This is a genomic window from Arthrobacter globiformis (assembly GCF_003261175.1).
In the GTDB taxonomy this organism is placed as follows: Bacteria; Actinomycetota; Actinomycetes; order Actinomycetales; family Micrococcaceae; genus Arthrobacter; species Arthrobacter globiformis_A.
This window is the reverse complement of the sequence record NZ_QLNP01000067.1, coordinates 1-57671: the sequence shown is the minus strand read 5'-3', so window position 1 is coordinate 57671 and position 57671 is coordinate 1. Positions and strand designations below refer to the sequence as shown.

At 67.3% G+C, this 57671-nt stretch carries 44 protein-coding genes (1 of these 44 running past the window's edge); 20 read left to right on the top strand and 24 right to left on the bottom strand.

What is annotated here, in order from left to right:
• The 4 genes from dxs to DBZ45_RS08450 all read right to left on the bottom strand — a co-directional run.
• Positions 1 to 1319, bottom strand: the 5' portion of a protein-coding gene (dxs, locus tag DBZ45_RS08465) for a 1-deoxy-D-xylulose-5-phosphate synthase (protein WP_111903492.1). 655 nt of this gene lie to the left of the window's left edge; 1319 of the gene's 1974 nt are visible here — the first part of the coding sequence; it begins with the start codon at positions 1317 to 1319; its stop codon lies off the left edge, out of view.
• A gap of 139 nt (positions 1320 to 1458) precedes the next feature.
• A complete protein-coding gene (locus tag DBZ45_RS08460) occupies positions 1459 to 4296 on the bottom strand; it encodes an aconitate hydratase (RefSeq protein WP_111903491.1) in 2838 nt (945 codons plus the stop codon).
• Positions 4297 to 4450: 154 nt separating this feature from the next.
• Positions 4451 to 5806, bottom strand: a complete 1356-nt coding sequence (locus DBZ45_RS08455; RefSeq protein WP_111903490.1) for a class I SAM-dependent RNA methyltransferase — start codon at positions 5804 to 5806, stop codon at positions 4451 to 4453.
• Positions 5803 to 7779, bottom strand: coding sequence for an APC family permease (locus DBZ45_RS08450; protein ID WP_223256987.1), 1977 nt, complete (start codon positions 7777 to 7779; stop codon positions 5803 to 5805). Before DBZ45_RS08450 ends, DBZ45_RS08455 begins: the two co-directional genes overlap by 4 nt.
• 94 nt (positions 7780 to 7873) lie before the next feature.
• On the opposite strand from DBZ45_RS08450, the gene DBZ45_RS08445 reads away from it, so the two are divergent.
• Positions 7874 to 8545: a potassium channel family protein gene (locus DBZ45_RS08445; protein WP_111903489.1), complete on the top strand. Its 672-nt coding sequence runs from the start codon at positions 7874 to 7876 to the stop codon at positions 8543 to 8545.
• Positions 8546 to 9340 carry a potassium channel family protein gene (locus DBZ45_RS08440; protein ID WP_111903488.1) on the top strand — a complete coding sequence of 265 codons (795 nt, stop codon included), beginning with the start codon at positions 8546 to 8548 and terminating at the stop codon, positions 9338 to 9340.
• Here DBZ45_RS08440 and DBZ45_RS08435 read toward each other — a convergent pair.
• The 4 genes from DBZ45_RS08435 to dut form a co-directional block, all read right to left on the bottom strand.
• A complete protein-coding gene (locus DBZ45_RS08435; protein ID WP_111903487.1) occupies positions 9310 to 10065 on the bottom strand; it encodes a DUF3159 domain-containing protein in 756 nt (251 codons plus the stop codon). The genes DBZ45_RS08440 and DBZ45_RS08435 overlap by 31 nt on opposite strands.
• Positions 10062 to 10391: a hypothetical protein gene (locus DBZ45_RS08430; RefSeq protein WP_111903486.1), complete on the bottom strand. Its 330-nt coding sequence runs from the start codon at positions 10389 to 10391 to the stop codon at positions 10062 to 10064. The genes DBZ45_RS08435 and DBZ45_RS08430 overlap by 4 nt, the downstream gene beginning before the upstream one ends.
• Complete coding sequence (locus tag DBZ45_RS08425) at positions 10384 to 11097, bottom strand: DUF3710 domain-containing protein (RefSeq protein WP_111903485.1); 714 nt, start codon at positions 11095 to 11097, stop codon at positions 10384 to 10386. Before DBZ45_RS08425 ends, DBZ45_RS08430 begins: the two co-directional genes overlap by 8 nt.
• A gap of 73 nt (positions 11098 to 11170) precedes the next feature.
• Positions 11171 to 11758, bottom strand: a complete 588-nt coding sequence (gene dut / locus DBZ45_RS08420; RefSeq protein WP_440130509.1) for a dUTP diphosphatase — start codon at positions 11756 to 11758, stop codon at positions 11171 to 11173.
• Positions 11759 to 11836: 78 nt separating this feature from the next.
• On the opposite strand from dut, the gene DBZ45_RS08415 reads away from it, so the two are divergent.
• Positions 11837 to 12325: a DUF3093 domain-containing protein gene (locus DBZ45_RS08415; RefSeq protein ID WP_111903483.1), complete on the top strand. Its 489-nt coding sequence runs from the start codon at positions 11837 to 11839 to the stop codon at positions 12323 to 12325.
• An 82-nt stretch (positions 12326 to 12407) separates the two neighbouring features.
• Here DBZ45_RS08415 and DBZ45_RS08410 read toward each other — a convergent pair whose 3' ends face one another.
• On the bottom strand, positions 12408 to 12707 hold the full coding sequence (locus DBZ45_RS08410; RefSeq protein ID WP_111903482.1) for a DUF4193 domain-containing protein: 300 nt from the start codon (positions 12705 to 12707) through the stop codon (positions 12408 to 12410).
• Between the two features lie 177 nt (positions 12708 to 12884).
• Between DBZ45_RS08410 and sepH the strand changes: the two genes are divergently transcribed.
• Positions 12885 to 14369, top strand: a complete 1485-nt coding sequence (sepH, locus tag DBZ45_RS08405; protein WP_111903481.1) for a septation protein SepH — start codon at positions 12885 to 12887, stop codon at positions 14367 to 14369.
• Between the two features lie 10 nt (positions 14370 to 14379).
• On the opposite strand, the gene DBZ45_RS08400 is transcribed toward sepH, so the two are convergent.
• Genes DBZ45_RS08400 through DBZ45_RS08385 form a run of 4 tightly spaced genes read right to left on the bottom strand, consistent with a single transcriptional unit; the run spans position 14380 to position 19852 of the window.
• Positions 14380 to 15099, bottom strand: a complete 720-nt coding sequence (locus tag DBZ45_RS08400; protein ID WP_111903480.1) for a thymidine kinase — start codon at positions 15097 to 15099, stop codon at positions 14380 to 14382.
• On the bottom strand, positions 15092 to 16375 hold the full coding sequence (locus DBZ45_RS08395; protein ID WP_111903479.1) for an alkaline phosphatase family protein: 1284 nt from the start codon (positions 16373 to 16375) through the stop codon (positions 15092 to 15094). Before DBZ45_RS08395 ends, DBZ45_RS08400 begins: the two co-directional genes overlap by 8 nt.
• Position 16376: 1 nt before the next feature.
• On the bottom strand, positions 16377 to 17117 hold the full coding sequence (locus DBZ45_RS08390) for a DUF5998 family protein (protein WP_111903478.1): 741 nt from the start codon (positions 17115 to 17117) through the stop codon (positions 16377 to 16379).
• A gap of 44 nt (positions 17118 to 17161) precedes the next feature.
• The gene (locus DBZ45_RS08385; RefSeq protein ID WP_111903477.1) at positions 17162 to 19852 is read right to left on the bottom strand and encodes a bifunctional acetate--CoA ligase family protein/GNAT family N-acetyltransferase; all 2691 of its coding nucleotides are present in this window, start codon (positions 19850 to 19852) and stop codon (positions 17162 to 17164) included.
• A 56-nt stretch (positions 19853 to 19908) separates the two neighbouring features.
• On the opposite strand from DBZ45_RS08385, the gene DBZ45_RS08380 reads away from it, so the two are divergent.
• Positions 19909 to 22425: a DNA gyrase/topoisomerase IV subunit A gene (locus tag DBZ45_RS08380; protein WP_111903476.1), complete on the top strand. Its 2517-nt coding sequence runs from the start codon at positions 19909 to 19911 to the stop codon at positions 22423 to 22425.
• A 9-nt stretch (positions 22426 to 22434) separates the two neighbouring features.
• The gene (locus DBZ45_RS08375) at positions 22435 to 22953 is read left to right on the top strand and encodes a DinB family protein (protein WP_111903475.1); all 519 of its coding nucleotides are present in this window, start codon (positions 22435 to 22437) and stop codon (positions 22951 to 22953) included.
• A gap of 16 nt (positions 22954 to 22969) precedes the next feature.
• Here DBZ45_RS08375 and DBZ45_RS08370 read toward each other — a convergent pair whose 3' ends face one another.
• On the bottom strand, positions 22970 to 24067 hold the full coding sequence (locus DBZ45_RS08370; RefSeq protein WP_111903474.1) for a GNAT family N-acetyltransferase: 1098 nt from the start codon (positions 24065 to 24067) through the stop codon (positions 22970 to 22972).
• A gap of 144 nt (positions 24068 to 24211) precedes the next feature.
• On the opposite strand from DBZ45_RS08370, the gene DBZ45_RS08365 reads away from it, so the two are divergent.
• Positions 24212 to 24442: a zinc-ribbon domain-containing protein gene (locus DBZ45_RS08365; protein WP_111903473.1), complete on the top strand. Its 231-nt coding sequence runs from the start codon at positions 24212 to 24214 to the stop codon at positions 24440 to 24442.
• A 13-nt stretch (positions 24443 to 24455) separates the two neighbouring features.
• Complete coding sequence (locus DBZ45_RS08360) at positions 24456 to 25199, top strand: MBL fold metallo-hydrolase (RefSeq protein WP_111903472.1); 744 nt, start codon at positions 24456 to 24458, stop codon at positions 25197 to 25199.
• On the opposite strand, the gene cydD is transcribed toward DBZ45_RS08360, so the two are convergent.
• From cydD to DBZ45_RS08345, 3 genes are read right to left on the bottom strand one after another with little or no spacing between them, the layout of a single operon-like run.
• Positions 25182 to 28700 carry a thiol reductant ABC exporter subunit CydD gene (gene cydD, locus DBZ45_RS08355; RefSeq protein ID WP_111903471.1) on the bottom strand — a complete coding sequence of 1173 codons (3519 nt, stop codon included), beginning with the start codon at positions 28698 to 28700 and terminating at the stop codon, positions 25182 to 25184. The two genes, DBZ45_RS08360 and cydD, sit on opposite strands and share 18 nt — an antisense overlap.
• A 5-nt stretch (positions 28701 to 28705) precedes the next feature.
• On the bottom strand, positions 28706 to 29755 hold the full coding sequence (gene cydB / locus DBZ45_RS08350; protein ID WP_111903470.1) for a cytochrome d ubiquinol oxidase subunit II: 1050 nt from the start codon (positions 29753 to 29755) through the stop codon (positions 28706 to 28708).
• Positions 29756 to 29789: 34 nt separating this feature from the next.
• Complete coding sequence (locus DBZ45_RS08345) at positions 29790 to 31391, bottom strand: cytochrome ubiquinol oxidase subunit I (protein ID WP_111903469.1); 1602 nt, start codon at positions 31389 to 31391, stop codon at positions 29790 to 29792.
• A 272-nt stretch (positions 31392 to 31663) separates the two neighbouring features.
• Between DBZ45_RS08345 and DBZ45_RS08340 the strand changes: the two genes are divergently transcribed.
• Positions 31664 to 32050, top strand: a complete 387-nt coding sequence (locus DBZ45_RS08340; protein ID WP_111903468.1) for a BlaI/MecI/CopY family transcriptional regulator — start codon at positions 31664 to 31666, stop codon at positions 32048 to 32050.
• 6 nt (positions 32051 to 32056) lie between these two features.
• Positions 32057 to 33043 (top strand): M56 family metallopeptidase, encoded by a 987-nt coding sequence (locus DBZ45_RS08335; RefSeq protein WP_111903467.1) that lies wholly within the window; start codon positions 32057 to 32059, stop codon positions 33041 to 33043.
• 51 nt (positions 33044 to 33094) lie between these two features.
• On the opposite strand, the gene DBZ45_RS08330 is transcribed toward DBZ45_RS08335, so the two are convergent.
• Positions 33095 to 35200: a DNA gyrase/topoisomerase IV subunit B gene (locus DBZ45_RS08330; protein WP_111903466.1), complete on the bottom strand. Its 2106-nt coding sequence runs from the start codon at positions 35198 to 35200 to the stop codon at positions 33095 to 33097.
• A gap of 225 nt (positions 35201 to 35425) precedes the next feature.
• Between DBZ45_RS08330 and DBZ45_RS08325 the strand changes: the two genes are divergently transcribed.
• On the top strand, positions 35426 to 35647 hold the full coding sequence (locus tag DBZ45_RS08325) for a DUF7455 domain-containing protein (RefSeq protein ID WP_111903465.1): 222 nt from the start codon (positions 35426 to 35428) through the stop codon (positions 35645 to 35647).
• A gap of 121 nt (positions 35648 to 35768) precedes the next feature.
• The gene (locus tag DBZ45_RS08320; protein WP_111903464.1) at positions 35769 to 37367 is read left to right on the top strand and encodes an HNH endonuclease; all 1599 of its coding nucleotides are present in this window, start codon (positions 35769 to 35771) and stop codon (positions 37365 to 37367) included.
• 218 nt (positions 37368 to 37585) lie between these two features.
• Here DBZ45_RS08320 and DBZ45_RS08315 read toward each other — a convergent pair whose 3' ends face one another.
• The 4 genes from DBZ45_RS08315 to DBZ45_RS08300 all read right to left on the bottom strand — a co-directional run bounded on the left by DBZ45_RS08315 (position 37586) and on the right by DBZ45_RS08300 (position 43000).
• Positions 37586 to 38854, bottom strand: a complete 1269-nt coding sequence (locus DBZ45_RS08315) for an RNA polymerase sigma factor (RefSeq protein ID WP_111903463.1) — start codon at positions 38852 to 38854, stop codon at positions 37586 to 37588.
• 309 nt (positions 38855 to 39163) lie between these two features.
• On the bottom strand, positions 39164 to 40546 hold the full coding sequence (locus tag DBZ45_RS08310) for a DUF4192 family protein (RefSeq protein ID WP_111903462.1): 1383 nt from the start codon (positions 40544 to 40546) through the stop codon (positions 39164 to 39166).
• 81 nt (positions 40547 to 40627) lie between these two features.
• Complete coding sequence (locus DBZ45_RS08305) at positions 40628 to 41968, bottom strand: MFS transporter (RefSeq protein WP_111903461.1); 1341 nt, start codon at positions 41966 to 41968, stop codon at positions 40628 to 40630.
• Between the two features lie 93 nt (positions 41969 to 42061).
• A complete protein-coding gene (locus DBZ45_RS08300) occupies positions 42062 to 43000 on the bottom strand; it encodes a proteasome assembly chaperone family protein (RefSeq protein ID WP_111903460.1) in 939 nt (312 codons plus the stop codon).
• Positions 43001 to 43206: 206 nt separating this feature from the next.
• Here DBZ45_RS08300 and DBZ45_RS08295 point away from each other — a divergent pair, with 206 nt between their 5' ends.
• From DBZ45_RS08295 to DBZ45_RS08275, 5 genes are all read left to right on the top strand, one after another.
• Positions 43207 to 44724, top strand: coding sequence for a leucyl aminopeptidase (locus DBZ45_RS08295; protein ID WP_111903459.1), 1518 nt, complete (start codon positions 43207 to 43209; stop codon positions 44722 to 44724).
• 256 nt (positions 44725 to 44980) lie between these two features.
• Entirely contained in the window at positions 44981 to 46363 is a 1383-nt protein-coding gene (gene lpdA / locus DBZ45_RS08290) for a dihydrolipoyl dehydrogenase (RefSeq protein ID WP_111903458.1), read from the top strand.
• A 117-nt stretch (positions 46364 to 46480) separates the two neighbouring features.
• Positions 46481 to 48229 (top strand): 2-oxoglutarate dehydrogenase, E2 component, dihydrolipoamide succinyltransferase, encoded by a 1749-nt coding sequence (gene sucB / locus DBZ45_RS08285; protein ID WP_111903457.1) that lies wholly within the window; start codon positions 46481 to 46483, stop codon positions 48227 to 48229.
• Positions 48230 to 48362: 133 nt separating this feature from the next.
• On the top strand, positions 48363 to 48713 hold the full coding sequence (locus DBZ45_RS08280; RefSeq protein ID WP_111903456.1) for a hypothetical protein: 351 nt from the start codon (positions 48363 to 48365) through the stop codon (positions 48711 to 48713).
• A gap of 195 nt (positions 48714 to 48908) precedes the next feature.
• On the top strand, positions 48909 to 49337 hold the full coding sequence (locus tag DBZ45_RS08275; protein ID WP_111903455.1) for an OsmC family protein: 429 nt from the start codon (positions 48909 to 48911) through the stop codon (positions 49335 to 49337).
• Positions 49338 to 49424: 87 nt separating this feature from the next.
• On the opposite strand, the gene DBZ45_RS08270 is transcribed toward DBZ45_RS08275, so the two are convergent.
• Positions 49425 to 52997 (bottom strand): S41 family peptidase, encoded by a 3573-nt coding sequence (locus tag DBZ45_RS08270; protein WP_111903454.1) that lies wholly within the window; start codon positions 52995 to 52997, stop codon positions 49425 to 49427.
• A 73-nt stretch (positions 52998 to 53070) separates the two neighbouring features.
• Between DBZ45_RS08270 and DBZ45_RS08265 the strand changes: the two genes are divergently transcribed.
• Complete coding sequence (locus DBZ45_RS08265) at positions 53071 to 53964, top strand: TIGR01777 family oxidoreductase (RefSeq protein WP_111903453.1); 894 nt, start codon at positions 53071 to 53073, stop codon at positions 53962 to 53964.
• A 36-nt stretch (positions 53965 to 54000) separates the two neighbouring features.
• Here the strand turns inward: DBZ45_RS08265 and DBZ45_RS08260 are convergent, their stop codons facing one another.
• Positions 54001 to 55845 (bottom strand): serine/threonine protein kinase, encoded by a 1845-nt coding sequence (locus DBZ45_RS08260; protein ID WP_223256986.1) that lies wholly within the window; start codon positions 55843 to 55845, stop codon positions 54001 to 54003.
• Between the two features lie 165 nt (positions 55846 to 56010).
• Here DBZ45_RS08260 and lipB point away from each other — a divergent pair, with 165 nt between their 5' ends.
• Complete coding sequence (gene lipB, locus DBZ45_RS08255; protein WP_111903452.1) at positions 56011 to 56679, top strand: lipoyl(octanoyl) transferase LipB; 669 nt, start codon at positions 56011 to 56013, stop codon at positions 56677 to 56679.
• A partial coding sequence (gene lipA / locus DBZ45_RS08250) for a lipoyl synthase (RefSeq protein WP_111903451.1) occupies positions 56676 to 57671 on the top strand: 996 nt, incomplete at its 3' end. The genes lipB and lipA, both read left to right, overlap by 4 nt.

The following is a 57671-nucleotide window of genomic DNA, read 5'->3' as shown; positions in this document are numbered from 1 at the left end:
CACATTCCGTGGTGGCTTGCGCCGTCGGGACCGGTGACGCCGGCGCGGTCCAGGACAACTGTCACGCCGGCCTTGTGCAGGGCGACGTCCATCAGCAGCTGGTCGAAGGCGCGGTTGAGGAAGGTGGCGTAGACGGCCACCACCGGGTGCAGCCCGCCGAAAGCCATGCCCGCTGCGGAGGTGAGCGCGTGCTGCTCGGCGATGCCGACGTCGAACACGCGTTCCGGATGCCGTGCCGCGAATTTGTGCAGCCCCACCGGGATGAGCATTGCGCCGGTGATGCCGACAATGTCCTTGCGTTCGTCGGCGATGTCCGCAATTTCGTCGGCGAACACCGACGTCCAGGACTTGGCGCCCCCGGCCTCGGCGGGCTCGCCCGTCTCGGGATCGATGATCCCGACGGCGTGGAACTGGTCCGCTTCGTGCGCGCGGGCCGGCGCGTACCCGTGGCCCTTTTCGGTCATGGCGTGCACGATGACCGGGCCGGCATAGTTCTTGGCGGTGGACAGGGCGTGTTCCATGGCCTGCAGGTTATGGCCGTCCACCGGGCCGATGTACTTCATGCCGAGGTCCTCGAACATGCCCTGCGGCGCCCACCAGTCCTTGATGCCCTTTTTCATGGCATGCAGGCTCTTGTAGGTGAACTGGCCGACGGGGCCGCCGTTCTGGAGCTTTTTCTTCCACCAGTCCAGGGCAACCTCGTAGGCGGGGGCGGCGCGAAGGGAGTCAATGGTAGGACGCAGGGACGCCAGGTAGTCGGCAAAGCCGCCGACGGTGGGGGCGTAGGAGCGGCCGTTGTCGTTCACGACAATCACGACGCGGCGCTTCTTGTCCGCCGCGATGTTGTTGATGGCTTCCCAGGCCATGCCGCCGGTGAGCGCGCCGTCTCCGACGATGGCGACGACGTACCGGTCGCCGTCACCGGTCAGCTGGCGGGCGCGGGAAATGCCGTCGGCCCAGGACAGCGAGGATGAGGCGTGGGAGCTTTCGACGATGTCGTGCTCCGACTCGCCGCGATCCGGGTAGCCTGACATGCCGCCTTGCTGGCGGAGGGTGCTGAAGTCGTGCCGTCCGGTGAGGAGCTTATGCACGTATGACTGGTGGCCGGTGTCGAAGACGATGCTGTCGCGGGGCGAATCGAAGATCCGGTGCACCGCCATGGTCAGTTCGACGACGCCGAGGTTGGGACCCAGGTGCCCTCCCGTCTGGGAGACGTTGCCGATCAGGAATTCCCTGACCTCTGCGGCGAGCTGGTCCAGCTGCGCCGCGGACAACTTGCTCAGGTCCTGCGGATTCCGGATGGTCTCCAAGATTCCCAACGGCCCCTCCTTCGGCTGGTAGACATGCCCATTAACTCTAACGCCTCCGGGCAAACAGCAAGGCAGAAGCCCCGGCCGGTCAGCTGACCGGCCGGGGCCTCTTCGCACTGCTTACCGGGGCTGGCCCGGCTAAATCCCGCTAGTTAGCGGAGATCTGCCGAAGCACGTACTGCAGGATGCCGCCGTTGCGGTAGTAGTCCGCTTCGCCCGGGGTGTCGATGCGGAGCACTGCGTCGAAGGACTTGGCGGAGCCGTCCTCAGCGGTGGCGGTGACCTTGAGGGTCTTGGGCGTGGTGCCTTCGTTCAGGGCGGTGACGCCCTCCACAGCGAAGGTTTCCGTGCCCGTCAGGCCCAGCGTGGCAGCGGACTCGCCGGCCGGGAACTGCAGCGGCAGGACGCCCATGCCGATGAGGTTGGAGCGGTGGATGCGCTCGTAGCTCTCGGCGACGACGGCCTTGACGCCCAGCAGCGCCGTGCCCTTGGCTGCCCAGTCGCGGGACGAACCGGAGCCGTACTCCTTGCCGGCCAGGACCACCAGCGGGGTGCCGGCTGCCTGGTAGTTCTGTGCGGCGTCGTAGACGTAGGCCTGCGGGCCGTCAGCCTGGGTGAAGTCGCGGGTGAAGCCGCCCTCCACGCCGTCCAGGAGCTGGTTCTTGATGCGGATGTTCGCGAACGTGCCGCGGATCATGACCTCGTGGTTGCCACGGCGCGAGCCGTAGGAGTTGAAGTCCTTGCGCTCCACACCGTTGGCCAGCAGGTACTGGCCGGCAGGGGTGTCGGACTTGAACGAACCGGCCGGGGAGATGTGGTCCGTGGTGACGGAGTCGCCGAGCTTGAGCAGCACGCGGGCACCGGTGATGTCCTGGACGGGCTCCGGCTGGGCCTTCATGCCCTCGAAGTACGGGGGCTTCCGGACGTACGTGGACTTCTGATCCCACGCGAAGGTGTCGCCGGCCGGGGTGTCGAGCGCCTTCCAGCGGTCGTCGCCCTCGAAGACGCCCTCGTAACCCTTGGCGAACATCTCCTTGTCGATGGAGGAGTGGATGACTTCCTGGACCTCGACCGGGTTGGGCCAGATGTCCTTGAGGAAGACGTCGTTGCCTGCTTCGTCCTTGCCCAGGGCGTCGGCCTCGAAGTCGAAGTCCATGGAACCGGCCAGGGCGTAGGCGATGACCAGCGGCGGGGAGGCCAGGTAGTTCATCTTGACGTCCGGGTTGATGCGGCCTTCGAAGTTTCGGTTGCCCGAGAGAACAGCGCTGACGGCGAGGTCGTTGGCCTGGATGGCCTCGGAAATCTCGGCTTCCAGCGGGCCGGAGTTACCGATGCAGGTGGCGCAGCCGTAGCCCACGATGTAGAAGCCCAGCTTCTCCAGGTACGGGGTGAGGCCCGACTTCTCGTAGTAGTCCGTGACCACCTTGGAGCCGGGGGCGACCGAGGTCTTGACCCACGGCTTGGCGGTGAGGCCCTTGTTCACGGCGTTGCGTGCCAGCACGGCGGCGGCAAGCATAACCGAGGGGTTGGACGTGTTGGTGCACGAGGTGATCGACGCGATGGTCACCGCTCCGTGGTCCAGGTCGAACTCGCGGCCGTCTTCCATCTTCACGGCGACGGGGCTGGACAGGCGGCCCTCGGCACCGTGCGCGGCGGAGTACTTCGGCGGAACGCGGTCGGTGTCGGTCACGTGCGTGCCGCCGGTGGTGAACGAGGGCGGGTCGGAAGCGGGGAAGCTTTCTTCCAGCGACTCGTCCAGCGTGCCGGCGTCGGCGTCGTGCGTGACGTAGTTCTTGAGGTCGTGGCGGAATTCGTCCTTGGCCTCGGTCAGCTCGATGCGGTCCTGCGGACGCTTCGGGCCGGCGATCGACGGAACCACTGTGGAGAGGTCCAGCTCGAGGTACTCGGAGAAGCGCAGCTCGCGGGAAGGATCGTGCCAGAGGCCCTGCTCCTTGGCGTAGGCCTCCACCAGTGCAACGTTCTCGTCGGGCCGGCCGGTGAGGCGCAGGTAGTCGAGGGTGACGTCGTCGATCGGGAACATGGCAGCCGTGGAGCCGAACTCCGGGCTCATGTTGCCGATGGTGGCGCGGTTTGCCAGCGGCACCGCGGCAACGCCTTCGCCGTAGAATTCGACGAACTTGCCAACAACACCGTGCTTGCGCAGCATCTCGGTGATGGTGAGCACCACGTCGGTGGCGGTGGCGCCGGCAGGGATGCTGCCGCTGAGCTTGAAGCCGACGACGCGCGGGATCAGCATGGAGACCGGCTGGCCCAGCATGGCAGCCTCGGCTTCGATGCCGCCGACGCCCCAGCCCAGCACACCCAGGCCGTTGACCATGGTGGTGTGCGAGTCGGTGCCGACGCAGGTGTCGGGGTAGGCGCGCAGAACTGTGCCTGTCTCGGTGTCCACCGAGCGGGTCATGATGGTGCGGGCCAGGTATTCGATGTTGACCTGGTGCACGATGCCGGTTCCCGGCGGGACAACCTTGAAGTCGTCGAACGCGGTCTGGCCCCAGCGCAGGAACTGGTAGCGCTCACCATTGCGCTGGTATTCGATCTCCATGTTGCGCTCCAGTGCGCCGGAGTTACCGAAGACATCGATCTGGACGGAGTGGTCGATGACCATCTCGGCCGGAGCAAGCGGGTTCACCCTCTTTGGATCGCCGCCAAGCTCCTTCACTGCCTCGCGCATGGTGGCAAGATCCACCACGCAGGGAACACCAGTGAAGTCCTGCATGATCACGCGGGCAGGCGTGAACTGGATTTCGGTGTCGGGCTGGGCATTAGGATCCCATCCTGCCAGGGCGCGGACGTGATCGGCGGTGATGTTCGCGCCGTCCTCGGTCCTCAACAGGTTTTCAAGCAATACCTTGAGGCTGAACGGAAGGTTTTCTGCACCTTCAACGGAGTTCAACCGGAAAATTTCGTATTCGGTTCCGGCTACATTAAGTTTGCCTTTTGAACCGAAGCTGTCCACAGTGCTCATCGCAGGACTCCTCTCGCAACAGTTTCATCTTTGTCGCGCGGTAGACCGCTTGCTAGTTAGGTCATCCTAACTAGTACAAGGTCATACACAAGAGCATGGGGTCAGCCGAGAATACGGCGCGCGACGTGGGACTACTAGGCCCATCCTAGCCACATCAGCTGCGGGGAGTCAGCAGTGCGACCGTCTCCAGGTGGTGCGTGTGCGGGTACAGGTCGAACGCCCTCAGCCCGGCCAGCTGCCAGCCACCCTCCTGGAAGTAACCAATGTCTCGTGCGAACGACGACGGGTCGCAGGACACATAGGCAATGGCGCGGGGGCTTGAGGCAATCAGCTGGCTGACCACGGCCTTGCCCGCACCGGCGCGGGGCGGGTCGAGAATGAGGGCGTCGAACTGGCGGGGGCGCTGGCGGAGCACCCGTTCCACCTTGCCCTGCACGATCTCCACCTGCGGTGCACCATGCAGGTTTTTCCGGGCGTCCCGGCTGGTGCCCGGGGCACCCTCCACCGACAGGACGGATCCGGTCTCCCCCACCGCGTCGGCGAGCGGCGCCGTGAACAATCCCGCTCCGGCGTAGAGGTCCGCCACCGCGGCGCCTGGTTCCAGGAACCCGCCCTCGTGCAGGAATCCGGTGACGGCACCGACCAGGGTGTCCGGTGCGTCGCGGTGGATCTGCCAGAAGCCCGCACCCGTGACCCGGTAGTCGTGGCCGGCCGCAGATTCCTGCACCCAGGTTCGCCCGCGGAGCTGCAGGGTCTCGTTTTTGAGTGGATCATAGCTGGCGACGGACACGTCCGCCGGGAGCTGGGCCAGGATGGAGTTCAGCCGTTTGGCGCGGGTCCCGGGGGCGGGGGCGAGCAGCACAAGCGGCCGCGAGCCGTTGGCAGGGGCGGCCACCTCCACCCGCTCGATGCCCTGAAGGTCCACATCCCACAGGCGCAGGGCGTTGATGCCGTCCACGGCCAGCGGCATTGCCTGTACGGGAATCACCTGGTCCGAGCGGTGGGCGTGCATGCCGAGCCGGCCGCTCTGGGTGACGCCGAAGCTGGCGCGCGTGCGCCACGCAAGCCCGGCCCCGCCGTCGTCCGTTTTTGATGCTTGTCCGACCGCTTCCACGTCCGGGGAGAGTTCGACGCCGGCCAGCCGGCTCAGCTGCTCGGCCAACACCTCTGATTTGAGGCTCCGCTGGCGCTGCAGCGACATGTGGCCGAGTTCGGCGCCGCCGACGGGCGGGCGCCCGTGCGCCCAGGAGCTTGCGGAATCGGCCGTCCGCCAGAAGTGCGGCACCCGGTCCGGCGAGGCATCGAGGACTTCGACAACGTCCGCGCGCCAGAACTTCGCCTTTTCTTCGGCGTCGGTGAGCCGGACCCGCACCCGCTCCCCCGGGATGCCGTGGCGGACGAAGACGACGCGGCCCTCATGGCGGGCAACGCAGTGTCCGCCGTGGGCGACGGGGCCGACGTCGACCACCAATTCGAGTCCGGTGGAAGTGGTCTGGGTGTCCGGGCTCATTGAATGTCCTGCAGTCTCTTGGCTTCTTCGGATGATTTGAGCTGCCAGGGAACGCTGGCAACCATGACGCCCGGCTCAAAGTGGAGCCGGGTCTTGATGCGGAGGGCTGTCTGGTTGTGCACCAGCTGCTCCCACCATTTGCCCACCACGTACTCGGGGATGTAGACCACGATCAGGTCCCGCGGCGAATCCCGGCGCATGTTCTTGATGTAGTCCATGATCGGCGTGACCGTCTCGCGGTAGGGGCTGGCGAGGATGGTCAGCGGAACAGGGATCTCCAGTTTCTCCCAGTCGGCGAGGGTGTGCGCCGTTTCCTCGGCGTTGATGTCCACCGTGATGGCGTCCAGGCGCGACGGCCGGGAGGCCCGGGCATAGGCAAGGGCGCGGAGCACGGGCTTACGGACGTGGGACACCAGCAGCACCGCGTGCACGCGGGTGGGCAGTGCCCGCGGCGACGAATCCTCGTCGACCGCCAGCTCCTTGGCCACGTTGTCGTAGTGCGCGTGGATGCTCCACATGATGAGGAACAGTACGAACATGGCGAGCAGGGCAATCCAGGCACCCTGTTCGAACTTGGTGATCAGCACAATCACCAGCACCAGCGCTGTCATGCCGAAGCCGATCATGTTGATGGTTCGCGACTTGATCATCCTGCGCCGGACGGCCTTGTCCTTGGCCAGCTTGAGCTCACGGCCCCAGTGCCGGACCATGCCCAGCTGGCTTGCCGTAAACGAGATGAAAACGCCGACGATGTACAGCTGGATGAGTTTGGTGACGTCCGCGTTGAAGGAGAGGATCAGGACCAGGGCGCCGGCCGCCAGGGCAAGCACGCCGTTGCTGAAGGCGAGCCTGTCGCCGCGGGTGCGCAGCTGCCGTGGCAGGTATCCGTCCTGGGCGAGGATGGAGCCCAGCACCGGGAAGCCGTTGAAGGCCGTGTTGGAGGCAAAGACGAGGATGACGCCCGTGGCCGCGACCACGATGTAGAACGGGATGGAGCCGGCACCGAAGATGGTTTGCGCGATCTGGCTGATGGCCGGGTTCTGGATGTAGCCCTCGGGCAACGGCTGCCCGTTGAGCAGGAATTCGGTGGCCGGGTCCAGCACGATGTGCACTTTGGTGGCGTTGGCCAGGTAGATGATGCCTGCCAGCATGGCCGAGGCGATGATCCCGAGCAGCAGCAGCGTGGTGGCCGCGTTCTTGCTCTTGGGCTTTTGGAAGTTCGGCACGCCGTTGCTGATGGCTTCCACACCTGTCAGGGCGGCGGCACCGGACGAGAATGCCCGCAGCAGCAGGAATGCGCCCGCGAGTCCGACGAGGCCCTCGTCGAAACCGGCGGCGGGCACGATCTCGAAGGCAGCCGACGGCGCCCGGCCCAGCTGGCCGGTCACGGCCTGGAAGATGCCGACGGCGGTCATGCCCAGGATGGATGCCATGAAGATGTACGTCGGCACCGCGAAGACGCTGCCGGCTTCCTTGATGCCGCGCAGGTTGACCAGCGCCAGGATCACCACGCCGATGGTGGCGATAATTGCCTGCTGGCCATGGAGTGACGGGATGGCGGTGGTGAGGTAGGCGGCCGCGGATGACATGGACACGGCAACGGTGAGCACGTAGTCCACGAGCAGCGCCGACGCCACGGTCAGTCCGGCGTACTTGCCCAGGTTCTCGTTGGCGATCTCGTAGTCGCCTCCGCCTGAGGGGTAGGCGTGGACGTTCTGGCGGTAGGACGCCACAACGGTCAGCAGGACCACCATGACAGCGAGGCCCACGAGCGGGGAGAATGCCACGGCGCTGACGCCGGCCAAGGCCAGGGTGAGGAGAATCTCATCGGGGGCGTAGGCGACGGAGGACAGTGCATCCGAGGCGAAGATGGGCAGCGCGATCCTCTTGGGCAGGAGCGTGTGGGCCATCCTGTCGTTCCTGAAGGGCCTCCCCACCAGCACCCGCTTCGCGGCATTCAGAATTGTCAGCACCACACAAAGTTAGTCTGATTCGCACGCGATGTCATGGCAGGTTTCCGGCGGTAGAGTCTTACGGAGCAGTCGGCGAGAGTTGAGGAGAGAACGCGTGGCGCACTTCGTGATCATGGGTTGTGGACGCGTCGGGGCCACGTTGGCGCACACGCTCGAGGATGCCGGCCATTCGGTGGCCATCATCGACCAGGACGATCGCGCGTTCCGCCGCCTCCGCTCGGGCTTCACCGGCCGGAAGGTCACCGGCGTCGGCTTTGACCGCGACACCCTGAAGCAGGCCGGCGTTGCGGACGCCTATGCCTTTGCGGCGGTCTCCAGCGGCGACAACTCCAATATCCTGGCCACCAGGGTGGCGCGCGAGACCTTCCACGTGCCGCACGTCGTGGCCCGCATCTACGATCCCGGCCGCGCCGAGATTTACCAGCGGCTGGGCATCCCCACGGTGGCCGCGGTGCGCTGGAGCGCCGACCAGGTCCTGCGACGCATCCTTCCCGAACAGCACCTCGCCGGGGACTTCCGCGACCCCTCCGGCCGCCTCGTGCTGGCCGAACTGGACCTCCACCCGGAATGGGTGGGCCATCCGGTTTCCTCCATCGAAAAGGTGGCCGACGTCCGGGTCGCCTACCTGACCAGGTTCGGCGAGGGGATGCTGCCCGCCGCGGGCACTTCCTACCAGGACGGCGACAGCGTGCACGCCATGCTGCGGGCGGACCGCACGTCCGAAGTCGCCCACATCCTCGCCAAAGCCCCTGCCAAGGAGTCCTAAGTGAAAGTCGTCATCGTCGGGGCCGGAAGCGTCGGCTCCTCGATTGCCCGTGAGCTACTGGCCCACAAACACGAAATCCTGCTGATCGACCTGAAGCCCGAAGTGATCGGGCGCAGTGGCCTGCGCGGCGCGCACTGGCTGGTGGGCGACGCCTGTGAGCTCAGCACCCTGCAGGACGCCAAGCTCGAGGACGCGGACGTGGTGGTTTCCGCCACCGGCGATGACAAGGTGAACCTCGTCGTCTCGCTGCTGGCCAAGACCGAGTTCGGCATCGGACGAACCGTGGGACGCGTGAACAACCCGAAGAACGACTGGATGTTCAATGACTCCTGGGGCGTGGACGTTGCCGTGAACACGCCGCAGCTCATGACGGCCCTGGTCGAGGAAGCTGTCGAGATCGGCGACCTGGTCCGGCTGCTGACCCTGCAGACAGGTGTGTCGTCCATCGTCGAGTTTACGGTGCCGCACGACTCCCACGCCATCGGGCTGACGGTGGGCGACATCGACTGGCCCGAGGACTCAACGCTGGTGGCTATCCTGCGGGACCAGGCACCGATCACGCCCAGCCGGGACGATGTCATTGACGGCGGCGACGAGCTGTTTTTCGTCACCACCATCGCGGCCGAAAACCAGTTGCGCGAGCTCCTCTCACCCGGCTCCGGCGAAGGGAACGCGCCCGGTGAGGGGAACGGTTCAGGCGAGGGGCAGGACGGCGCAGCCGCAGCAGCCGCCCCGGCAACCGCAGATCAGCTGGGCCGGCCAGATCAGCTGGATGACGACGGCTTCGACGGCTGACCGTCAGGCGTTGCCGCGGGCCGGGTGATGAGCCAGGCAAGCCACACACCGAGGATGTACAGCGGCGCTCCCATGATGAGCCTGGTGGTGGCCAATGCCGCCAGCCCGTCCGGACCCATCAGGTACAGGGGAACCTGCACCACCAGGCGAAGCAGCAGCACGCCCACGATGATCCAGGTGCCCAGCCGGTAGGCGCGGACCCGGGCCGGTTCCTTGCGCCAGTCCAGGCCTTCGTTCCGGATGAACCCGAACAGCAGGCCCGCGATCGGCCAGCGGACGGCGATGGAGATAACCATCGCCACGATGTAGGCCGCGTTGGTCAGGAATCCGGGAAGATAAAAGTTTTCGGCCTTGCCGGTGGTGTTGGCGAACCACGCGGAGATCCCCACGCCGACGACGCCGGCCAGTGCCTGGGTCAGCGGACGGCGCTGCACGAGCCGGACCACCGTAAAGACGGCGGCGGTGCCCAACGCAGCAATGAGCGACGGCGTCAGGGCGCTGCTGGCGGTGAAGGCGACCAGGAAGACCAGGCCGGGAAGGATGCTCTCGGCGATTCCCTGGTACCCGCCGGCGCTCTTGAGCACGTCGATGCGGCCGTCGTGGGTGCGGTGCAGCCCTGCCTTGGACGCGTAGTCCTCGGCCAGCCCTGCAAAACCCGGGTTCTCCGGCGCGGGCTTGGGCTCTTCGCGGCCCGGCCCCGAATCGGGGCTCTCAGGCAAAGTCATTGGTTCTCCTGGCGGGACAGTATCTCGTAGCGGGGGTTGAACATGGTGGGCATGCCTTCTTTGACCGTCAGCATGCCTTCGAGTTTGAGTTCCGTCCCCGCGTCAATCCCTGGAATGCGGCGGCGGCCCAGCCAGATGACCCGCAGCCGCCCGCGCCGTTCCGCGACCGGCGTGTCGTGGTCCGAGACGATGGCCATGAAGGCTGCCACCTGCGACGGGGGCGCGTAGGTTACCGACTCGATAAATCCACGGCAGAGGACGCGCCCGCGCTCCGGCAGCCCGCGGATGGGTACCGCCTGGTCCTGCGGGCCGCCTGCATCAACCAATCTGGGTGATCTCCGGACCGCGCTCGGGCTGCTCGAAGTCCGGCTCTGCAGGGGGCACGGGTCCGGCGGCGTCCTTCGGCAGGCGCAGCTGCAAGAGTTCGCGGGGCGGCATGGGGTTCTCGCCCCTGATGACGACGATTTTCCGGAACAGGTCCTCGAGGCCGGCGGCTGCTTCGCGGTCCAGCGCGGCCTCGCCGCCGAAAACGCCGCGAAGGAACCAGCGGGGGCCGTCGACGCCGATGAAGCGGGCGGCGCGGTAACCCTGGCTGCCGTCCGGGGCGCCCGCCGGCAGCTTGGCCACGAGTTCGACGCCGTATTCGCCCGGGATCTCCTCAACCTGGCCGCCCTGGCCACCGACAGACTGCCCGAGCTGCTCCCGGATCTCGTCCCAGAGCCCTTCTGACCGGGGCGCGGCGAATGCCTGCAGCTGCAGGCTCGACCCCTCAAGGTCCATGGTCACGGCAACGACGCGCTGGGTTGCTTCCTCAACTTCGAGCCGGAGCTGGAGTCCGTCGCGCGGAGCAATGAGCAGGGCGCCGAGATCCACATAGCCGTCGCGGCTGCTGACCTCGGAGACGTCGAAGGGACCGTTGGCCCTGCGGTCGTCCACGACATTCCCGGCCGGATCCGGGGTGACGTCGTCCTGGACGTCCTCCGGTTCTGCCGATTCCTGCTTCTTGGCTTTCTTGCCCCGCCCAAAAACCATGCGTTGTCTCCTTAGTCGTGATCGTGTCGCGCTCCCCGAATCGCGGGTGTGCAGCTAAGCCGGTGTTGTGCCGCTACGCGCCCGGAACGGCAAACCCGCCCGTGGAGCCGAACCCGCCGGCACCGCGGACAGAGTCGTTCAGCTCCCCCACGGCGACGAACTGCGCGTGCTCCACGCGCTGGATCACCATCTGTGCAATTCTATCGCCGCGCCGCAGTTCTATGGCCTGGTCGCGGTCGGTGTTGAGCAGCGTCACCGCGATCTCCCCGCGGTACCCGGCGTCGACAGTCCCCGGCGCATTAACGACGGTAAGGCCGTGCTTCGTGGCGAGACCCGAACGGGGGTGGATGAGGGCTACAAAGCCATCCGGCAGTGCGATGGATACACCGGTGGGGACGAGGCGCCGCTCGCCCGGTTCGAGCACCACGTCCTCGCGGGCCCGCAGATCCGCCCCGGCGTCACCGGGGTGGGCGTACGACGGCGCTTCCAGGCCGTCGTCGAGCATTTTCAGCTGCACCTGCACCGTGGGCGCTCCGAACTCCGCCCTGGGCTGCGCAGCTGCGGCCGCGGGGGCCTGCTGCGCTGGAGCCTGCTGAACCGGAGCCTGCTGCACCGGGGCCTGCTCTGCGAGGGATGTCATGGCAGTTGATTCGTCAGTCACAGTCCCACACTCTATCGCCCGCGCTCTGACTCCTCCTACTGCAGAAGGCCAGCACCACTGGCCACTAAGCTTGGGGGCATGCCCGAATCAAGCGCCGCCGTCCCTTCCCGCAACCCGTCTTCACCGGACGAAACCGTGCTTTTCTCCGAGAAGCTGTGGCCCGGCGTCTGGATTTGGATTGTCGCCCTGGGCATCGCATCGGCCGGCATCCTGGTTTTCGCCCCCATCAGCATGGTGGCCGGTTACACGGCGGCTGGTGTTCTGTTCGCCATCGAAGCTGTACTGCTGGTCCTGTCCACGCCGTCGGTGTCTGTCACCACCCGCACCGTTCAGGTGGGCCGGGCCACCATCGAACGCAGCCTGATCGGCGGGGCTGCGGCGCACCGCGGCAAAGAGGCGACGGCGGAGCGCGGCACGCGCCTGAACGGCCTCGCCTACATGTGCATCCGGGGCTGGATCGACCCGGTGGTCAGGATCGAGATCACCGACCCGTCGGACCCCACGCCGTACTGGCTGACGTCGACCCGCCGCCCGGAGGAACTCGCGGCCGCCATCAACGGGAAGTAGGGAGGCGCCTAGGCCCTCACTGGCCACAGCACTCACAATCGCGCCTAGCCCTCACAATCGCGCCTAGCCTTAACAGGCGCGCCTAGCCTTCACAATCACGGCAGTACAGCAGACCGTTCTTTTCGCGGCCGATCTGGGAGCGGTGCCTGACCAGGAAGCACGAGGCACACGTGAATTCGTCGGCCTGGGCTGGCATTACGCGGACCGTCAGCTCCTCGCCGGACAGGTCGGCTCCGGGAAGCTCGAAGCCTTCGGCGAGGTCGGACTCGTCCTCCTCCACCACCGCCGTCGGTTTCTCCACACGGCGGGTCTTCAGCTCCTCAATCGAGTCCTCACTGAGGTCCTCTTCGGACTTCCGCGGCGCATCATAATCAGCGGTCACGCGCACATTGTCCTCTCTGCCGCGCGGAAAAGCGATACCCGGAACCAACGCCTCCCACGGCTTGAGATAACCGCCCAAAACTCGCGGAATTTCGCGGCGCGCCCTCTGCCCTAACGGGAAAAGACAGTGCGGGGTGGCAGAGTTTCGATTGATAGTAATGCCAGGGTGGAGGATTGTATGCAGGATCTACGGCTTGTAGGCGTCCACGACGACGGGGAGCATCTCCTGTTAAGCGGCACCGGCGGCGCAATGTTCCGGCTGCCCATCAACGAGGCACTCAGACTGGCCGCCAGCCGGCCCGCTGCGCGCTCATCCGCCGTGGCCCCCGTGGCCATGTCCCCCCGCGACATCCAGGCGAAAATCCGCAGCGGTTCCACCGCTGCCGAGGTTGCAGCCGCCTGCGGCATGCCGCAGGAAAAGGTCGAGCGGTACGAAGGGCCGGTCCTGGCCGAACGCGCGTACATTGCCCAGCAGGCCCAGAAGGTGGAGGTTGCCTCCCCCGCCCCGGGGCACGACGTTTACCGTTCGGCTTTCGGCGACAACCCCGCCACCCTCAGCGACATGGTGGCCCACCGGCTCACCGCCCACGGCATCCAGTCCTCCACTATGGAGTGGGATTCATGGCGCCGGCCGGACGGCACCTGGACCGTGGTGGCCAAGTTTGAAGCTGCCCCCGGCGGCCACGCGAGCATCGGCGAAGAACCCCCCGCCATGTGGACGTTCAACCCCACCCGCAAATCCCTGCAGAACGCGAACCGCTGGGCCCAGCAGCTCAGTGAACTGGAGCCCCTGGACGGGCCCGTGCCGGCCCGCCGGCTGTCCGCGGTGTCCGACAGGCCCTTCGACTTCGAGACCGACGCGGAGGCCGCGGCCCGCACAGGCGTCGGGGCCGGCACCGGCACCGAACAGCAGAAGGACCCGGACGGCCTGCTGGACATGCTGCGTTCGCGGCGCGGCCAGCGGCTTGGGGTGGATGAGGACAGCGACGACGCCCTGGCGCTGCTGCTGGCAAACGGTGTCCCGGCCGCCCACCCGCGGGCCGAGGAACCCGCAGGCACAGGGGACGAATCGCCGGCCGACGGTTCCTGGCAGTCGGATGGTTCGGTGGATCCCGATAGTTCCGTGCAGCCGGATGGTGCGGAACAGGATCCGGAGTGGGAACCGGAGGAGAACGACGACGACAGCGCCGCCGAGGCTCCGGCGGCCGAATTCACACTGGCGCGACGCCGTGACGGCCGGCCCTCGATGATCTCCCGCCTCAACCTGGTTCCGCGGCATGAGGAAACCGAGGACGAGTCGCTGAAGCTTCACGACGGCGTCAGCACCCACACCCGCGAAATCACCATCGTCCCGGGTCACCCGGCAGCCGAAAAGGACAGTCCGGCCAATCCCGAGGAGCCCAGCGCACCGGCGGCGCAAGCCACCCGCCCGGTGGCCGGCCGTCCGGCGCCTGCCAACCCGGGGCTGGACGAGCTCCTGGGCCGCGGCAATGCCCGGCGCCGCATGGAGGGAAGCCGGATGGATGGGGCACGGCCGCAGCCTGGCCAGGGGGCGTCGCGCGCCGATCAGGAACGGGACGAACCGGAACGCCAGCCGTCCCGGCCGAAGCGCTCCAGTGTTCCCAGCTGGGACGAAATCGTCTTCGGCACCCGCGGCGACTAGCCAGTAGCGACTAGCTACCGGCACCGTGCCACAGGCAGGCGTCCACCTCGAACGGGAGCAGCTGGTCCTGCTGGGCAATGATGCTGGCGCCATGAGCGGTGACGCGTCGCATGAAGTGCCTCCGGCAGAGCGTTTCGTAGCCCACCACCGGCGCACGGCCTGCATCACTGCCGGGATCGCCGGCCGCAGGATCAACGGCCATGTCGACGTCACCGACCACCACCTGGGCACCTTCGGTGACCATCACGCCGTCGACCGTCCTGGCGTTATGGGTGGCACGCCGGCCGCACCAGCACAACGCCTCAACCTGGAGGACCTGCACCCGGTCCGCGAGTTCAATCAGGCGCTGCGAACCAGGGAAGAGGCGGGTCCGGAAGTCCGCGGTGATGCCGAAGGCAAAGACGTCCACCTCGATCTCGTCCACCACGCGTGCCAGCTGCTCCACCTGGGCAGCTGAATAGAACTGTGCCTCGTCGCAAATGAGGTAGTCCACGCGGATCCCCTGGGTGCGTCGGAGCACCACTTCGTCCCAGAAGTCCGTGGAATCGACGACTTCCACGGCCTCGGCCTGCAGCCCCAGGCGGCTGGAGATTTTGGAGTCGCCGGCGCGGTCGTTGCGGCTGAACCGCACCCCGCCCCGTCCGCGGGCCCGGTGGTTGTAGTCCATCTGCAGCGCAAGGGTGGACTTGCCGGAGTCCATGGTTCCGGAGAAGAAGACGAGCTCAGCCACGGGATCCCCGGCGAGTGCCTGCCTTGCCGGACGCTGTCCTGGCTGGGGCTGCCTTGCCGGAAGCCTGGAAACTGAGCAGCGGGACTTCGCGTTCGGCCTTCGTCAGGGACCCATGCTGGCCCACTACTTCCATGGCCGTCGCACGCACCCGGCGCGTGTCGTAGAACGCCAGCGCGTCCCGGGCTGCCACCATCACATCGCCCAGCCGTCCCGTGACCTCTGGCCGGACCGTTCCGAAGAGTCCTGCATTCACGGCTTCCTCCCTGGTGAAGGCCCAGATCCTGTCACCGAAGCGGGCACGCCAGGCCGCCAGGAGACGATCCCGTGCCGCATCGCCGGCGTCCTCCTCCAGGTACAGGTGCACCATGCGCGGTTCCCCGGCGGTGTGCCGGACGCCATCCACGAGGGCGGGATCGGCGGCGTAGTCGAGGCGCTGTGACTCCGGCACGTCCAGCATGCCGTGGTCTGCCGTGACCAACACTGTGGTTCCGACCGGGAGGGTCGCATCCAGCCGCTTGACGGTGGCATCCAGTTCCTCGAGCTGGTGCTCCCACTGCGGCGACTGCGCGCCGTACCGGTGGCCGGCCTTGTCCAGATCGTTCACGTAGAAGTACATGAGGGCGGAGTCCCCGTCGGCCATTGCCTCGGCTGCCGCCGCGGTGCGGGCGTGGGAGGTGGTGCCGGAGGCGAAGGTGCCGCCGCGCAGCGCAGCCTGGGTCATGGGCGAGCCGCCGAACTGCGGCAGGCTGACGGTGGTGACGGCAACATGTTCGGAGGCGCGTTCGAAGACGGTGGGGAACGGCTGCCACTGCTGCGGGTCCACGGCGGCATCCCAGTTGCCCAGCATGTTAACCACCTTGTCCTGGTCCGGATCCAGGACGTCATAGCCCACCAGTCCGTGCTGGCCGGGGGCGAGTCCCGTGCCCAGACTGGCGAGGGAGGCTGCGGTGGTGGAAGGGAAGGCGGCATCCAGCCAGACGGGCACGGCACCCTGGCCCTGCTGCAGGACGCCCCGGAGGAAGGGCGTATGCGCGGTCTTCTGCTTGAGCAGGCTGCGTCCCAGCCCGTCAGCCAGGACCACGCATACGCGCTTGGCCTGCGGGAGGCCCAGCGCGTTCTCGAAGCCCGGCACCCCGAGGCTGGCCGCCGCACTGCCCAGCACCTCGGCCACGGAACGGCGGCCATAGGCCGGGGCGGGCGGCAAGCCGCTTACCGCAGGCCTGGATTCCGTGGTTTGCGTCGCAGAGTCTGAGGAATGGTTGCCCTGTTCCCGCATCTCAGCGCTTGTGCCCGCGGCTGAGCCGGTTGGCAAAAACGCCCATGCGGGGACGCGGGTGGGTGGCGGACGGCGCATGCCGCACCGGGGTGGGAGACCCGGTGTTAACCGCGCGAAGGGCACGGGCAAAAAGTTTGGCATCCTGGACCGCCTGCAGGCCGTCCGCCTCGGCGCTGATGCGCAGGACAATGTCCTCCTGGGCAATGGTGCCGCTGTAGCCGTGGTCGGCCTCGCACTGCGGGTCGCCGCAGCTCGCCGGTCCCACGTCCAGGCGCTGGCCGCCGGACCAGGCGATGGACAGGGTGACCTCGCGTACGGGGTCCGAAGGCTTGTAGTTCTGCGGCTGGGCGTACATGTAGCTCAGGACCACCGAACGGATCTGCGCCACCGGGACGGACTCCGTGGAAATCTGTGCCACGATCTGCTCGCCCGCCTCGTCGAGCTGCTGGTCGTCCACGTGCGTGATCACCAGCATGTCCTCGGTCAGGACCAGGACGGTGATGTGCCGGCGGACCTCGGCGCGGTCAAAATGCGTCTCGAGGTGGACCAGGTGTGCAAGACAGTCCCGGCCGTCCAGGGCGTCATCCACCACGTCGGCTACCAGCAGCGGGTAAAAGCCGGCCTGCTGCAGGGCGCCGTCGAGGCTCTGGCCCTGCACGCTGTGGTTGTGTGAGCTGTGGTGGAAAGCCTGCGGGCTGTGGTCGGGCGCTTGAGGCTTCGAGGTGGGAGGCTGGGAGCTCATTTCCCCATTTTCACAGATCGGTGTGGCACATGCTAACCAGGAAGCTAGCTGCGCATTGCCCGCCGCGCGCTGTCGGTGCGCTGCGCGGCGTTGCCGATCCGCACGTCTGCGGCGAGGATGAACGCCCCCTGCGGCGTGGACAGGACCGGGTTGAACTCGACGAGGGCTATCTCCGGGTGCGCGTCCTTGAGCCGTGCCAACCTGGCCGTCACATCCTCCAGGGCTGAAACATCCACGGCGGGCAGGCCCTGGTACCCGAACAGTTTCCGGGACGCGCGCGGGCTGCGGACCAGGTCACGCAGGTCCCCGGCAGAGAGCGGCGGGGCCCGGTGCGCCCAGTCGTCCAGCAGGTTCACGGCATCCCCGGCCAGCCCGAAGGACACCACAGGCCCCAACAGCGGATCCTCAATGGCGCGCAGGGTGCAGGCCTGGCCCACAGGAACCATGGTCTGCACCTCCAGCGACGCCGAACCGTAGGGCTCCAGCGCCCGGCGCATCTGGAGGATGTTCAGCCGGAGGGAGTCCGCATCCTGGATATCCAGCCGCACCCCGCCCAGGTCCAGCCGGTGGCGCAGCGTCGGATCGGTGGTCTTCAGCGCCACCGGCCAGCCCAGCCTGCCGGCCGCCTCCACGGCTTCATCGTCCGTTTCGAAGCCTTCCGACGGCACGACCCTGATCCCGTAATGCGCCAGCAGGCGGGCCGCGTCGTCCGGACCGAGTTTCTTGAGTTGCTCGCCGCGGACATCGGCCAGCAGGTTTTCGAGGTCGGCGTGTGCGGCGTCAGGATCGCACCCGTCAGGATCCACAAAGAGGCCCTGGTCCCGTTCCGCCCATTCGGCGTACCGCACCACGGCGGACAGGGCGGCCACCGCCGCCCCCGGATTCGAGTAGCACGGCACCGGTGGCGTGCCGGAGCCATCCCCCACCATGCCTTCCACGTACACCGACGGATCGAGGATGCCGGTGAACGCCGCCACCACCGGCTTTCCGGCCTCGGCGGAGGATTCGGCGAGCGCCCCGGCAATCTTCTCCACGGTCAGGCCGCGGGCCGGAAGGAAGGCAACCACGGCGGCGTGGACCGCCTCCTTGGCCAGGACTTCCCGGAGCCGGTCCCGCAGGGCGGGCAGGGCACGGGACATGCCGGCGTCGAGGTCCAGCTCCGTCACGAGCTCCTCGACGCCCAGGCCGTGGGACTCGGCGCTGTCCGCCACTACTTTCCCCAGCGCCCCGGAGTTGCTGAAAACGGCGACGCCGGCTCCCTTGGGGAGCGGCTGGGCGGACACAATCTGCGCCACGTCCATGAGCTGTTCGATGGTCTCCACCCGGATCACGCCGGACTGGCGCATCATCGAGTCCAGCGCATCGGCCGGTGCCTGGGTGGTGCGCACGGCATGGCCGGGCGGCAGCTGCAGTCCCATGGAGGTGGACTTGGCCACGATCACGGGCTTGGTCCGCGCGAGCCGCCGGGCGATGCGGGAGAACTTGCGCGGGTTGCCGATCGATTCCAGGTACAGGCCCACGGCGGTGGTGTCGGCGTCGTCCTCCCAGAACTGCATCATGTCGTTGCCGGACACATCGGCCCGGTTTCCGGCCGACAGGAAGGTGGAGATGCCGGCGCGGCGCCGGCTGGACGCCGCGTACAGCGCCACCCCGATCGCCGCGGACTGGCTGAACAGCCCCAGGCCGCCGACATGGGCCAGGCTGGGCGCCATGGAGGCGTTCAGCGACACCGCGGGGTTGGTGTTCACGATGCCGAGCGAGGCCGGTCCGATGACCCGCATCCCGTTGGCCCGCGCCTGCCGGACCAGCTCACGCTGCCGGGCAAGGCCCCGCTCCCCGTCCTCGGTGAAACCCGCGGAGGCCACCAGGACCCCCTTCACGCCGGCGGCCGCGCACTCATCCACCACCTTGGGGACTTCCTCGTAGGGCACCGCGACGATCGCCAGCTGCACCGGACCGGGCACCTCGGAAAGCTTGCCGAAGGACAGCATGCCGGCAAGCTCAAAGGCTTCGGGGTTGATGGCGTAGACGGGGCCGGTAAAGCCGCCTTCGATGATGTGTTCCAGGAGCTGGTATCCCACGGTCCCCCACCGGCGGCTGGCACCAATTACTGCCACCGACGGCGGCGCCAGCAGGTCCTGGACACTCCTCGCCTCTGCACGGTGTTCCCGCGCTTCCATCACGGCTCGTGATTTGTCCGTGGGGTCGATGTTGAACTCCAGGCTCACCACGCCGTCGTCGAAATGGCGTTTGACGTCGTACCCGGCGTCGGAGAAGACCATGAGCATCTTGCGGTTCTCGGGGAGGACCTCGGCGCTGAATCGGCGGATCCCGTTTTCGCGGGCCGCCGCCGCTAGGTGCTCCAGCAGGATCGAGCCGATGCCGCGGCCCTGGTGCGCGTCGGCGATGTTGAAGGCCACCTCGGCCTCCGCGGGGTCGTCCAGGCGGTCGTAACGGCCGATGCCGATGATGTCCCCGCCGATGGTGATCACGAAGGCCACCCGGTCCCGGTAATCCACCTCGGTGAAACGCTTGAGCTCGCGGCTGGAGAGCCGCTCCTTGAACGCGAAGAAACGCATGTAGATGGAGTTCTGCGACTGCCGCGTGTGGAAGGTCTGCACGGCGTCCGCGTCGGTGGGATGGATGGGGCGCAAATGCGCTGTGCCGCCGTCCCTCAGAACGACATCGGCCTCCCAATATTCCGGATATTCGCCGTCCCCGGGCTGATCCACCATAGGCTTAGCCTAGCTAAACCTCCCGAAGTGCACCCCAAAAAGGATCCACCAGCCCCATGGCACGCCGCCAAACACGCACCCCCGCAGGGGAATCAGTCCAGGACTACACCGAAAACATCGTTGATATCGACGTGACTTCCGAGATGGAAGGCTCCTTCCTGGAGTACGCGTACTCGGTCATCTACTCCCGGGCCCTGCCCGACGCCCGGGACGGCCTGAAGCCCGTCCAGCGCCGCATCCTCTACATGATGAGCGACATGGGCCTCCGTCCGGACCGGGGCCATGTCAAGAGCGCCCGCGTGGTGGGCGAGGTCATGGGCAAGCTCCACCCGCACGGCGACACCGCCATCTATGACGCCATGGTCCGCATGGCCCAGGACTTCTCGCTCCGGCTCCCCTTGATCGACGGCCATGGTAACTTCGGCTCGCTCGACGACGGCCCCGCGGCGCCGCGGTACACCGAGGCCCGCCTGGCGGCGGCAGCGCTCACCATGACGGACCACCTCGACGAGGACGTGGTGGACTTCGTCCCCAACTACGACAACCAGCTCACCCAGCCGGAGGTCCTGCCCGCCGCGTTCCCCAACCTGCTGGTGAACGGCACCACCGGCATCGCGGTGGGCATGGCCACGAACATGGCACCGCACAACCTCGTGGAAGTCATCGGCGCCGCCCGGCACCTCATCGCCAACCCGGAAGCCACGCTGGAAGACATCATGCGCTTCGTCCCGGGCCCCGACCTGCCCACCGGCGGCCGCATCGTGGGCCTGGACGGAATCCGGGACGCCTACGCCACGGGCCGCGGCTCCTTCAAGACCCGCGCCAAGGTGGAGGTGGAGCAGCTCTCGGCCCGCCGGACCGGCCTTGTGGTCACCGAACTGCCGTACATGGTGGGCCCGGAAAAGGTGATCGAGAAGGTCAAGGATGCGGTCAACAGCAAGAAGCTGGCGGGCATCAGCGACGTCGTGGACCTGACCGACCGCAAGCACGGCCTGCGGCTGGTCATCGAGCTGAAGAACGGTTTCAACCCCAACGCCGTGCTCCAGCAGCTCTACCGCTACTCGCCGATGGAGGATTCCTTCGGGATCAACAACGTCACCCTGGTGGACGGGCAGCCGCAGACGCTGGGACTGCTCCAGCTGCTCACCGTCTACGTGGACCACCGCATCTCGGTGGTGCGCCGCCGCACGGTGTTCCGGCTCGGCAAGAAGAAGGACCGCCTCCACCTGGTGGAGGGCCTCCTCATCGCCATCGTGGACATCGACGAGGTCATACAGATCATCCGGTCCTCGGACGAGGCCTCCGCGGCGCGCGAACGGCTGATGTCCATCTACGACCTCTCTGAAATCCAGGCGAACTACATCCTCGAGCTCCGCCTCCGCCAGCTGACCAAGTACAGCCGGATCGAGCTTGAAAAGGAACAGGACCAGCTTCGCAGGGAGATCGCCGAGCTGGAGGCCATCCTCGAATCCGATCAGCTGCTGCGGGAACTGGTGTCCGGCGAACTCGCGGAGATCGCGGAGAAGTACGGCACCCCGCGAAGGACGGTGCTCCTCGAATCCGAGGCCGTGTCCCCGACTGTGGCCAGCGCCGCCGCCGTGGAAGGAAAGGCAGGGGCCAAGGGCAAGCCCGCCCCCCTGGCCCTCGAGATCGCGGACGACCCGTGCTGGGCGATCCTCACGGCCTCCGGGCAGATTGCCCGGACCGCCAACCAGGACAGCCTGGCCGAGACCGGACCGCGTTCCAAGCATGATGTGTTCCGCTCGGTGGTCAAGACATCCGCCCGGGGCGAGATCGCCGCCATCACGTCCCAGGGGCGCATGCTGCGGATCCAGGTGATGGACATGCCTGTTCTGCCGCCGGTCTCCGGCCTGCCGAACCTCGCCGGCGGTGTTCCGGCCAAGGACTTCATTACCCTGCTGAAGGGTGAGACCCTCGTGGCGTTCGCCCCGCTTGATGTTGTGCTGGCGATCGGCACGGCGCAGGGCGTCGTGAAGCGGGTGCAGCCGGATTACCCCCTGAACCGCGAGGACTGGGAAGTGATCACGCTGAAGGACAAGGACACCGTGGTGGGTGTGGCGCCGGCAGCGTCGGACGACGACGACCTTGTGTTCCTGACGCGGCAGGCACAGCTGCTGCGGTTCAGCGCCGCCGTCGTCCGCCCGCAGGGCAGGACGGCCGGGGGCATGGCGGGCATCAAGCTCGCCGCAGGCGACCAGGTGGTGTTCTTCGGTGCGGTCGCGCCCGGCGACGAGGCCGCCGTCGTCGTCACCATTTCCGGCACGGAAGGAGCCCTGCCGGGCACCGCCCCCGGGGCTGCCAAGGTGACGGCCTTTGACGAATACCCGGCCAAGGGCCGCGCCACTGCCGGGGTCCGGGCGCACCGGTTCCTGAAGGGTGAGGACACGCTGCTGCTGGCCTGGGCCGGCCACGGTCCGGCGAAGGCGTCGTCGTCGGCAGGGGTGGCCCGCTCGCTGCCCCAGGAGCACGGCCGGCGCGACGGTTCGGGCATCCCGCTCTCGCAGGCGGTGGACGTGATCGGCCCGAGCATGGCCTGGCCGGAATCCGCCTAGACTACTGCCATGCCTATCGTCCCGGATGAAAAGGACTGGACCTGGGTCCTGTCCCGCCCCTGCAGCCAGTGCGGATTCGACGCGTCCACGGTCACGCCGTCGACAGTTCCCGGCAGCGTCGAAAACATGCTGCCGCGGTGGCGCGCCGTGCTTCGGCGGCCGGACGCCAGCGAGCGCCCGGACAGCAGCACATGGTCCGCGCTGGAGTACGCCTGCCACGTCAGGGATGTGTTCAGCCTCTTCGACCGCCGCCTCAACCTGATGCTCACCGAGGACAACGCCCAGTTTGAGAACTGGGACCAAGACCAGACGGCGGTGGAGGGCGACTACGCGAATGCAGACCCGGCCGTGGTCAGCGCCGAGCTCACCACGGAGGGCCAGCAGGCGGCGGCGTCCTTCGCCAGGGTGCAGGAGTCGCAGTGGGGCCGGACAGGGCTGCGCAGCAACGGCTCGGAGTTCACCGTCCTGACGCTCGCGCAGTATTTCCTGCACGACGTCGTCCATCACCTTGCGGACGTGGACGGCTGACCCAGGTCCGTACGGCTTAAAGGACCTTGTCCCACGCGAGGCTCGTATTGACCGGGACGTAGCCCATCTTGCGGTAGAGCGCCATGGCCCCGGTGGGGTTCTCGGAATCCACGTCCAGCGACGCCTTGTCCAAACCTGCGGCGGCAAAGCGCCGCATGGCGTCGGCCAGAAGCGCCTGGGCGATCCCGCGCCCGCGGAACTCCCGGCGGACACCGAGCAGGTCTGTATAGCCCTCGCTGAACCCGCGCGCCACCGTGTTGTCCGGGTCGTAGCTGGCCAGCTGGTAGCCGGCGATCTCACCCGTGCGGCTCTCCAGCACAACGGCGCTGAGGTCGGGCCGGGCCAGGGGGTCGTTGACCACGAAGCCCCATGACTCCTCGTCCCGTGGTTCGCTGCCCCAGTGGTCGGCAAAGACCTGGTTGTGCGCCAAACGCAGGGCTTCGCTCAGCCCGGGTTCCATGGGCACCAGTTCCAGGCCGTGGTCCAGGGGAACCTCGGGCAGCGGAGCCGACAGCAGGCGGTGCATTTCGTTGTAGTAGCGGACCACCTCATACCCGGACTCCGCCAGGAGGACGCACTGGTGCTGCTGCTTCTGCTCGGTGAAAAGCCGCAGCCGTGGCACCGGCCCGGCACTGTCTGGAAGCGCGCCGTCCGGCCCTGCGGTGCCCTGGACCGCATTGTCTGGCCCTGCACTGTCCTGGCCCGCACCGGCATCTTCCGCGAACCGCTGCCTGGTCCGCGCTTCCAGCCAGGACAGCAGGGCTGAGCCCACCCCGCGGCGCTGCCACTGCGGGTCCACGGCACAGAATCCGTGCGCCTTGGCCCCTTCCTTGTTCTTGGTGACGCGGGCGTAGGCCCGGGGGACGCCGTCGGAGTCCAGGCCCAGTACCGTGTTCGGCCCCACCGGGTTGTTCTTGGACTCCATGATCTGCTCCAGGTCCGCCCGCCTTTCAAACCACACCGGCTCCTCGACAGCCGCGGTCCGGGCGATCAGCGCAGCCCACGCGTCCAAATCCGCGGGGCCGGCGCTGCGCCATTGCAGTGCCGGAAAGTCGACGGCGGGCAGCTCGGGTGAGCCGTCCGCGGTCAGGCCAGAGGCGTCCGTGTGCGTCATGGGAACAGGCTAGCCGCCGGAAAGAGGCCGCGCCATCACTGCCGACGCTGGCCTGTACTCCTGACGCACCGGCGTGGGAAGCCTTAGGCTGGTGCCATCATCAGGCTTGGACAATTACCCCCGGCGTTCCCTGAAAGGCACAGCATGCTTCTACTCTTCGGGTTCAAGACAGTCCAGAAGCTGCTCCCCGGCCGGACGGCATCCTGCCGGTACTGCGGCATGTTCGCCCACCATCACCTGGAGGAGCGCGCCACCAAGTTCACGCTGTTCTTCATCCCGGTTTTCACGACCTCACGCTCCTACCGGATCACCTGCTCGAACTGCGGAGCCACGTCGGTGGTCAAAGGCCGCGAGAAGCAGGCACTGGTGGGATAGGGAGGAATCCGGAATGGCACTGACAACCGTGGCGGCCGGCGTGCATCGCATCTCGGAAGCATTCGTCAACTTTTACGTCGTTGAGGGCGAGGACGGTCTCACAGTGGTGGACTCGGGTCTGCCTGCCATGTGGGACACGCTTCGGAGCTCGGTCCAGGCAACGGGGCATGGCCTTGGCGATATCAGGGCGCTGGTGCTGACCCACGCCCATTTCGACCACCTTGGACTGGCCAGCCGACTCAATGCCGAGTGTCAGGTTCCGGTGTGGGTGCACACCGGGGACTCATATATCGCCCGCCATCCCTACCGATACAGGCACGAGAAATCGCGTTTTATCTTTTCCCTCACGCACCCTGCGGGCCTGCCGGTACTTTTCAGCATGGTCAAGGCAGGCGCTTTGCGTGTGCACGGTGTCAGCAACCTGACACCCATGCCCGTCACCGGCGCCCTTCCCGTTCCGGGTGCCCCTGAAGTGGTGTTCTCCCCCGGCCACACCAGCGGGCACTGCGGCCTGTTTCTGCGGGACCGCAACCTTCTCTTCAGCGGTGACGCCCTGGTAACCCTCGATCCCTACACAGGCCGGAAAGGTCCGCGCATCGTGGCAGGAGCTGCCACCGCCAACAGCGCCCAGAACCTGGAAACCCTCAGCCAGCTCGCCCAGACGGGGGCATCCCTTGTGCTGCCGGGACACGGCGAACCCTGGGCCGGGGGAATCGAAGAAGCCGTTGCAATCGCAAGGTCAAACGGACCGGCCTGACGCCATCGCGGCGGAGGCAGCCAGCCGGTGTTCAGGGCGAAGGTCCAAAAGTGCATCGTCGGGGCTGATGTCAGCCGGGTTGTGGGTCACCAGCACCACGGTGCGCGACGCAAGTCCCGCACGCAGGTCCGCAATGAGCGCCCGGCCGGACTCGGCGTCGAGGTGTGCCGTTGGCTCGTCCAGGAGAATCACGTCGGCGTTTGTCATGAGCGTGCGCGCGACCGCCAGCCGCTGCCGTTCGCCGCCGCTGAGGAATGCTCCGCCCGGGCCGATGCGGGTATCCAGTCCGTCTTCCAGCCGGGCCAGCAGTGGCGCAAGTCCAACCGCCGCGAGCGCTTCGCGCATCGCCTGTTCCGTCTCCGCCACAGACCCCTCGCCGGGCACCTGCCGCGGGCTGCCGAGCAGCAGGTTCCCGCGCACCGTGGAGTCGAAGAGGTGCGCCTCCTGGGGGCACCACGCCGCGGTACCCGTCACCGCGATGCGGCCGGCCAGGGCAGGGAGGAAGCCCAGCATCACCGCGAGCAGCGTGGACTTGCCGGCGCCGGACGGGCCGGTCACCGCCAGCCAGCGGCCGGGCTCAGCCACGGCCGACAGGCCACTGAAGACAGTCCGGCCCCCCGGCCACGCCGCCGACAACCCATCCAGTTCAACGCCCGGCTGCCCGGATTCCCGCGAGCCGGGCCGGGAGGGCCGCCCGGTGTTGTTGCCAGCGCCGGGGTCTCCCGGCTGCAGCACGCCCGACTCTCCGATGCGGCGCAGGACCGCACGCAAAGCCGGAAACTGCCGTACCGCCGTCGTCATGGCCCCAAAGGGTTCGGCGAGCGCCAACTGCAGAAGGACGACGACGCCAACAGTGGTCGCCGGAAGGGAACCGGCCAGCACCTGGGGAGCCGCCAGCACGGCGCTGTAGAGGGCGGCTGCGCCGCACGCCCCCACGGTCAGTGCCTGGCCGAGCCCTTCAGCCCAAGCCGAACGCCGGGCTGCGCCGGTGGCGTCCCGGTCCAGCGCACGGATGCCGTCCAGAACCGGGCGCTTTGCGCCGTTCGCGTGCAGTTCCGCCCTGGCATCGAGTGCCGCGGCCACCCGCCGCAGGACCCCGGAGCGCAACCGCTGTTCGGCCTGCGCCGACATCCGGTCGGCGAGCAGTGCCGCGGCCGGGGCGGCCACCAGGCTTACCATGGCAGCGGCGAGCGACGCCGGGAGCGCCGCGGGAAGCAGCCAGCCCGCCGTACCGGCAGCAGCCGCGGCCACCGCCACTGCGGTAACCGGCGGCAGCACCACCCGCGGGAGCAGGTCCCGGACGGTGTCGACGTCCTCGATAACGGCGCCCAGCACGTTGCCGCCCTGCAGTAACCGGCGCAAGGACAGTGCCCGCTGGCTGAGGGATGCCCAGAGCCCCCCGCGAAGTTTCGTCAGTGACGCAAACACGGCTTCGTGCAGGAGGAGCCGCTCGCAGTAGCGCAGAACGGCGCGGCCGATGCCGAAGAACCGGACACCCACGATGGCGGTCAGGAGGTACATGATGGGCGGCTGCTCGCTGGCGCGCAGGATGAGCCAGCCGGACAGTCCGGACAGCGCGACGGCGAAAAGGGCGGCCAGGGCGCCGACGGACCCGGAGGCAGCGAACCGTCCGCGGACGGGCGCGAGCAGCCGGGCAATCATGCCGGCAACATGGCCGGAGCCGGGTTGCGCCTCGGCCGCCGGGACGCCGGGCGTCGTAAGTCCCGCCTCCACTGAGAAGGCATCCCCGCCGTCGGCTGCCGCGCCGGGAACAGCGGCGCTGGGACCTGCCACGCCGGCGCTGGCCAGGATTTCAACGGCGGGCGCAGCAGGTGCCGGCGCTCCACGGCCGGACAGCGGCACGATGTGGTCTGCGAGTTCCCTCGTCTGGCGGTCGTGGGCCACCAGGATGACGGTGGCCCGGCCGCGCAGCGAACGGATTGCGTTGTGGACACGGTTGGCTGAATCCCGGTCGAGGTGGGCCGTGGGCTCATCCAGAAGCAATACCGTGGCTCCCGCCTCGATGCGGGCCAGGCCACGGGCGAGGGCCACGCGTCGCAGCTCGCCCGGGCTCAGTTCGGCTGGATGCTTGTCCGCCAGGTGGTCCGCACCGACGGCCGCCAGGCAGCGGAGCACTCCCCTGGCCTGTGCTTCGTCGGCGGCGGCTGCATCGGTTACTGGCGTGCCGGCGGCCAGAGTTCCCGCCGTCAGGTACAGCAGGACTTCACCACCCACGGTGTTCGCCACCATCACCGGATGCTGCGGCACCCAGGCCACGTCGCCGGCAGTGAATCCTGAAATCGTCCCTGACACCGCTGTGCCGCCGCCGCTTCCAACCGTTCCCGCGAGAACGCCCAGCACCGTGCTCTTCCCCGCCCCGCTGGGGCCGTCCAGCGCGGTGACCAGTCCGGCCGGCGCCATAAAGCTGAGGGGGCCGACGGCGGGACCCTGCCTTCCCGGATAGCTGACCGTGAGGTCCCGGACTGTCAGGCTGCCCGGGCCCGCCACATCTGCGGCCTCTACGCCGCCCGGTTCTGCCGGGACCCCACCAGGCACGAGCCGCCGGGGCTCCGGGGCTTCCAGCACCGCCGTAGTTTCGGCAAGGGCGGCCCGGCCGTCGTCGCTCGCGTGGTGCGCGGTCCCCAGTTCCCGGAGCGGGAGGTAGCAGTCGGGGGCGAGGATGAGCGCAAGCAGCCCGGCCTCCAGCGCCATGTCGCCGTGGACGAGCCGGACGCCGATGAACACCGCCACCACGGCGACGGAGATGGTGGCGATCAGTTCCAGGGCGAGCGCGGAGAGGAACGCCGTCCGCAGGGTCCCCATAGTCCGCGACCGGTAATCCTCCGAGATGTCCTCCAGGGAGCGGCGCTGGGCGGCGGCGCGGCCCAGTCCCACCAGCACCGGCAGGCCCTTGGCGAGTTCGAGCATGTGCCCGGAGAGCCGGGAGAGGGCGGCCTGCGCATCCCGCACCTTGTCCTCCGTGTAGCGGCCGATCAGCACCATGAACACGGGGACCAGGGGCACCGTCAGCACGATCACCACCGCGCTGACCCAGTCGGCGAAAAGGATGCGGGCGCCGAGCAGCAGCGGTATGGCCGCACAGTTCACCAGCGCGGGGAGGTACTGCGTGTAATAGCTGTCCAGCGCATCCAGGCCTCGCGTCGCGAGTACCGCCAGGCCGCCGTCGGCAGGGCCTGCGGACCGGACGCCGTTGCGCAGTGCCGTCTCCAGGAGTTCCGCGCGCAACTCCTCCTTGACGCCCAGGGCGGCGCGCCTTGCGGCGACGCCCTGCGCCCAGACCGTCACGGACCGCAGCACCACGCCGGCCGCGCCCCAGCCCAGCTGGTCAGCCCACGCGGTGTCCTGCGTCATGAGGCCGGCCAGCACGGAGGCGACTGCCTGCCCCATGAGCACCAGGGACAGGGCCTTCAGGGCAGCCAGCAGGCCCAGTCCGTAGAGGGCGCGGCGGGTGGAGGGGCCGGACGGGAACTGGGGTTTCAAGGCGGTCAGTCTTTCCTGATGAGTGCTTTGGCGGCGACAGCGGGCAGGAAGCTGTGCGCCTCCGGAATGTGGGCGGCGCTGACGCGGCGGCGGAACACCCAGTAGGTCCACGCCTGGTAGGCGATCACCAGCGGCAACCCGACGCAGGCCACGATGCTCATCAGACCGAGGGTGTAGTCCGAGGACGAGGCGTTGGCGATGGTGAGGTTGAATGCGGGGTCGATGGTGGACGGGAGGACCACCGGAAACACAGCCCCGAAGATGGAGGCTGAGCCGCTCAGCAGGAACACGCCAATTGCGAGGAAGGCGCGGCCTTCGTTTCCCTTCCGGGCCTGGGCCCAGGCCACAGCCGCGGCAACCACGGCCACCGCCAGCACAACCAGCGTCCACGCTTCACCGCTGAGGACCTGAACGCCGATGGCCCAGCCCGCCATCGGGAGGAGCAGGACGGGAAGCAGCCGCACAAACCACTGCCGCGCGCGGTGCCGCACGTCGCCGTCGGTCTTCAGTGCCAGGAACGCCAGGGCGTGCAGCAGGGCAAAGCCAACCACGGCCAGACCCCCCAGCACCGCGTACCAGCTGAACCATGCGAACGGCCCGCCGTCGCGGTCGCCGTTGGCGTCCAGCGGCAGCCCGGTGGTGGTCAGACCCAGCGCGGCACCCACGCCGAAGGCGGCCAGGAAGGACCCGACGGCGATCGCCCAGTCCCAGGTGTTCCGCCAGCGGTCGGTGTCCACCTTGCCGCGGTACTCGAACGCCACCGCCCGGAAGATCAGGGCGACGAGGACCAGCAGCAGCGGCAGGTACAGGGCGGAGAACAGGGAGGCGTACCAGAACGGGAAGGCCGCGAAAGTGGCGCCGCCGGCGGTCAGGAGCCAGACTTCGTTTCCGTCCCAGACCGGCCCGATCGTGTTGAGGAGCACGCGGCGTTCGGTGTTGTTTCGCGCAAAGATCTTCATCAGCATCCCAACCCCAAGGTCGAATCCCTCCAGGAAGAGGTAGCCGGTCCACAGGACGGCGATGGCAATGAACCAGATGGTCGGCAGCAGTTCCATGCTTTGTATCCTCGGGTTTTAGTAGGCGACGGTCTTAGTAGGCGAAAGCCAGGACGTCGTCGGAGGTTCCCGGCTTGTCCGGTCCGCCGTCGCGGGGCGTGGCGTCCTCGTTCTCGTCCACCGGCGCGTGGACCAGTTCGGGCATTGCCGAGGCCACGCCGCCCCGGACGTACTTCACGAGGAGCTTCACCTCCACCACGAGGAGCACCGCGTAGATGAGGGTGAGGACAATGAGGGACGTCAGGATTTCGCCGGCGGAAACCCCTGGCGACACAGCCGCGGCGGTGAACATGAACACCTGGTCAATGCCGTTGAGGTCGGGGTTGGGGGCCACCACGAAGGGCTGGCGGCCCATTTCCGTGAAGATCCAGCCCGCGGCGTTGGCACCGAAGGGAGCCAGGATGCCGAACACGGCCAGCCGCATCAGCCAGCGCGACTCGGGAACGGTCCCCTTGCGGGTCAGCCAGAGCGCCACCAGGGCGGCGAGGGCAGCCAGGCCGCCGAACCCGATCATGGCCCGGAAGCCCCAGTAGGTGACCTCCATGACCGGCACGTACTCGATCTCCTGGCCGGCGCGGTCGCCGTAGATGGGGTTGTCAGGGAGGTGCGTGCCGTAGTCCGCCTTGTACTGGTCGAGCAGGCTGTTGACGCCCTTGACCTCCGTGGTGAAGTCGCCCTTGGCGAGGTAGGAGAGGATGCCCGGGACCTCGATCAGGGCCACGATGTCGTCACAGTTGCGGGAGCCCAGATTGCCAACGCTCAGGACGGAGAATCCCGTACCGTCGTGGCACGCGGCCTCGGCGGCGGCCATTTTCATGGGCTGCTGCTCGAACATCAGCTTGCCCTGCAGGTCGCCGGTGAGGGCGGTTCCGGCAAAGGAGATCATGGCGACGACGGCGCCGATCCGCAGCGACTTGATCCACACCGTGTAGTCGGTGCGGTCGCGGCCCGGGATCGCGGCCTCCCCGGCAATGACCTTGCCGTCGGCCCCCACGGTGTCGATGCCGTCGCGGCGCCGGCGCCAAAGGTGGTACCAGGCGATGCCCAGCAGGAATCCGCCGGCCACGGCAAGGGCGCCGAAGAGCGTGTGCGGCACGGCCACCAGGGCGGTGTTGTTGGTGAAGACGGCCCAGGCGTCCGTCATGACCGGGCGGCCGTCAATCATCGTGACGCCGACGGGGTGCTGCATCCAGCTGTTGGCCACGATGATGAAGTACGCGGAGAAAAACGAGCCCACCACGGCGATCCAGAGGCACGCGAGGTGGACGCCCGGCTTGAGCTGCTTCCAGCCGAAGATCCACAGGCCCAAAAAGGTCGACTCGACGAAGAAGGCGAGGAGCGCCTCAAGGGCCAGCGGGGCGCCAAAGACGTCGCCCACGAACCGGCTGTACTCGCTCCAGGCCATGCCGAACTGGAACTCCTGGACGATGCCCGTGGCCACGCCCATGATGAAATTGATGAGGAAGAGCTTCCCCCAGAACTTGGTCATGCGCAGATAGGCCGGATTCCCGGTGCGGTGCCAGATTGTCTGCATCACTGCGACCACCAGGCCCAGGCCGATTGTCAGCGGCACCATCATGAAGTGGTAGACGGTGGTGATCCCGAATTGCCAGCGTGCGATTTCCAAGGCGTCCAAGGCGGTCCCTACTTACGGTTGGGTCTAGCTCTCCAGCGTTGATTTCTACGCAGTGTAGAACTCCATCTTCTACAGAGTGTAGAACACGAGGCGAACACTGTAAACACGGTTGCATGCACATCCGGGGAACGCAATCACCCTCAACGCGCCGAACGTTCTACCTCATGTAGAAACAAACGGCCAAACGCGATAGATTTGAAGTTGCAGTATTGGAATCACGGCACGGGCCGGGCTACCGGCCCTTGGCAGTGCGTTGTCAAAAGGATGTACAGATGGCAAGTCTTGGGGAACTCGAACGCGCAGTCATGGACCTGCTCTGGGCGGGCCACGAAGCAGCCACGGCCAACACGCTGCGGGACCTGCTTGCGCGGAGCACGGCAGCGCAGGGCGGAGCAGCAGGGCACGAGGGCAAGGACCTGGCGGTAACCACCGTATTGACGGTCCTCTCGCGTCTCGAAAAGAAGGGCCTCGTGGAACGCGAACGCGGCACCCGGCCGCACCGCTACCAGGCTGTGTCCAGCCGCGAAGACCACACCGCCGAACTCATGCACGAAGTGCTGGGATCCGCCCCGGACCGCGAGGCCGTGCTGGCCCGGTTCATCGGATCGGTGACGGAAAGTGAAGCCGAGACGCTGCGCAAACTGCTTGGCCACAGCTAGCACCTGATGTTCTGGACCTCATATTTCCTGGCGGTCCTGGCGATAGTACTGGCATGGCCGGTACCTATCCTTCTTTCGCGCGCCCGCTGGCCGGCGCGCGACCCTTTTACGGCCATGGTGCTGTGGCAGGCCATCGGCCTCGCGGGCGGGCTGTCGATGATCGGCGCCATGCTGGTGTACGGCCTCGAACCCGTCGGCGACAACCTCCTTGCCGGCCTGTGCGCGCTGGCAGGCATGGTGCTGTTTGCGGCGCCCACCACCGCGCTGGGATTCTGGCATCTCTTCGCGCTTTCCGCGGCCGCGCTGCTGACGGCGCACCTCGTCTTCACGCTGCTTCTGACCTATTACAAGATTGAGCGCCAGCGCAGGCGCCACCGCGAGTTGCTGGCCCTCCTGGCATCGCCGTCGGACGACGGGCCCGGCACGGTGGTCATCAACCACGATTCCCCGGTGGCCTACTGCCTGCCGGGCGGAGCGCGTTCGGTCACGGTGCTCTCCGACGGGCTCATGGCGGCCCTTGAACCGGCGGAGCTGCGTGCCGTCCTGATCCACGAAAACGCGCACCTGACCCAGCGCCACCACCTGCTGCTGTGGGCGTTCGCCGCCTGGCGCCAGGCACTGCCGTGGCTGCCCACCACACGCCTTGCCCAGGAAGCCGTGAACTCCCTGATCGAAATGCTGGCGGACGACGTTGCCCTCAAGACGGAGAGCAAGGCGACCCTGATCAAAGCCATAGCCATCGTCGCCAGCGGTTCTGCAGCACCCCAGGGGGCCGCCGTCGTCGAAGCAGCCGGGCTCGCAGGGGCAAGCCTGCAACTCCCGGACGGTGCCGGCGGCGCCGGCCCGGCAAGTACGACGGCGACACGCGTCAGCCGCCTTCTCTCACCCCGGCCGCCGCTCGCCGGAGGCCTCCGCGCAGCCGTCCTTGCCGTGTGCGCGCTGCTGCTGGCGATGCCCACGGCCCTGCTGATCGTACCCGGCCTGCTGGGCTGAGCCGCCCTGCCTGCTGGTTGGGCGGGCTCCGGCCGGCGGTGGACGCCGGTCTCAGGCGTCGATGCGTTCCCGGTCCAGGCTGGAGGCGCCGGCGATGATGAAGTCCTTGCGCGGCGCAACGTCCGATCCCATCAGGAGGTCGAAGGTGGCTTCTGCCTGCTGGGCGTTCTCGATGTTCACCTTGCGAAGCATGCGGTGCCGGGGGTCCATGGTGGTCTCCGCCAACTGTTCGGCGTCCATCTCGCCAAGGCCCTTGTAGCGCTGGATCGGTTCCTTGTACTTCCTGCCCTCGGCGGCGAGCTTCGCCAGCAGGGTGTGCAGTTCCGCCTCGGAATAGGTGTAGACCATGTCGTTGGCCTTTTGGCCGGCATTGATGACTTCCACCCGGTGCAGCGGCGGGACGGCCGCGAAGACCCGGCCCTCCTCCACCATGGGCCGCATGTAGCGGAAGAACAGGGTGAGCAGCAGCGTGCGGATGTGCGCGCCGTCGACGTCGGCGTCGGTCATCAGGATGACCTTGCCGTAGCGCGCCGCCTCGATCGCGAAGCTGCGTCCGGAGCCGGCCCCGACCACCTGGATGAGGGCCGCGCACTCTGCGTTGGAGAGCATGTCGCCCACGGAGGCCTTCTGTACATTAAGGATCTTGCCGCGGATCGGCAGCAGTGCCTGGAAGTCGGAGGAGCGCGCCAGTTTCGCCGTGCCGAGGGCCGAGTCGCCCTCCACGATGAACAGTTCCGAGCGGGCGACGTCGTCCGTGCGGCAGTCGGCGAGCTTGGTGGGCATTGACGACGTCTCGAGCGCGGTCTTCCGGCGCTGCGTCTCTTTGTGGACACGGGCGGAGATGCGCGACTTCATCTCGCTGACGATCTTCTCCAGCAGCAGCGCGGACTGGGCCTTGTCGTTGCGGTTGGAGGAGTTGAGCTTGGCCGCGATCTCCTTCTCCACCACCCGGGCCACGATGGCCTTGACCGCAGAGGTGCCGAGGATTTCCTTCGTCTGGCCCTCGAACTGCGGCTCGGCGAGGCGCACGGTCAGGACGGCGGTGAGCCCGGCGAAGATGTCGTCCTTCTCGATCTTGTCGTTGCCCGCCTTCAGCTTCCGTGCGTTGGCTTCCACGGTCTTCCGGAAGGTCTTCACGAGGGCCTGCTCGAAGCCGGCCTGGTGGGTGCCGCCCTTCGGGGTGGAGATGATGTTCACGAAGCTGCGGACAGTGGTGTCGTAGCCGATCCCCCAGCGCAGCGCGACGTCCACTTCGCAGTCGCGTTCCACTTCCGCGATCTTGCTGTGGCCCTTCTCATCCAGCACAGGGACGGTTTCCTTGAACTTGCCGGCGCCGTGCAGGCGCCAGACGTCCGTTACCCCCGAGTCTGCGGCGAGGAATTCCACGAACTCGGAGATCCCGCCGTCGTGGTGGAACACTTCCTCGTGTGCTCCCAGTTCACCGGGCGTGCCGGGGAGCTTGCGCTCATCCCGGACGGTGATCTTCAGGCCGGGTACCAGGAAGGAGGTCTGCCGGGCCCGGGCGGTGAGTTCCTCGTAGGAGAACCGGGCGTCCGCGGTGAAGATCTGGGTGTCCGCCCAGTAGCGGATACGCGTTCCGGTGACGCCTCGCTTCGCCTTGCCGACGACGTCGAGGACAGAGTCTTCGACGAACGGAGCGAAGGTGGCGGTCGGGTTGGGCCGGCCGTTGTCGTTGAAGCGGCCGGGTTCCCCGCGACGGAACGACATCCTGTACGTCTTGCCGCCGCGGTCCACCTCGGCGTCGAGGCGTGCGGAGAGCGCGTTGACGACGGAGGCACCCACGCCGTGCAGGCCACCGGAGGCGGTGTAGGAGCCGCCGCCGAACTTGCCGCCCGCGTGCAGCTTGGTGAAGACCACCTCGACACCGGTGAGGCCGGTCTTTGGTTCGACGTCAACGGGAATGCCGCGTCCGTCGTCGTGGATCTCCACAGAGTTGTCCGCGTGCAGGATGATCCTGATGTCGTGGCCGAAGCCGGCCAGCGCCTCGTCGACGGAGTTATCGATGATTTCCCAGAGGCAGTGCATGAGGCCGCGGGAGTCCGTGGATCCGATGTACATGCCGGGGCGTTTGCGCACGGCCTCCAGCCCCTCCAACACCGAAAGGTGGCGGGCGGTGTAATCAGAACTCGGTGCCACAGGTAGTGAACTCCTTTGAGGAACAGGCCGGATCGGCGTTAAAAAGCTCCCTCTAGCCTAGTCCCGCTGCCGCCAAACGCCTGACTGCCACTCCCGACACGGGCCTCCGCTCCGGTTGTTCGTTACGCAGACGTGATACGCGGACAGCGAAAGTGACCCATCCTTGCCATGGTTTGTCAGCGAATGCTGGTTATATAGATGTACAGATCTACTAAGGAGGCCGACATGACAACAGCAGTTGCCGACCGCACGCTAACCGCAGCTGACCGGTGTGACCGTTGCGGAGCGCAGGCATACGTCCGGGTTGTACTCGAGTCCTCCGGAGGTGAGCTGCTCTTCTGCGCCCACCATTCACGCGCCGTCGAAGCGACCCTTAGGCCGCTCAGCTCCGACTGGCACGATGAGACGGACCGGCTGCACGAAAAGGCACCGGTTCCGGTCGACTAGACAACAAAGCTCAAGCCAGGGCCCCCGCGCGGGGGTCCTGGCTTTTTCTTTGTCGCCTTTTTCTTTGTCCCCGGTACGGTTGCCGCGCTTAAATGCCATACCCCCTCCTCAGGCTGTATTTATGGATGGAATTGGGGAATCGGAAAAGGCTCTGGCGGCCCACCCGGGCGCCGGCACCCTGCTGGTTGCCGCGTTCCCCGCCGCCGCGATTCCCGACGCCGATCCGTACTACGGGTTGCCGTATGACGATGACCTCGACGGCGCGTTTCCGGCATCCTTTGCGGGGGACCCGTTTCCGGAGGTTCTCTTTGCCGACCGTCCTTTTGACGGGGACCACTTTGACGACGGCGTACCATCGAGCGCTGCTGCAACCTCGGGCTGGTTTCTCCCGGCAGTTGACCTCACCTCCGACAGTGCCGGGCTGATCAACCAGGTCCGAGCGTACGAGAACGTCAAGTGCTGGGCCGCCGGGCAACAGGCGCGGCTTTCCGTCACTTTCGAGGCCCGGCTCCGCCAGGAATCCGCCGACAGTGGGCCCCTCGCGGCGGAGGACCTGGGAACGGACCGCGGCAAGGACCAGGGCCTGGGTGCGGCTGAGCAGATCGCGCTGGCCCGGGGCGAGTCCCCGCACCGCGGCGGCCGCCTGCTGGGCATGTCTAAAGCTCTGGTCGCCGAAATGCCGCACACCCTGGGCGCGCTGGACACCGGGCAGCTGAACGAAGAGCGCGTCATGCACGTGGTGAAAGAGACCGCCTGTTTGAGTGTGGAGGACCGGACCGCCGTTGATGAGGAACTCGCCGCCGACACCGGTACCTTCACCGGCGCTGGAACCCGCGCCGTTATCGCCGCGGTCCGGTCGGCCGCGATCCGGCGGGACCCCCGTTCCGTCGCCCAGCGCGCCAGCCACGCCGCCTCGGAACGCAAGGTAAGCCTGCGCCCGGCCCCGGAATGCATGACCTACCTGACCGTGCTGCTGCCCGTCCACGAGGGCGTCGCGGTCCTCGCGGCACTGACCCGGCAAGCCAACTCCCTCCGAGCCGGCGGGGATCCGCGCTCCCGAGACCAGGCCATGGCCGACACCCTGGTCGAATGGACCACCGGCACCCCCGGCGGCATCACCGGCATCGAGCTCAACCTCGTCATGACAGACCGCACGCTATTGCAGGGCGACAGCGAACCCGCCCGGATTCCTGGTTACGGCATCATCCCCGCCGACTGGGCGCGGAACCTCCTCACGCAAGGGCAAGGAGAGCCGGATCGCCTCCAGCAAACCATGGGCGGTTCGGCAGAGATCGACTCAGCCGCTGTGAAGGAACTCAAGACCTGGGTCCGGCGGCTCTACACCGCCCCAGGAACCGGCGACCTGGTGGCCATGGACTCGCGCAGGCGTCTCTTCCCGGCACCGCTGCGCCGCTTCATCCAAATCCGCGACGACACCTGCCGCACACCCTACTGCGACGCCCCCATCCGCCACCACGACCACATCATCCCCTGGCACGACGGCGGCCCCACCTCGATAAGTAACGGCGCGGGACTGTGCGAGGCGTGCAACCACACCAAAGAACTCACCGGCTGGAAAGCAAAACCCAAACCCGGACCCCGGCACACCATCGAACTCACCACGCCCACCGGCCACACCTACCGCTCCACCGCGCCTCCACTGCCAGGGAGCGGACTATCGGGACCCGGCTGGGGCGGCATCAGTCTCTCTGATGGCTAAACCTTGCACATGGTCTCCGCGTAGCCGAGGGTCGCGGGCCAACGCCCACCCGCGCCGGGGCTTGTGCACCCGAAACCCGACCGCCTGCGTACGCCCATATTCATCGCGTCCGGTCTCGCGTGCCAACAATGGGATACCCGGGTACGACAAAGGCCAGGCCTGCCGCCGATTTCCGGCGGAAGGCCTGGCCTTTGTTCGTGTGACTAGCCCAGCGATTCCTAGTCCAGGTAGTCCCGCAGGACCTGCGACCGGGACGGGTGGCGGAGCTTGGACATGGTCTTGGATTCGATCTGACGGATACGCTCACGGGTAACGCCGTAGACCTTGCCGATTTCGTCTAAAGTCTTCGGCTGGCCATCCGTGAGGCCGAACCGCATGGCAACAACACCGGCTTCGCGCTCGGACAGGGTGTCCAGCACGGAGTGCAGCTGTTCCTGCAGCAAGGTGAAGCTCACAGCGTCGGCCGGTACCACGGCTTCGGAGTCCTCGATCAGGTCGCCGAACTCGGAGTCGCCGTCCTCGCCAAGCGGGGTGTGCAGCGAAATAGGCTCGCGGCCGTACTTCTGGACCTCGACGACCTTCTCGGGGGTCATGTCGAGCTCGAGCGCCAATTCTTCGGGCGTGGGTTCGCGGCCCAGGTCCTGCAGCATCTGGCGCTGGACACGGGCCAGCTTGTTGATGACTTCCACCATGTGCACCGGGATACGGATGGTGCGGGCCTGGTCCGCCATGGCGCGGGTGATGGCCTGGCGGATCCACCACGTGGCGTAGGTGGAGAACTTGAAGCCCTTGGTGTAATCGAACTTCTCGACGGCACGGATAAGGCCGAGGTTGCCTTCCTGGATCAGGTCCAGGAACAGCATGCCGCGCCCGGTGTAGCGCTTGGCCAGTGACACCACGAGGCGGAGGTTGGCCTCGAGCAGGTGGTTCTTGGCGCGCTTGCCGTCATGGATGATGAACTCAAGCTCGCGCTTGTATTTCGGGTCCATGGAGCCGTCGTCGGCGGCGATCTTCTCTTCGGCGAACAGGCCTGCCTCAATGCGGAGCGCGAGGTCAACTTCCTGTTCGGCGTTAAGGAGGGCTACCTTGCCGATCTGCTTCAGGTAGTCCTTGACGGGGTCGGCGGTGGCGCCTGCCGACATGACCTGCTGGACAGGTGCATCGTCGTCATCGGCGTCAGAGTAAACGAATCCCGAACCGGTAGGCGCTGCGGCTTCCTTGCCGGCTTCGTCGGGTTCATCGACTAGATCAGCGGTGTCGGGCTGCGCGTCGTCGAGGTCCTCCTCGACTTCCGCGTCGTCATCGGTTGAGCGGCTTCCGGCAGCTTCGGCGGCAGCCTTGGCTCCGGGCTTGGGTCCGCGCTTCTTGGGCTCGGGCTTCCCAGCGGCACGGGGGGCGGCACGCTTGGCGCTGGATGCCGCCGGCTTCTCCTCGGCAGTTTCAACGGCCAGGGCGGCGGGTTCCTTCTTCGCGGAAGACGGGGTCACAGAAAACCTTTCTAGCGGCGGTCTGTGGAGTCACCTTCGGGCAACACCACTATGACCCTGTCAAGTCCGTGATTCACATCAGATGCATCCGACCGACAGGGCCACTAAGTAGAACTGCCGGGGCGGCCGCAATGTTCCCGAATGGGAGCCACTGCAAGCATTGATTCACGGACCCAACCGGGTCTCGGCCTCCATTGTCTCACGATTTTCCGCGCCAGGGGCCGATCGGGCCGTAATGGACCCCGCCGGCAGGGCGTGTCGGCTTCGACCGGCCCCTTGCTCTAGTCACCTTGCTCTAGTCACCTTGCTCTACGCAGCGTCCGATCCGAATTTCTGCCATGCGGCTTCACGGCGCCCCGCCCAGCCGCAGATCGTTCCACGCCGGACCACCTCGGACAACAGCTCGGCCAACCGGTATCCCGGGCTGGCTTCCAGAGCCCGGGTCAATGATGCGTGCGCGAAGGAACCCTTCCCGCGGCACCATTCGATCCAGCCGGCGGCCGTTAGTGCCGCCGCCTTTGCCTCACCCCCGCCGCACGAGAGCTCCACCATCAGGCCCTCCAGGCGATTCAGCGTGTCCCAGTCCGGCACGGGTGGACTCAGGCCCAACAGGACTTCGCCATAGCCGGGCAGGGCATCCGGGCCGCAGCTGGAGGCCGCCGGCTGGTTGGGGTTGCTTGGTGCCTGCCCTTGTTCGGGGCAGCTCGCAGTCGCTTGCGGTTCCGGCAGCGGCGGGCAGGACACAGGCAATCCCTCCCCCGCGGAGAAAATCCCAAAGGCCTCCGCACCTGCGGCCGCTGCGGGGCGCCCCGCGGCAGCCATGACCAGGACGGCGTCGCGCCAGGCCGGAACACGGAGGGACGCGCGCAGGAAGCCTGCGAGTTCCGGTTCAAGCCCGCCGTCTGGAACGCCTGGGAGTGAACGGGCGGCAAGCAGCGCCGATCCCCCGGGGACGCCTCCCCCCGGGACGGCTTCAGGCGAAAGGGCTTCCAGCGCAGCTGCCCAGGCATCGAGGACCGCGTCGAACTGGGCCCGTTGGTTCCCCTTCCCGGCCAGAGCCAGAGTCCACTCGCTTTCAGTTGCCATGACAACGGCGTCGTCCGCTGCCGGAATGTCCGTTGCGCCGGGCGAAGGAGTACCGGGAGGGGCGCCGACGCTGCTGCCCAGATACACCATTTCGGCATTGAGCCTGCTGTCCCGGATCTCGGCGATAGGCCGGCCTGGCGGTGGGCAGCAGCTGCTGTCAGTGCAGTAGATGTTGCGCCAGTACTCGTTGCCGACGCGCCAGGCATCCCGCACCGGCATGCCGGCCAGGCCGAGCGCGCATTCCAGATCGGCCAGTAAGGGCCGGAAGGACAACGCCGCCGCACCTTCCCTGCCGTCGTCGAAAAAGCCGTCGTCGCCAAAGCTGTCGCCAAAACCGCCGTCGCCAAGACCGTCGTCAAAGAAGACCAGCAGCGTGCCGTCGGCTTCCTTGTCCGCCAGAAGGTACTCCGCCACAGTCCTGGCGAATCCCTCCCGGCCGCGGCGTCCACAGTCCTCCGGGAGGTCGACCCGAAGCGTCGCTACGAGGCGCTTGCCCTGCATGGTCATGGCCACGAGGCTCTGCGACGGCCAGTAGCCAAGGCTGTGCGGGATGTAGCCAAGAATGTCTTCGGGTCCGCTGATAATGAGGTGCTCGGGTGCTGTCATGGAAACAGCTTCCGACGGCGGTCACGGCCGGTGCGACAGGAAGATTCCGTATGTGGACAACGGAGACAGCAGGAACAAAACCTAATCGCGGAAAGGAGTCCTGCGGCGGGCAATCCGCGCTCTGCGCTGCTGGGCCATTGCCTGCAACAGCGGAGGCACCACCACGCCCTGGGCCGCCATTTGCCTGCGGACCTTGCGCCGGACCACCAGCATGGCGACGGAGCCAACGCCGAGGATCAGGAAGTGAACGCAGAGCGCGATGCGGAACGGCTCCAGTCCGTAGAGCTCCCCGCGGGAAAAGCCCGTCGAGTTGAGGATGTCCAGGACGGCGCCGATCAGGTAGATGGCCATCAGCGCCGCGAAGAAGCCGCCGACGTTGACGATGCCCGTGGCGGTCCCGATCCGGTGGGCCGGGTTAAACGTGCGGGCGAAGTCGAAGCCGATCATGGAACCCGGGCCGCCGATGGCCAGCACCACGATGAGGACCGCCAGCAGCCAAAGCGGTGAGCGGCCGGGATACAGCAGCACGGCTGCCCAGGCTGCCGCGGTGGCAGCAACGAGGAGGAGGACCATCGTGGAGCGCCGGAGGGGGTGCCGCGCAACGAAGCGTCCGATCAGCGGCCCGGCGCCGATGGCGCCTGCCACGTAGAGGGACATGAGCGAGGCGACGGTGCCGGCGTCGAGCCCCTGCGCCGAAATCAGGAACGGGTAACCCCAGGTCATCGCGAATACGGTGCCGCTGAACTGGATGGTGAAGTGGCTCCACATTCCCAGCCGCGTTCCCGGCTGCTTCCACGCGCGCGACAGGGAAACGCCCGTGGCGCGCAGCCCCTTGGCAGCGTCCTGCTTGGGCGTGCCGGGCGGCACGTCCTGCAGCATCAGGACCACCAGCACGACGGCGACACCGGAGAATCCGGCCAGTGCAAGGAACGCCGGGGTCCAGCCCGCGGTGTGCAGGACGAAGGCGAACGGCACCACGCTCAGCAGCTGGCCGAGCTGGCCGGACATGCCGGTCAGCTGGGTCAGCAGCGGAACCCGGGCGGGCGCGAACCACAGCGGAATCAGCCGGATGACGGAGATGAAGGTCATGGCGTCGCCGGCACCCACGAGCACGCGGCCCAGCACACCTGCCGGGACGCTGTCCGCAAACGCCAGCTGCAGCTGTCCCAGGCCCATCAGCAGGGCGCCCCCGGCGATCATGGCGCGGGAGCCTAACCTGTCCACCAGCACGCCCACCGGGATCTGTAAGCCGGCGTACACCAGCAGCTGCAGCACCGTGAAAAAGGAGATGGCCGAGGCGCTGGCGTGGAACCTCTCGGTGGCCTCCAGCCCGACCACACCGAACGACGTACGCTGCGTTACAGCCACGAGGTACGAGAAGATGCCGATGGACCAGATGAGCCAGGCGCGGGGTGCAGTCACCCTTTTATTATCCTCAGCGCGAACAAAAATACTATTTAATGCACCCGGTTTTGGTCCTGCAGTGACGAGTCTTATGCCTACCCGTGACGGGGCTTACGTCCCGGGATTCTCCCGGGCGAGGTAGGCCTCCACGGCCGCGCCCAAGGCATCGCCGTCGGGCAGTTCATCGTTCTCGTTCGCGAGCAGGGACCGGCGCACCGTGCCCTCGGCCTTTTCGTCGTAGCGGGCCTCGAGCCGGGCCACCACCTGCTGGACTTCCTCCGAGGCCTCGATCTGCTCGGCAATCTGCCGGCCCACTTCACGGCCGGACTCGCGCAGCCTGTCCGTCGGCAGCATCAGCGAGGTGGCGGCCCCCAGGTATTCCAGCCCGGCCACAGCAGCGGTGGGGTACTCCGCCTCGGCCAGGTAGTGCGGCACGTGGATGACGTACCCCGCAACATTGCGGCCGGCGTCGGCCAGGCGGAGTTCCAGGACATGCCCGACGGCGGCCGGCACTTCAACGGTCGGCTTCCAGGAGGAGATGCCTTCAATGAGTTCGGGCCGGTTGCCGTGCACTGTCACCCCCACCGGACGGGTGTGGGGCACGGGCATGGGAATCGAGTGGATCCAGGTCACCAGGTTGACGTCCAGTGCCTCGACGATCTGCACCACGGCGCGGGCAAAGCGTTCCCACTGCAGATCCGGCTCGAAACCGGCGAGGAACAGGAAGGGCTTGCCCAGCCCGTCAACCAGCCTGTACAGGGCCAGGGTGGGCGGCTGGTAGTCCTGCAGATGGTCCTCGACAAAGCTCACATGCGGGCGCCGGGACCGGTAATCCATCAGCTGGTCCGCGTCGAACACGGCCACACGTTCGGAGTCGAGCGTGTCCAGCAATTCGTCCGTGATCTGCCGGACCACGTGGCCGGCATCGGCGAAACCGGTGAAGCCCATCACCAGGTTCAGCCCGCGGAGCTCAGGGTTATGGAACAGCCCAATGTTCTTGGCATAGAGCGCGTCGGGGTCCAGCAGCGAGCCGGAAATCCTTTCAAACACGGTGAGTTCCTTTCGTGGTCAGGGAGTTAATCTGCATAACGCCCGGCAGAGCGGCGTCATTCCTCGGCGCGCTGTGGCGCGGCTCTCAACCGGCCCGGCTCCCGGCGCTTCCCCGCAGTTGCGGCACGAGAGACTACGATCGGAATTGGCTCCTTTTGCCTGCGCTCCCTGCCCGAACAATCACAGAGAATTGAGGACCGATCCTCGTGGTCAAGAATACTGAAGTCAACCTTAGTGCCATTGCAAGGGACGTGAAGAAGGCGGCAAGCGACGCAGTGGTCATCGGCGTCGGACAGGGCACGCACGGTCCGTTCCTGCTGGAGAACCCGTTGACTGCGAAGTCCGTCGAGGCATTGGCCGACTCCCTGAAGGTCCTCGGCATCACCGGCGCTCCGGACCAGGCGGTCCGCCTTCCCGGCCTTCCGGAAACGGGCTCCGGAATCCTTGTCCTGGCAGGCGTCGGCAAGGTCGACGCCGGAGGAAAGGTTTCAGGCGAGGCGCTGCGCCGCGCCGCCGGCTCCGCAGTCCGTCAGCTTGCCGGCCTGTCCTCGGTCACGCTGGCCTTCCCGACGGCGAATATCGCCGATGTTGCCGCCATCGCCGAGGGTGCCGCGCTGGGCGCGTACTCCTTCACCGAGTTCCGTTCGTCCAAGGACGGCCTCAAGGACCCCGTGGCCAACGTCGCCATCTTCACTGAACTGGCCGGCGACAAGGACCTGAACGCCGCACTTGACCGTGCCCGCCTGCTGGGCAAGGCCGTCAACGCCACGCGCTCGCTCGTGAACCAGCCGCCGAGCCACCTTTACCCCGAGTCGTTCGCCGACGCCGCCAAGGAACTGTCCAAGGGACTGCCCGTCAAGGTCACGGTCTGGGACGAAAAGCGCCTGGAGAAGGAGGGCTTCGGCGGCATCATGGGCGTCGGCAAAGGCTCCGCCCGGCAGCCCCGGCTCGTCAAGGTGGAGTACTCCCCCGCCAAGGCCACCCGGAAAATCGCACTGGTCGGCAAGGGGATCACCTTCGACACCGGCGGCATTTCCATCAAGCCGGCCCTCGGCATGGGTGACATGAAGAGCGACATGGCGGGAGCCGCCGTCGTGCTTAACACGGTGCTGGCCATCGCGGGCCTGGGGCTGCCCGTCAAGGCAACCGCATGGCTGTGCATTGCCGAGAACATGCCCTCCGGCGCCGCCTCCCGTCCCGCCGACGTGCTGACCATGTTCGGTGGCAAGACGGTGGAAGTGCTGAACACCGACGCCGAAGGCCGGCTGGTGATGGCCGACGGCATCGTCGCGGCAAGCCAGGAATACCCGGACGCCATCATCGACGTTGCCACCCTCACCGGCGCCCAACTGATCGCGCTCGGGAACCGCACCGCCGGCATCATGGGCGCGGACAGCGTGACCGGCCCGCTAAAGGCCGCCGCGGACAGGGCCGGCGAGCTCGTGTGGCCGATGCCCCTGCCGGACGAGCTGCGGCCGAGCCTCGACTCCCAGGTGGCGGACATCGCCAACATCGGTGAGCGCCACGGCGGCATGATGACAGCGGCCGTGTTCCTGCGCGAGTTCGTCGGCAAGGACAAGGGCGGCCAGACCATCCCGTGGGCGCACATCGACATCGCCGGACCGTCGTTCAACAACGGGGCGCCCTACGGTTACACGCCGAAGCAGGGCACCGGCTGCACCGTGCGCACCCTGGTGGCCTATGTCGAGGATCTCCTGGCCTAGGTCTATTACCCACACAGGCCGGTGTGCCGCGGCTGTGTGGCAGCGCGATCCGCTCGCCACACAGCCGCGTGACACTCGACACAAGCGCTCCACAAAAGCACCGGCAAGGTGGAGCATGGATAAGTGGTTCGCTAAGGTGAACCACGGTAGTCACAAATGAAAGGGAAATGGCCTGCTGGCATAATCACGGCAGAGCAATTTCCAAGACCAGATGATGCGTACTCTCGTGTCATCGTTCACGCGAGGGAGCGTCTAAGTGGCCGATCAGGCAACTGCGCAAGAATTCGACATCCTGGTACTCGGTGGTGGCAGCGGCGGGTACGCCACGGCTCTCCGGGCCGTTCAGCTTGGCTTCACCGTTGGCCTCGTGGAGAAGGGCAAGCTCGGCGGTACCTGCCTCCACAACGGCTGCATCCCCACCAAGGCGCTGCTGCACTCGGCCGAACTGGCAGACCACGCCCGCGACTCCGCCAAGTACGGTGTGAACGTCACCCTGGACAGCATCGACATCACTGCTGTCAACGCCTACAAAGACGGCATCATCGCCGGCAAGTACAAGGGCCTGCAGGGCCTGATCAAGTCCAAGGGCATCACCGTCATCGAGGGTGAAGGCAAGCTGCAGGGCACCGACACCGTCGTCGTGAACGGCACGGCCTACAAGGGCAAGAACATCGTTCTCGCCACGGGATCCTACTCCCGCTCCCTGCCGGGCCTGGAAATCGGCGGCAAGGTCATCACCTCCGACGAAGCCCTCACCATGGACTACATCCCCAAGAGCGCAATCATCCTGGGCGGCGGCGTGATCGGCGTCGAGTTCGCCTCGGTATGGAAGTCCTTCGGCGTTGACGTAACGATCGTTGAAGGCCTGCCCTCCCTCGTCCCGAATGAGGACGCCACCATTGTCAAGAACTTTGAGCGTGCCTTCAAGAAGCGCGGCATCAAGTTCTCCACCGGCGTCTTCTTCCAGGGCGTCGAACAGAACAACGACGGCGTCAAGGTCACCCTTGTGGACGGCAAGACCTTCGAAGCCGACCTCCTGCTCGTGGCCGTGGGCCGCGGACCTGTCACGGCCAACCTCGGCTACGAAGAGGCCGGCCTGAACATCGACCGCGGCTTCGTCATCACCAACGAGCGCCTGCACACCGGCGTCGGCAACATTTACGCCGTCGGTGACATTGTCCCCGGCGTCCAGCTCGCGCACCGCGGCTACCAGCAGGGCATCTTCGTCGCCGAAGAGATCGCCGGCCTCAAGCCCGTCATCGTCGAGGACGTCAACATCCCCAAGGTCACCTACTCCGAGCCGGAAATTGCGACGGTCGGCTACACCGAGAAGGCCGCCAAGGCCAAGTTCGGCGACGACCAGGTGGAAACCCAGGAGTACAACCTGGCCGGAAACGGCAAGAGCTCCATCCTGGGCACCAGCGGCATCGTCAAGCTGGTCCGCCAGAAGGACGGCCCCGTCGTCGGCGTCCACATGATCGGTGCCCGCATGGGCGAGCAGATCGGCGAAGCCCAGCTGATCGTGAACTGGGAAGCCTACCCCGAGGACGTGGCCCAGCTGGTCCACGCCCACCCGACCCAGAACGAAGCCCTGGGCGAGGCGCACCTGGCGCTGGCCGGCAAGCCCCTCCACGGCTAATTCGTTCCGCAAGACACTAAGGGCCTGGTGCACCGGCTCGAACAGCAGGGTGCACCGGGCCCGAACAATGCAGCAATTCATCCGCACTTTAGATCAATAAAGGAGAACGGGGACGACATGTCTGAATCCGTTAACTTGCCCGCCCTCGGTGAGAGCGTCACCGAAGGAACTGTCACCCGCTGGCTCAAGCAGGTAGGTGACCGGGTAGAGGTGGACGAACCGCTGCTCGAGGTTTCCACCGACAAAGTAGACACTGAAATCCCCTCTCCGATCGCCGGCGTCATCGAGGAAATCCTCGTCGCCGAAGATGAGACCGCTGAAGTTGGCGCCCCGCTGGTGCGCATCGGTGACGGCTCGGGCGGCGGAGCTGCCGAAGAGGCACCCGCAGCAGCACCCGCCGAAGAGGCGCCTGCAGCAGCACCGGCCGAAGAGGCACCCGCAGCAGCACCCGCCCAGGAAGCACCTGCCGCGGAAGCAGCCCCCGCCTCCTCCGGCGAAGGCCACGAGGTCACCCTGCCGGCACTTGGCGAGAGCGTCACCGAAGGCACCGTCACCCGCTGGCTCAAGGCCATAGGCGACACCGTTGAAGTTGATGAGCCGCTGCTCGAGGTCTCCACCGACAAGGTAGACACCGAGATCCCGTCCCCCGTGGCCGGCACGCTGCAGGAAATCCGCGTCAACGAGGACGAGACCGCCGAGGTTGGCTCCGTCCTCGCCGTCATCGGTTCGGGAGCCGCTGCTCCTGCTGCGGCTCCCGAGAAGCCCGCCGAGGCCCCCGCCGCCCCCGCAGCGGAACAGCCCGCCCCGGCAGCCGAGAAGCCCGCCGAAGCGCCTGCTCCGCAGGCAGCACCCGCGCCTGCTCCCGAGCCAGCACCGGCACCGCAGGCTGCACCGGCTCCGCAGGAAGCAGCCGCACCGCAGGCCGCCCCGGCCGCGGGCGGAGAGTCCGGCTACGTCACTCCCCTGGTCCGCAAGCTCGCCAACCAGCACGGCGTGGACATCGCCTCCGTCTCCGGCACGGGCGTCGGCGGCCGCATCCGCAAGCAGGACGTCCTGGCCGCTGCCGAATCCAAGGCCGCTCCGGCAGCCGCAGCGCAGGCAGCCCCTGCAGCTTCCGCCGCTCCGTCGGCCGCAGCGTCCTCGCTGCGCGGCACTGTGAAGAAGGCGCCGAGGATCCGCCAGGTCATCGCCCGCCGCATGCGTGAGTCACTGGATGTTTCCACCCAGCTGACCCAGGTGCACGAAGTGGACATGACCAAGGTGGCCAAGCTGCGCCTGAAGGCCAAGAACTCGTTCCAGGCCCAGAACGGCGTCAAGCTCACCTTCCTGCCCTTCATCGCCAAGGCCGTGGCCGAAGCCCTCAAGCAGCACGCTACGCTCAACGCTGCGTACGACGAGGACAAGCAGGAAATCACGTACCACAACGCCGAGCACCTGGCGATCGCCGTCGACACGGACAAGGGCCTGCTGGTTCCGGTCATCTCCGACGCCGGAAGCCTGAACCTCGCCGGCCTGGCCGCCAAGATCGCCGACGTCGCGGACCGCACCCGCAACGGCAAGATCGGCCCGGACGAACTGTCCGGCGGTACGTTCAGCATCACCAACATCGGTTCCGTGGGTGCGCTGTTCGACACCCCGATCATCAACCAGCCGCAGGTCGGCATCCTGGGCACCGGTGCGATCGTCAAGCGCCCCGTGGTGGTCCAGGACGAGAACGGTGACGACTCGATCGCCATCCGCTCCATGATGTACCTGTCCCTCACCTACGACCACCGCCTGGTGGACGGTGCGGACGCCGGTCGCTTCCTGCAGACGCTGAAGGCCCGCCTCGAAGAAGGCGCGTTCGAAGCGGACCTGGGACTCTAGGCTCCAGCCTTTCGACGGCGGCGGCCGTCCGGCTCCTGGTGGGAAACCACCGGAGTGCCGGGCGGCCGCCGCCGCTTTTCTATGCGGCTGTGTCTTACTACGGCGTGTAGAAGGATCTGGCTAGACTGGTGCCATGAACATCGTCTATAACGTCATGGTCTTCCTGCACATCGTCGGCGCCGCCATGATCGTCGGCATCTGGATCGGCAACATGAAGAAGCCGACCGTCCATCCCCGGCAGTTCGACGGCGCTGCACTCCAGCTCCTCACCGGCATCGTGATGATGGGCCTGATCCCCGCGCTCGACATGGACGCCAACTATGCCAAGCTGGGCATTAAGTTCGGCGTTGCCCTGGTCGTCGGCGTGCTGGCCTTCATCGGCCGCCGCAAGTACAAGAAGGGTGAGCCGATCTCCACCGGCCTGGCCCACAGCGTGGGCGGGCTGGCACTGCTGAACGTCGCTATCGCGACACTCTGGCGGTAACCGCCCCCTGCCATGCCAACGACGACGGCGACGCCCCTCCCGCGGGGGCGTCGCCGTCGTCGTTTTGGCGCTTCCGGTCATAATCCTCTGACAGCGGACAACCCGTGCACCGGGGGCACCTAATCCATAGGATTAGTAGCGGCGGGGCTCTGGCAGGCGCCGGACCCCCGGATCGAATCAACGTTGAGGAGTGACATGGCTACAACACGCAACGCGCACACTGTATGGACCGGCAGCCTGACGGAGGGTTCAGGCAACACTACGCTGGACAGCTCGGGCCTCGGCACGTTCGACGTCACCTGGAAGGCCCGCACCGAAGCGGCAGGCGGCAAGACCAGCCCCGAAGAACTCATCGCCGCGGCGCACTCCGCATGCTTCTCCATGGCGTTCAGCCACGAGCTGAGCCAGGCCGGCTTCACCCCGGACGAAGTCAACACCAAGGCAGAAGTTGGCTTCCAGCCCGGTACCGGCATCACCGGCAGCCACCTGACCCTGAACGCCCGCATCCCGGGCATCTCCGAGGAGGACTTCCAGCGCATCGCTGAATCCGCCAAGAAGGGCTGCCCCGTATCGCAGGCCCTGACCGGCATCGAGATCACCCTGGACGCCACGCTGGCCTCCTGATCTTAAAGTCCTGGTCATTTAGGATCAGAAAGGGCCCTGTTCCCCTGGTAAATCCAGTCGGGAACAGGGCCCTTGTTGTTTGTTCGGCTATGCCTGGCTGTGCCGGCGGGCCGGCAGCGGCTCCGGGCGCAGCCGGCGGTAGCCCTCGCGGGCCGGCGGCCGGTCCGTGGGAAGCTCCTGCACCATCTCCTTCAGCGCCGTGATGCCGGACTCCAGCTGCGGGTCCCGGCGGGCAGCATACGCGTGCGGGGGGAAGGTCACCTCGATGTCCGGAGCCACGCCGTGGTTTTCGACGCTCCAGCCCACGCCGCCGCTGAACCACGTAGCGTAGCGGGGCTGGGTCACCCCGGTCCCGTCGGCCAGCGTGAAACGGTTGTCGATGCCGACCACGCCGCCCCAGGTGCGGGTGCCGATAACCGGGCCGATGCCACGCAGCTTCGAGACCTGCGTGATGATGTCGCCGTCGGAGCCGGCAAATTCGTCGGCCAGGATGATGACCGGACCGCGCGGCGCGTGGTGCGGATAGGTGCGGGGCTTTTCGCCGCGGGGCATGCTCCACCCCGTCACCTTCCGCCCGATCAGTTCTGCCACCAGCTGCGAGGTGTGCCCGCCACGGTTGCGGCGCACATCCACGATCAGGCCGTCAAGCGCCGTCTCGGTGTCCAGGTCGCGGTGAAGCTGCGCCCAGCCGTTGGCCAGCATGTCCGGGATATGCAGGTAGCCGAACTTGCCGTCCGACGCTTCGCGTACTGTGCGGCGGTTGGCATTTACCCAGTCCTGGTACCGCAGGCGTTCCTCATCCTTGATGGGAACGATCGCTATCCGGCGCTGGGCTCCGGCTGCCGGGCCGTGGCCGGCGCCGTTGCGGATGGTCAGTTCCACCGCACGTCCCGCCGCGCCCACGAGCTGCATGGCCGGGGTCAGCGACTCCGTCAGGCGCACACCGTCGATTGCCAGCAGGACGTCCCCGGCCTTCGCGTCGGCGCCCGGCCGGGTCAGCGGCGAGGTGGCCAGCGGGTCCGACGATTCGCCGGCCAGGATGCGCTCGATTTCCCAGCCCTCGCCGTTGAACGCGAGGTCGGCACCCAGCCGGCCCTGGCCGTTGCTGCCGTTTTCGGTAGCTGCCGCCGGGCGCACGTAGGCGTGGGACGTGCCGAGCTCGCCGTGCAGCTCCCACAGCAGGTCCACCAGGTCGTCATGCGATCCGAGCCGCTCCACCAGCGGACGGTAGCGGGCGTGGATGGAGTCCCAGTCCTGGCCGGCCATGTCCTCGGTCCAGAAGAAGTCACGCTGCAGCCGCCATGCCTCGTCGAACGCCTGGCCCCACACGCTCAGCGGCTCCATCAGAACGCGGATGCGCGTGAGGTCCACCTTGATCAGCTGGCCGGAGTCCTCGTCAGCCTTGGCGTCGGACGGCACCACCCGGACCTGCTTGTCGTGGACCAGGACCACCTTCTTGCGGTCGCCGGACAGGCGGTAGCTGTCCAAGGAGTCCACGAGGGTGGTGCTCTTGCGCTTGGCCAGGTCAAAGCGGACCAGGCTCGGGGCGGCGTGCTTATCCTCCAGGCTCGCCCTGCCCTCCCCGGTGACGCCGGCGAGGGCACTGTCGAGCCACAGCAGCGCCCCGTCGGCGGCGGTCAGCGCGGTGTAGTTGCCCTGCGGAACCGGGACGCTGATGACCCGGTGGGCGAGGCCTTCGGGGTCCACCTTCACGGCGGTCGGCGCCGTCGTGCCTTCGGCCGTCGCGTCAGCCTGGGCTGTTCCGCCCTGCCCGTCGATGCCGTCCGCCAGGGCGACGCTGGGGCCGAACGGCGAAGCGGTGTCCGCCGCGAGTGCCACGAGGTAGGGCTTGATGGGGCTGGGGAAGGAAAGGTCAAAGGAGTGGCCGTCGTAGACGGGATCGAAGCTGCGGTTCGAGAGGAAGGCCAGGAACTTGCCGTCCGGGGAGAACGACGGCGATTCGTCCCGGAACCGGCCGTCCGTCACCTCCACAATGGCAGCCTCTCCGGCCTTTGCCTCCGGGGCGTTGGCGCGGACCAGGCGCAGGCGGCTGCGTGACCCAAAGGACGTCACTGGTTCAGACCAGGCCAGCCAGGCGGAGTCCGGCGACCAGGCCAAGTCCTCAATGCTGCCCTCGCCAATGCTGGTTACCGCCGTCAGCGCCCCGTCCTGGGTGCCAGCAATGTACAGGTCGCCGAAAGCGGTTCCAATCGCAATCCAGCGGCCGTCGGGGCTGGCTTCGATGGCGCTGGCGCGTGAAGGCCTGGGGAACCGGACCGTGAGCGGGCCCGATTCGGCCGCAGCGGTGCCGGTTGCCTGGCCGGCCGTTGTTTCGGCCGCGGTCCCGGTCGCTGCCTCCGCCGGAGCGAGGTCGGCAGCAGCGTCGTCGGCCACTGGGTGAGTGGCGCGTGGCCCCGCGACGCCCGCGGCGGAAACAGGGCTGGGCAGGGGAACTGCCGGCGCCACAGCGTCGGGCTGATCCCCGGCGGGTGTGCTGTCCGGGGCAGCGCCGGTCTTGGCCGCCGCTGCGGCCTTTGCGGCAGCATGGCCTGCGGCATCGTGCGCCGGGACTTGCGGGGCGATTTCCCTGATGAACAGGGCCTCGTCGCCGTCGTGGTCAGCCACGTATGCGATGCGGCCGTCCGGAAGCGGACGGGGCAGGCGGGCGCGCACGCCGGCCGTCGCCTCGACCACGCGGGACGGCCCGTCGTTGTGCCGGAGCCAGTGGATTGTTCCGTGGGCCTCCACAGCACTGGCTTCCCCCGCGGTGTCCGGCCGGACGTCGCCGAGGTGCTTGGAGACCTTGAGGAGCGAGGGACGGCGGCCCTGGGACGCCGATCCAAGCGTGATCTCAAGCCGGACGGCCTCGGACCCCAAGTCATGCAGGAGCCAGAGCTCACCGGCCGATTCGAAGATGACGCGCTTTCCGTCCGTGGAAGCGTGGCGGACGTAGAAGTCCTCGTGGTCGGTGTGGCGCCGCAGGTCCCCGCCGCCGGGCAGGACCGAGTACAGGTTGCCGTAGCCTTCGTGGTCTGAGAGGAAGGCAATGCGCCCGTCTACCCACATGGGGTCGGCCAGGTTGCCGTCCAGCTCCGGCAGGAGCCGCTCAAACTCGCCGTTTCCGTCGCCGTCGATCCAGAGCTTGCCGGCAGTGCCGCCACGGTAGCGCTTCCACCAGGCCGGTTCGCGGGACAGCACGCTGCCCACCACCACAGGCTTTTCGTCTCCGAGTTCCGGGCCGAACGCCACGGACTCGACCGGTCCCAGCGGGAGCTCCTCAGCCCAGCCGCCGTCCGTGGACAGCCGGTAAGCGTGCGTGTGGCGGCTCTCGGCCTGCCGGAACGCACTGGTGACCACGATGTCCCCCGCGGGGGTAAAACCTTTAACCCGGGTGGTGCTGTGCCCGAAGAAAGTCAGCTGGCGGTACCCGCCGCCGTCAACGTCGGCGATGACCACCTCGGGGGCCGTCCCCTGCACGACCGTCCAGACCAGCTTCGTTCCGTCAGGCGTAAAGCGCGGATTGCGGGCCGGCAGCTGGAGCGAGGAAACACGCCAGGCGCGGCCGCCGCTGAGGGGGGCAATCCAGACGTCGTCCTCGGCCACAAACGTGACCAGATCGCCGTGAACATGAGGGAACCGGAGGTAACTCGAAGAGGTCATCGTTCGATCATAGTCAACGTGACATGAGCCGCCGGGGAGGTGCCCTGCCGTGCCGGGCATGGTGAGATGGATCATGCGCATCGTCATGGCCGGCGCCTCCGGGCTCATCGGAACCGCACTCTCCTCCCGCCTCACCTCCGACGGGCACGACGTCGTCCGGCTAGTGAGGCGGCCGCCGTCGTCCCCGTCGGAAATCCGCTGGGATCCCGCGACCGCAACTCTGGACCCGGCCTCCCTCGAGGGAGCCGACGCCGTCATCAATCTTTCCGGCGCAAACATCGGCGCCAGGCCATGGACACCGCACAGGATTGACGAGCTGTTCCGGTCGCGCCTCGATCCCACGCGGACGCTTACCTCGGCCATGCGCCGCCTCAGCTCGCCGCCCCCGACGTTCATCAGCCAGTCCGGGGCCGGCTACTACGGCGACGCCGGGCACTCCACCCTGACGGAGAATTCCCCCGCCGGGCAAGGCATCATGGCGCGCATCTGCGTCGAGTGGGAAGCCGCAGCCCACGAGGCCCCGTCCGGAGTCCGGGTTGTGACCCCGCGGACCGCAGTGGTGCTGAGCCGGTCGGGCGGTGCCATGGGACGCCTGTTGCCCCTGCTGCGGGCAGGCATTGGCGGTCCTCTGGGGAACGGCCGGCAGTACTGGCCATGGATCACCCTCCCCGACCTCACCTCAGCGTTCGGGTTCCTCCTTACGTCCGGGAATTCCGGTCCCGTGAATGTTGCGGCACCGGAAGCCGCCGACGTGAACAACCTCGTGGCCGGGCTCGCAAAGGCGCTTCACCGGCCTGCGCTGCTGCGCGCGCCGGCACCGGCGCTGCGCCTCGTCATGGGGAAGCTGGCCGACGAACTCCTGCTCGCCAGCCAGCGGATCGAACCGACCCTGCTCCGGGACAGCGGGTTCACGTGGGACCACCCGTCGGTGGCGCTGGCCGCCGGGTGGGTGGTCGGCGAAAAGTAGCTGTCCGGTTCAGTTGGCGATAAATCGGTTGGTGATTCAGTCCGCCGGCAGGATGTCGGCGATGCGCCAGCGACCCTCCACCGGGACAAGGACCAGCCGCAGCCCCACATCCCGCTGCCGCGCTCCGGTCGCCACGACGGTGCCTCCGGCCGACCGCTCCTCGTAGGCCGAGGTGGACGACGTCACCGCCACCACTGCCCGCGCAGGCGTGCTTTCGGGCAGGCAGCGCGCCCCGGACAGGCTCGTGGTGAACCCAGCCAGCACAGTCCCGGTTTCCTCCAGGGAAGCGCGGATCCGTCTGTCTGCGGCCTGGGCCGGGGTGTTCGGGGCGTTCACGTCGTCGAGCAGGTGCAGCCTGCCCTCCCGCAGAGCCAGCGAACGCAGCTGTGCCAGTCCGAGGACCGCTTCCGCCGGATCCTTCGCCGCGAGCCGCCGCCGGACATCATCCGGCAGGCCGACACCTGGCGGGGATCCGGGGCTGGACGCCGGGAGGCCCACTTCCTGCACAGCTGGGGCCCACTCCTGCGCCGCACCTGGCAGTCCCAGAAGGCCAGCACCGGCAAGCACTGCCGCAGTGAGCACACCGCCCGCCACTGCCAGGCGGCGGCTGCTTTGCGTCCCTGTCCCGTGCCTGGCCGACGAGCGCCGGACAGCGGCATGCCGAACCCCGGCATGGCCGGCAGCGTTACTGACTCCGGCTTGCCTGACAGCCGCGTGCCGGAGCGAGAGGGCATGGCCCGTTCCCGCCGGCCCTCCGCGCGGTGACAGCCGGCCCAGGGACCTGCCCCATCCCGTGGTCTTCAGCCGCCGGCGCCAGGCGAGCAGGCGCTTCCTCAGCCGTCCGCCGGATGGCGGGACCGGCCTGCGTGTCAGCAACTCGGGCAGGACGGTGTCATGCACCGAACGGGACAGGTCCACAGGTGTGGCGGCCGCGCTGCGGTACACAGCCGTGGCAAGCTCGGCGGCCGCCGGACGTTGCCGGCGGTCGTCGCTGAGCCCCGCCTCCAGGGCTGCCGCCAGCTCCGCCGGCACGTCCGGAACAAGCAGGGCGAGGGGTGGCCTGACCGCGGATGGCGGAGGGGGCTGCCCGGTCAGGCAGTACCAGCCCAGGGCAGCGGCCGCATAGACGTCACGCTCCGGCTGCAGTCCTGCCCGGACCGCGTCCACCGGAGCCGGATCAGTGAAGCCGTCGGTGTGCAGATCCGGAACACCGGAAGCGTCCCCCACTATCCGCGCCACGCCGAGGTCTGCCAACAGGGGCTTTCCATGGGCGGTGAAGAGTACATTGCCGGGTGCGACGTCGGAGTGCGTGAAGCCCTTGCCGTGCAGATAGCCCAATGCCTGTGCGATCGGCGTCAGGACCGTGACCGTCTCGCCAACACTCAGAGTGCCCCTCGCCGTTACCAGCTGCTGGAGCGAGCCGCCGGCGGCGTAGTCCATCAGCAGGCCGAAGCTGCCCTCTCCAGGTCCATCCGACCGGCCGGGTTCATCAGTCCTGACCACGCCATAGGCCTTGACCAGGTGTTCGTGGTCAAGCATGGACATGACCAGGAGTTCCCGGCGGACATCCTCCTCCCGCGTCACAGCAGGCCGTGGGTCAGCAGCGCCGGGTTCAACAATGGCTGCTGCAGCAGCGCTGGTTCGAACACTGCCCGGCGGCCGGCCGAAGCACTTCAGCGCAAGCTTCACGCCGGTGGTGTCCTGCGAAACCAGCCACACTTCGGCACTGCCGCCACGGCCAAGCCGACGGCAGACGGAGTAGCCCTGGACGGCAGGTGCCGCTCCCCCGGGACCGTACATGTGCGCGTCCTGGTTTTCCAGGCTGTGATTGTCCAGGCTGTGGCTCTCCAGGCTGTGGCTTTCCAAGCTGTGCTGGTCCATGGCTTAAGGAATACCGGAAACCGGCAGTCCCCGCAGAAGTTATCCACAGGCAGGCGCGGGTACTTCACCGTCCGCAGGAGGAGTAGCTCGGAATGTGACCGGGGAGGCATGAGAGCTTGGGCACACTGACGGGCAGGACACCGCCTGAGGTCTAAGCTGGAACGCATGACTCTTGAGTTCACAACGCTCGGTCTTGCCCCGGATTTCGTCGATTACAGCCACGCCTGGGACCTCCAGCGCGAAATCCATGAAAATGTCCTGGCCGGCAAGGCCCCCAGCACGGTACTCCTCCTGGAACACGCCGCCGTCTACACGGCTGGAAAGCTGACCGAGGACCACGAACGGCCCTTCGACGGCACCCCCGTCGTTCCGGTGGACCGCGGCGGCAAGCTCACCTGGCACGGACCGGGCCAGCTCATCGGATACCCGATCATCAAGCTGAAGAACAAGGCCGGCATCCGCGACTACGTGGAGCGTCTGGAGGCCGTGATCATCGCCGTGCTCGCGGACTATGGCATCCCGGCCGTCCGGATCAAGGGGCGTGCGGGTGTCTGGATCGAGGAGGATGCCAAGGGTCCTGCCCGCAAGATCGCCGCCATCGGCATCCGGGTCAGCCAGGGCGTGACCATGCACGGCTTCGCCATCAACTGCAACAACGACCTCGCTCCCTACGGCCAGATCATCGCCTGCGGAATCACCGATGCCGGCGTGACCACCATCGCTCAGGAAACCGGCCGCGACATATCTCCCGCCGATCTCGTTTCGCGGATCACCGAGGAACTGCGCAACAATGAAGACGCCCTAGTTGCAACCCCCGAAGGAGCACTCCTGTGACACTGGCACCAGAAGGCCGGAAAATGCTGCGGATCGAGCAGCGCAATGCGGCCACCCCGGTGGAACGCAAACCGGACTGGATCAAGGCCAAGGTCCAGATGGGCCCGGAATTCGTCCAGCTCAAAAACCTGGTCAAGAAGGAAGGCCTGCACACCGTCTGCGAAGAGGCCGGCTGCCCCAACATCTTCGAATGCTGGGAAGACAAGGAAGCCACCTTCCTGATCGGCGGCTCCGAATGCACCCGCCGCTGCGACTTCTGCCAGATCGACACCGGCAAACCCTCCCCCGTGGACAGGTTCGAACCCACCAAGGTGGCCCGCTCCGTCCAGGCCATGGCCCTGCGCTACGCGACCGTCACCGGCGTTGCCCGTGACGACGTCGAGGACGAAGGCGTCTGGCTCTACGCCGAAACCGTCCGCAAGATCCACGAACTGAACCCCGGCACCGGCGTCGAACTGCTCATCCCGGACTTCTCCGGCAAACCCGAACACATCGCCGCGATCTGCGACTCCAAACCCGAGGTGTTCGCGCACAACGTCGAAACCGTGCCCCGGATCTTCAAGCGGATCCGGCCCGCCTTCCGCTACGAACGCTCCCTTGACGTCATCACCCAGGGCCGGAACCTGGGCATGGTCACCAAGTCCAACCTGATCCTGGGCATGGGCGAAACCCGCGAAGAGATCTCCGAGGCCCTCCGCGACCTGCACCAGGCAGGCTGCGACCTGATCACCATCACCCAGTACCTGCGCCCCTCCGAACGCCACCTCCCGGTGGACCGCTGGGTCAAACCCCAGGAATTCGTGGACCTCCAGCACGAAGCCGAGGAGATCGGGTTCCTCGGCGTCATGTCCGGGCCCCTGGTCCGCTCCTCCTACCGCGCCGGCCGGCTCTGGGCCACCGCCATGCGCAAAAAGGGCTGGGAAATCCCCGCCGAACTCGCCCACATCGAATCCTCCGGATCCACCCGCCAGGAAGCCAGCTCCCTGCTCGCG

Coding starts and splice junctions, on each gene's coding strand:
- DBZ45_RS08460 (WP_111903491.1), bottom strand. CDS start 4,296: ATGAGCACTGTGGACAGCTTCGGTTCAAAAGGCAAACTTAATGTAGCC.
- DBZ45_RS08455 (WP_111903490.1), bottom strand. CDS start 5,806: ATGAGCCCGGACACCCAGACCACTTCCACCGGACTCGAATTGGTGGTC.
- DBZ45_RS08435 (WP_111903487.1), bottom strand. CDS start 10,065: ATGACTTTGCCTGAGAGCCCCGATTCGGGGCCGGGCCGCGAAGAGCCC.
- DBZ45_RS08425 (WP_111903485.1), bottom strand. CDS start 11,097: ATGGTTTTTGGGCGGGGCAAGAAAGCCAAGAAGCAGGAATCGGCAGAA.
- DBZ45_RS08415 (WP_111903483.1), top strand. CDS start 11,837: ATGCCCGAATCAAGCGCCGCCGTCCCTTCCCGCAACCCGTCTTCACCG.
- sepH (WP_111903481.1), top strand. CDS start 12,885: ATGCAGGATCTACGGCTTGTAGGCGTCCACGACGACGGGGAGCATCTC.
- DBZ45_RS08395 (WP_111903479.1), bottom strand. CDS start 16,375: ATGCGGGAACAGGGCAACCATTCCTCAGACTCTGCGACGCAAACCACG.
- DBZ45_RS08390 (WP_111903478.1), bottom strand. CDS start 17,117: ATGAGCTCCCAGCCTCCCACCTCGAAGCCTCAAGCGCCCGACCACAGC.
- DBZ45_RS08385 (WP_111903477.1), bottom strand. CDS start 19,852: ATGGTGGATCAGCCCGGGGACGGCGAATATCCGGAATATTGGGAGGCC.
- DBZ45_RS08380 (WP_111903476.1), top strand. CDS start 19,909: ATGGCACGCCGCCAAACACGCACCCCCGCAGGGGAATCAGTCCAGGAC.
- DBZ45_RS08375 (WP_111903475.1), top strand. CDS start 22,435: ATGCCTATCGTCCCGGATGAAAAGGACTGGACCTGGGTCCTGTCCCGC.
- DBZ45_RS08370 (WP_111903474.1), bottom strand. CDS start 24,067: ATGACGCACACGGACGCCTCTGGCCTGACCGCGGACGGCTCACCCGAG.
- DBZ45_RS08365 (WP_111903473.1), top strand. CDS start 24,212: ATGCTTCTACTCTTCGGGTTCAAGACAGTCCAGAAGCTGCTCCCCGGC.
- DBZ45_RS08360 (WP_111903472.1), top strand. CDS start 24,456: ATGGCACTGACAACCGTGGCGGCCGGCGTGCATCGCATCTCGGAAGCA.
- cydB (WP_111903470.1), bottom strand. CDS start 29,755: ATGGAACTGCTGCCGACCATCTGGTTCATTGCCATCGCCGTCCTGTGG.
- DBZ45_RS08340 (WP_111903468.1), top strand. CDS start 31,664: ATGGCAAGTCTTGGGGAACTCGAACGCGCAGTCATGGACCTGCTCTGG.
- DBZ45_RS08335 (WP_111903467.1), top strand. CDS start 32,057: ATGTTCTGGACCTCATATTTCCTGGCGGTCCTGGCGATAGTACTGGCA.
- DBZ45_RS08325 (WP_111903465.1), top strand. CDS start 35,426: ATGACAACAGCAGTTGCCGACCGCACGCTAACCGCAGCTGACCGGTGT.
- DBZ45_RS08320 (WP_111903464.1), top strand. CDS start 35,769: ATGGATGGAATTGGGGAATCGGAAAAGGCTCTGGCGGCCCACCCGGGC.
- DBZ45_RS08310 (WP_111903462.1), bottom strand. CDS start 40,546: ATGACAGCACCCGAGCACCTCATTATCAGCGGACCCGAAGACATTCTT.
- sucB (WP_111903457.1), top strand. CDS start 46,481: ATGTCTGAATCCGTTAACTTGCCCGCCCTCGGTGAGAGCGTCACCGAA.
- DBZ45_RS08280 (WP_111903456.1), top strand. CDS start 48,363: ATGAACATCGTCTATAACGTCATGGTCTTCCTGCACATCGTCGGCGCC.
- DBZ45_RS08275 (WP_111903455.1), top strand. CDS start 48,909: ATGGCTACAACACGCAACGCGCACACTGTATGGACCGGCAGCCTGACG.
- DBZ45_RS08270 (WP_111903454.1), bottom strand. CDS start 52,997: ATGACCTCTTCGAGTTACCTCCGGTTCCCTCATGTTCACGGCGATCTG.
- DBZ45_RS08265 (WP_111903453.1), top strand. CDS start 53,071: ATGCGCATCGTCATGGCCGGCGCCTCCGGGCTCATCGGAACCGCACTC.
- DBZ45_RS08260 (WP_223256986.1), bottom strand. CDS start 55,845: ATGGACCAGCACAGCTTGGAAAGCCACAGCCTGGAGAGCCACAGCCTG.
- lipB (WP_111903452.1), top strand. CDS start 56,011: ATGACTCTTGAGTTCACAACGCTCGGTCTTGCCCCGGATTTCGTCGAT.